Here is a 57671-nt window from a genome sequence, read left to right on the forward strand (position 1 = left end):
CCGGATGGCCGCCGCCCGCGCCGAGCACCTCAGCGACGTCGTCGCCGACCTCGATACCGAGGTCGCGAAGGCCAGCGGCCTCGACGACTTCGTCACCGCGGCCGTCCTACAGATCAAGGGCCGCCGCCTCACGTTGGCGAACGCCGGGCATCCGGACCCGATCCTGTTGGAGGACGACGCCGCGCGCCCGCTCGCACCGGCAGGACGACAGCCACCCCTCGGCCTCGGCGCCGACGGCACCAACACGATCGCCGTGTCGGCCCGGCCCGGCAGCCGCCTCCTCCTCTACACCGACGGCCTCGCCGAGGCACGCCAGCCGGGTACCGGCGAGTTCATCCCCCTCCTGTCCTGCGTGCGGGGCGCGTTCACCCACCGCACGCTGGACGCCGGCCTCGACGAGCTCGTACGCCAGCTCCGCGACTGGACCGAGAACACCCTCAGCGACGACGTGGCGCTCATCGCCGTCGAGATCCCCGGACCAGGCCCACCCGCCGACCCGCCCGCGTGACGGATGAGGCCGGTGCTCTCGCGCGATCATGGTGATGGGATGGCGCTCGGCGGTGCCCTCGGTTCGCGTTATCCGGGTGGGAAGACGTTGGGTCCGAGTGCGAACCAGTCGGTCCACTGGCCTGGCCGGTTGGGGTCGGGGAAGAATTTCGTCCAGACCTGGCTGCCGTGGTTTCCTGAACCGTCGTCGGCGTTGGGCAGTCCCATGACGTAGAGGCTTGTCTCGCCGGGGCCTGTGCTCAAGGCGGTGACGGTGGAGCCGGGTGGGAAGACGTTGGGTCCGAGTGCGAACCAGTCGGTCCACTGGCCTGGCCGGTTGGGGTCGGGGAAGTATCTGGTCCAGACCTGGCTGCCGTGGTTTCCTGAACCGTCGTCGGCGTTGGGCAGTCCCATGACGTAGAGGCTTGTCTCGCCGGGGCCTGTGCTCAGCGCGGTCACGGTGGAGCCGGGTGGGAACACGTTGGGTCCGAGCGCGAGCCAGTCGGTCCACTGGCCTGGCCGGTTGGGGTCGGGGAAGAATTTCGTCCAGACCTGGCTGCCGTGGTTTCCTGAACCGTCGTCGGCGTTGGGCAGTCCCATGACGTAGAGGCTTGTCTCGCCGGGGCCTGTGCTCAAGGCGGTGACGGTCGAGCCGGGTGGGAACACGTTGGGTCCGAGCGCGAGCCAGTCGGTCCACTGGCCTGGCCGGTTGGAGTCAGGGAAGAACTTGGTCCAGACCTGGCTGCCGTGGTTTCCCGCGCCGTCGTCGGCGTTGGGCAGTCCCGTCACGTAGAGGCTTGTCTCGCCGGGGCCCGTGCTCAGCGCGGTCGCCGTCGAGCGCAGCGCCCGCAGGGGAAAGGGGTTGTCGAGGTTCCCGCCGGTGATGGTCGAGGTGCCGGGGAAGTAGGTGTCGACCAGGCTCTTGAAGGCCGGGAAAGGATCGGCCGTGTCGCCGGTGAGCTTCCGGTAGACGCCCCCGAGGGTCGGAGCCCCCGCCGCGACGATGGCCTCGACCGTGAAGCCGAGCTGGGAGAAGAGGTAGTAGAGGAAAAGCAGGCTGCAGCCGGTCGCCTCGTCGGGCCCGTCGTCCGACCCGTTGATGTTGTTCACGAAGTCGGCGCGGGAACCGGCCAGCCACGCGTTGCTGTTGCCGTAGCCGGCCGGCGTGTCCCCGAGACCATTGGTCGCCAGGAACTGGGCGGCGAGGAACCGTGAGAGGCCCTCGCCCTCGCTCCCTTCGGTGCCTGACCCGAACCAGCCCCGCTGTTGGGCTCGCATGAACTGCTCGACCATCTCCGATACCAGAAGGTATCGGATCAGCGTGGAGTCACCTCCGCCCGGTTTTATCGTGATAGTCAGATCCTTGCCGGAGAGGCTCCAGCCCGCGCCGCCGTCGTTCTGGGTGACGTTGACCGGTATCGGTGTGATGACGTCGAGCTCGATGCCGCGGAACCACTTGCTCAGCTGGTCGAAGTCCCGTTCGCAGGCGTCCACGACCTCCTTCGTCCGTGCCGGTTCGAGCCCGCCCTGCAGCGAATCGTCGTACTGAAACCGATAGTGGAGGGTCTGGCCGCTGTTCGGCAGATCCTTCGAGGTCAGTGTCATTTCTTCCTGCTCTTTCGAAGACAGAAACGACCCACCCTGCGGGGCAGGTCGACGCTCGGCGTCACGGGAACGGACACATTGGTTGGGGTTTCCAAGGCCACATTGCCGGCCCGGTAGACACCTATCACGCCGGTCTGCCAGACGGGCGCGTCACCGCCGAATGCGGGCCGGAGTCGTTTTTCTGACAGGCAAGAAGAAATCCGAGAGCAGCGTTCGTCATCAGGCGTTGGGCGTCCGCGCCTGACGACGGTCAGGCGCTGGTGACCGGGAGGACGAGGCGGGAGCCGCAGAGCTGGACGACGCGCGCCGAGGGTCGAAGGGCGATGCTCGTGGCCGGATCGGCGTCGGTGCCGAGGTTGCGTTCCCAGTGTGGGAAGGAGCCGCCGGCGACGAGAAGCCGAATGCGGCTGCCGGCGGCGAACCGATGGTCCATGGGGTCGAGCGTCACGCGCACCGTTCCGGTCGTCTCATCGGGGGAGAGCCGGACGAATCCGTCGCTGACGTTGCGCGAGCGGCCCTTGCGGTCGACCTCGCTCACCCGGACGAACAGATCCGCGTGCGGGTTGTCGCAGGAGTGCGCCAGCTCGACAACCGGGAGGCCCGCCACCGCCAGCGGCTCGGTCAGGGCGGGACCGGTGAAGGTGAGCACGTCGGCGCGCCGGGCGAGCGCGGTGTCGTCCTGGTAGCCGGCGGAGCGGGGCGAGCTTCCCCGGCCGCCGCGGGTCGGCGTCGGGTCGGCTGGGTCGTAGGTGAACGACGCCGTGGCGCCGTCGTCGGCGGCGTGGCTGCCGAGGCTCCCGTCGGGATGGGGGTACAGCACGTGGTCCCGCGCGGGTGGCGGCCAGGCGGGCAGGTCGCGCCACTGCCCGCTCCCGGTGGTGACGACGTGCACCGGCTGGGGCCGGCGGCGCTGGGCGTCCTGGGCGAGGTGCTCCGCCAGCCAGTCCAGGGACTCGGGCGCCACGATCCGGGAGCCGCGGGTCGCTATCCCGAGGTGCGTCCACGGCCCGACGGTGAGCGCCACGTCGAGGCCCCGGCCACGCAGGTGCTCGTACTGCTCGATGGTCTGCTGGAGGAACATGTCCTGCCAGCCGGTCTGCAGCAGCACGGGCACCTGGACGCGGTCGAGGGCGGCGGACAGCCGCATCGGGGCCCAGAAGGGGTCGTCCAGGTCGCGGCGGGTCGTCCAGTCCTGGAACCATGCCGCGCGTCCGTCGCAGATCTCGTCCGAGCAGGTCGCCACCGGGAGCCGAGCCACCGCCTCGGTCGCCCGCCGGTCCGCCGTCGCCCGCCGTCGTAGCGAGGTGAGCAGGCCCGTCTCCTCCTGGTGCGCGATGCTGTCGCTCCAGCTCAGGAAGTCGAACAGGGTGAAGGCGCCGCCCAGGTACGCCACCCGGCCGAAGTCGTGCGGTGCCACCTGGATCAGGGCGGCCGCGAGCTCCGGGGGCGGGTCCGTGAGCAGCGCCCACTGGGTGAAGCCCAGATAGGAGCCGCCCGCGGTCGCGAACCGGCCGCCGAACCAGGGCTGGTCCCGCAGCCAGGCGACGGTGTCGGCCGCGTCGTCGATCTCGGTGACCATCGGGTCGAACGTGCCGCCGGACCCGAACGTGCCCCGGCAGCGGACCAGCAGCACGTCGAAGCCGCGCGACGCGTAGAGCCCACCGGTCAGGGCGGTCACCACGGTGTCGAAGCCGTACGGGCCACGGACGAGGACGGTGCCGCGGCTCGCGCCGACGGGCGCCAGATGGTCGGCCAGCAGGACGACGCCGTCCCGCATCGGGATTCGCAGGTCGCTGATGACGCGGTAGTCGGTCGTGACCGCGTGTGGCCCCTTTAGCCGGCCGTGGGTCAGGCTGTCGAGGAGGCGCTGGCGCCGGGAGCGGCGCCGGGGCCGCGCGGTCGCCGCCGCGGGCGAGGTCTTCGGCATGGCGGGCTCCTCGGGCGTGCCGTCCGCGACGGTCCGGAGGTCCGGGCGTGCGCGGAGCCTAGAAGCGATCGGATTCGATCGCGAAGCGCCGAATTCCGCTGAGTGAAACGAGGTGCCCGCCGCGGACGAGCAGGGGCAGGGCCTGCGCGAGATGGGCGTGCCAGAAGGCGCCGAGCACGGTCGGACCGGCGCCGCGACCGTCGCCTGGGCGACCCGGCGGGAACCTCCCAGACGCGAGGGAGATTCGCCCGGTCTACCGCGCTCGCGGTACATGCGGATGACCGCGCTGGAGGGACGCCGTCGTCGCGCCGGCGAGCGATGGTGACTGCGCCAGCCCGTCGGACGCGCGGGCCTGGCCTACGCCGCCCGGCATCGAGGAGTACTCGTCGTGAATGGCTCCAGCACAGAGCAGGTGAGCCCGACCGGCCCCGGCCTGTCACTTCAGGCCCACGATCCGACAACCGTCGGTCAGTACTCCGTGCTGCGCCGGCTCGGCGCGGGCGGCATGGGCACCGTCTATCTCGGCCGCGGGCCGGCTGACAGCCTGGTCGCGATCAAGGTGATCCGGCCCGATCTGGCCCTCGATCAGGAGTTCCGCCGCCGCTTCCGGCGGGAGATCGAGGCGGCTCGCAGTGTCGCGCCGTTCTGCACCGCGGAGGTCCTGGACGCCGACCCGGACGCGGCGGCGCCCTACCTGGTGACCGAGTTCATCGAGGGCACCCGGCTCGACGAGGCGGTCGAGGCCGCCCCCCTCAGCCCGTCGACGCTCACCGGGCTGGCCATCGGCGTCGCGACCGCGCTGGCCGCGATCCACCGCGCTGGCCTGGTGCATCGTGACCTCAAGCCCAGCAACGTCATCCTGTCGCTGTCGGGCCCCAGGGTCATCGACTTCGGCATCGCCCAGGTGCTCGACGGCGGGATCGCGAAGCCGACGGCCTGGGGATTCGGCTCCACAGGATGGATGGCACCCGAGCAGATCAACGGCCAGGCGATCGGGCCGGCCGCCGACGTGTTCGCCTGGGGCCTGCTCGTCGCCTACGCGGCCAGCGGCTGCCACCCGTTCGGGAGCGACACCGACCTGGGCCTCGCCCGCCGGATCGCCAACGCCGAACCGGTGCTGATCGGCCTGCCCGCGGACCTGGCTGAGATTGTCCGCGCCGCGCTCGCGAAGGACCCCGCGAACCGCCCCAGCGCCCGAGACCTCCTGCTGCGTCTCGTCGAACGCGAACCGGGCGGTGGCGCCGAACCGGCCCTGCGACTGTTGGCCCCCACCCGCGCGCAGCCACGATCCGGCGCGACGCCACAGTCGCGGCGACGGCTGGTCGCCGGGCTCGCCGCCCTCACGCTCGCGTTGGTCGCGCTGACCGGGATCTGGTGGGCCGTGGGCCGGCCTGGCGGTGGCCAGCCCGATCCTGCGGCCATGGCCACGGCGCCCCCGGTGGGCGCCTCCTCGACGCCCAGTTCGGCGACGCCGAGCTCGTCGACGCCGAGTGCCGCGCAGAGACCGAGCGCTTCACCGACGCCCCGCGGCTTCGCCGACGGGTCGTTGCGGTTCAGCGTCGACGGAGTCGAATGCGGCGTCACTGGCCTGGGTGTGGGCCTGCTGACGGGTCAGAGCGACGGTCACTTCTGCCTCGTCACGATGACGGTCCGCAACACCGGCGCCGCGCCGCGGCAGCTCGACAACGGCGACCAATACGCCTTCGACTCCCTCGGTGAACGACACACCGCCGACTACACGGCACGTTTCTACCTGCCCGGCGGGATCATCTGGGCGACCGTGAACCCCGGCGGGTCGGTCCACGGAACGATGGCCTTCGACGTCCCGGACGGAGCGCGGCTGACACGACTGGAGCTTCACACGACCACGGGCACCAGCGGAGTATCGATTCCCGTGTGAATGCGGTGCCGTCGTTCTGCGTCGGCCGGCGTGGTAGTCGGAGCGGTCCGCCAGGGGGAGCGGAGCGGCTCGCCCCCTGACGGCCCGCGCTGTCCGGTCCGCGGGCTCCGTCAGGCGACCACCCCGCGCACCTTCAGGTCCACGATCGCGTCCCAGTCCAGGCCGAGGCCGGCGAGGATCTCCTCGCCGTGCTCGTTGAACTCCGGCGCGCGGCGCGGGACGGCCGGCTCGCTGTCGTACTGCACGGGCACGGCCACGAGGTGGAACGGCGTGCCGTCCGCGGCGTGGCATTCCTGCAGGTAGCCGTTGGCGACGGTCTGCGGATCCTCGGCCGCCTCCAGGGTGTGCTGCACGGCCGCCCACTGGCCGGTGAACGGTTCCAGGCGCTGGCGCCACTCGTCGAGGGTCGCCGCTGCGAAGACCGGCTCCAGGATCGCGACGGCCTCGGTCGTGTGGGTGATCAGTGCCTCGTGGCTGGCGAAGCGCGGGTCGGTCGTGAGCTCGGGCCGGCCGATGATCTCGCAGAGCGGCGCCCAGTACGCGCCGGCCTGCAGGCAGGTGAGCATGAGCTGGCGGCCGTCCTGGGTCTCGTACGTCCGGACCAGCGGATTGTTGGTGATCTGGTCCGCGGGCGGCACCGTCCACGGCGTCTTCAGCAGCAGCGACAGGGCGATGGCCTGGCCCATCGCCCACAGCCCGGTCCCGAGCAGCGAGATGTCGACGGTCGTCGGCTCGCCGGTGCGTTCCCGGTGGAACAGCGCCCCCATGATGCCGCCGGCGATGGTCATACCGCCGAGCGAGTCGCCGTAGCCGGGGCCGGGTGGGTTCGGGAGCAGGTCGTACTCGGGCCGTTTGACGCCCATCGCGGTGCCGGAACGCGCCCAGAACGCGAGGGAGTCGTACGACCCCTTGTCGGCGTCCGGCCCGCGTTCTCCCTGTCCTGTCCCGGAGACATAGATGATTTTCGGGTTGGCCTTCCGGATCTGGTCGACGTCGAACCGCAGCTTCGCGCGGACGCGGGGCAGCTTGTTGGTCAGGAACACATCCGACGTCGCCGCGAGCCTGTAGAGGATCTCCTGGCCGTCGGTCGAGGTCAGGTCGAGGCCCAGGCTGCGCTTGCCACGGTTGGAGTGTTCGAGCAGCGCGTGGACGGAGCCCGTGGTCGCCATCATGCCGGTGGACGCCAGGCCGCGCATCGCGTCGCCGCGTTCGACGTGCTCGATTTTGATCACGTCCGCGCCCAGGTCGGCGAGCACGGCGGAGGCGGCCGGGACGAAGGTGTGCTCGGCGACCTCGAGAATGCGGACACCGCGCAGGATCGCGGTCATCTGCCCACCGTTGCCGGCAGGCGATCCCAGCCGCGCGTGGTCGAGGTGTGGGCGAGTTTCGCGTTTGTCCAGTCGATCTCCCATTCACTCCAGCGCCTCAGGATCTCGTCGAGGGCGACGCGGCCCTCCAGCCGGGCGAGCGCGGCGCCGAGGCAGAAATGGATGCCGTAGCCGAAGCTGAGGTGGCGGTCGATCCTGCGGTGGATGTCGAACCGGTCGGCGTCGGGGAAGTGCCGGTCGTCGCGGTTCGCGGAGGCGTTGAGCAGGGTCATGATGCTGCCGGCGGGAACGGTCTGGCCGTAGAGCTCGACGTCGCGGGCCACGTACCGGGCCTGGATCGGCGACGGCGCCTCGTACCGGAGGATCTCCTCGATCGCGTTCGGGACCAGCGACCGGTCCGCCGCGAGTTCCCGGCGCTGGTCCGGGTGCTCGGCGAGCAGCTTGCCGGTCCAGCCGATCAGGCGGGTGGTTGTCTCGTTTCCGGCGCCGGAGAGCAGGGTGACGTAGGTGAGGACCTCCTCGCGGGTCAGCTTTCGGAGGGTTCCGGTCTCGTCGGTGAACTCGGCGGTGAGCAGTTCGGTCATCAGGTCGTCGGAGGGGTTGTTCGCGCGCCAGTCGACGTAGTCGACGAACATCGAGCCGTCCATGAACCCGTCCTGGTAGAAGTCCTCGGACGACTCCAGGCTCAGGCCCTTGTCGAGCTGGTCGCGGATGGCCTCCTGGTCGCTTTCCGGAATCCCGAGCAGGAAGCCGATGGTGCGCATCGGCATCTCGGCGCCCAGCTGCCGGACGAAGTCCAGCTCACCGGAGCCGACGAGCGGGTCCAGGCACCGCGCGGTGAACTCGCGGACCTTCGACTCCAGGGCGAGCATCTTCTTCGGCGTGAAGACGCGGGCGAGCAGCGCGCGGTGCAGGTCGTGGCGCGGCGGGTCCTCGAAGAGGATGACGCCCGGGGGAACCTCGATGTTCGCCTTGATGATCTCGAGGACGGAACCCCGGCCGGACTGGTACGTCTCCCAGTCGGTAAGAGCGGGGGAGACGTCCTCGTAGCGGCTCAGGGCGAAGAACTCGTGCCGCTCGTTGTAGTACAGCGGCCTCTCGTCCCGTAACCGCCGCCAGACCGGGTAGGGGTCGCTGTCGATCTCGAAGTCGAACGGGTCGTAGTACACGTCGCTGTCGCTGGTGACTGTCACCGGACCTGCCTTCTCGCTCACGCCTTCGGCCACGCGACGGCCTTGGTCTCCAGGTACTGCTCGAATCCGTACGCGCCGTTCTGGCGGCCCAGGCCGCTGTGCTTGTAGCCGCCGAACGGGACGTCGGGGCCGAACGCGTAGCCGCCGTTGACGTTGACGGCGCCGGCCCGGATCCGCCGGGCGACGTTCAACGACCGGTCGAGCGAGCCGGAGGTGACCGCTCCCGCGAGCCCGTACCTGCTCTCGTTGGCGATGCGGACCGCGTCGTCGTCGTCCTCGAACGGGATCACGACGAGGACCGGCCCGAAGATCTCCTCCTGCGCGATCGTCATCGTGTTGTCGACGTCCGTGAACAGCGTCGGCTCGACGTACCAGCCCCTGGGCAGGTGGTCGGGGCGGCCACCGCCGAGCGCCAGCGTGGCGCCCTCGTCGACGCCGGCGCGGATGAGCCCTTGCACCCGGTCGCGCTGTTTCGCCGAGACCAGCGGGCCCATCAGCACGTCGGGGCGCTGCGGGTCGCCGTAGGGCACGTTCGCCAGGGCAGCCGCCACGATCTCGACGCCCTCGTCGTAGCGCGACCGGGGCAGCAGCAGCCTGGTGGGGATGGCGCAGCCCTGGCCTGCGTGGAAACAGACGGTGATGCCCGCCATCGCCGCCGCCGACAGGTCGGCGTCGTCCAGGAAGATCGTGGCGGACTTGCCGCCGAGCTCCAGGAACAGCCGCTTCATCGTCGCCGCGCCCTTCTCGGCGATGCGCTTGCCGACCGCGGTCGAGCCGGTGAACGAGATGAGGTCGACCTTCGGGGAGAGCGTCAGCTCCTCGCCGACGAGATGGTCGGCCGACGTCACCACGTTCAGCACGCCGGCGGGGATGTCCGTGCGCTCGGCGACGAGACGGCCCAGCCGGGTCGCGTTCCAGGGCGTGTCGGGCGCCGGTTTGAGGACGACGGTGTTGCCGGTCGCCAGCGCCTGGCCGAGCTTGTTGAGGATCACCTCGAACGGGAAGTTCCACGGCGTGATCGCTCCGACGACGCCGACGGCCTCCTTCCAGACCTGCCGGATGCCGGGCTGGCCCAGGGGGTCGGTGGCCTCGGGGAGCTCGGCCGTCCAGGCGAACTCGTCGATGTACTTGGCCGGCCAGCGGATCGAGTCCGCCAGCGGATCGTCCAGCTGCGGGCCCTGGGTCACCAGCCGGGGCGCGCCGGCTTCGAGGATCAGCTCCTCCCGGAGGGCCTCACGTTCCGCTTCCAGGGCCTCCTGAAGCTGCTCCAGGCACCGCTTGCGGAAACGGTGGTTGGTCGACCAGTCGGTCTCGTCGAAAGCCCGCCGGGCCGCGTCGATCGCGCGGTGCATGTCGCCCGCCGCCGCGTCGGCGACATCACCGAGGACGTCCTCGGTGGCCGGGTTGATGTTCTCGAATGTCCTTCCGGACTCGGCGAGGGTGAGCTCGCCGTCGATGAGCATCCTGCGCTCGCCTTGCGACATTCCTGGACGTCCCTTCGTCACGCGGTCAGGTTTCGTCGCACAGTGGGGTTTCGTCGTGCTGTCGGGTGTGGTCAGGAGGCGCCGTAGCGGCTCATCACGTCCGCTCCCCAGGCCTCGAACGTGCGCGGAAGCTCGCCCCTGGGGGCGGTGGGAATGACGGTGAGATTCTCGTACTGGTATCCGCGCGGCAGGCTGATCGCGGCGACCATGGCATCGGCCACCATGTCGGGCGTCATCGTGCCGCCGTGCCGCAGCAGGCCCCGGCGGAACCACAGCTCGAAGGCGGGCATCGCCCGGCCGTTCGCGTCCTCGACGGTGTTGAAGTCCGTGCCCAGGGTGTCGCCGCAGCGCAGCGCCGTGACCCGGATTCCGGTGCCCTCGAGCTCCAGGCGCAGGATGCGGGCGGCATGCTCCACCCCCGCGTTCGCCGCGGCGTACGGCAGGTGGTGTAGCCACTGCGTGCCCGCGCTCAGCGACGTGATGAAAAGGATGTCGCCGGGCTTCTCGGCCGCGAGCAGCGCGCGGACACCCCGGCGGGCCATGTACAGCCCGCCGACGAGCTTCGTGGCGATCTCGGTGTGGATCTCCTCGGGAGAGAAGCTCTCCAGCGGTCCATAACGGCCGGTGGCCGCGTTGTTGATGACCGCGGTGACGGTCCCGAACCTCTCCTCGGCGGCGTCGAAGAAACGGTCCACGGACTCCGCGTCGGTGACGTCGAGCGGGTGCGCGAGGCACTCGCCGCCGGCCTTCTCGACAAGCGCCACCGTCTCGGCGAGCTTCTCGGCCCGGCGGCCGCCGACGACGACGCGCCACCCTAACTCGCCGAATTTCTGCGCCGTCGCCTGCCCGATTCCAGTTCCCGCGCCGGAGATCGCGACGACACCGGCGGCCTGCTCCTTGGGCTCACTCACTGGCTGCTCCCTACTGCTACGCAACGTGGGTAAAGAAGGGCGTGGCTGCGTCGCCGAGATCGGGCCGGCGAGGCGCACGACACGCGCGCGCGGCAGGCTCGCCGGCCCGATCTCGGCTTGGGGGCGGTCAGGAGGCCGCGGCGACCGTCTTGCCGGGAACCAGATCTCCGCACATGGGGGTGGCGCCCGGGACCAGCTTGAAGGTCGATCCCTCAAGCTTCGTGATCCAGCTGCAGTTGTTGGCGCCTCCGACGATGTTCTCGCGGTCGTTGATGTCGACCTTGTGGCCGCCGAACAGGCCCATGGCGTCCCAGTCGTGGATGCCGGAGAGGGCGGTGATCAGCGAGGACTGGGACGGGTTCGCGCCGGCCGCCTTCAGCGCGCGGACAAGCAGGCCGGTGGACACGTAGCCGTTGTACGAGGCGTAGGTGGCCGCGGTGGTGACGCCGCCGGCCTTCAGGTCGGACTCGAAGGCCTTGGTGGCGGCCGTCCGCATCTCGATGGGCTCGTAGTAGAGGGTGAAGTAGACCCCCTGCGCCTCGTTGAGCGCGCCCTGGCCGGCCTGGAGCAGGTCGCCGCCGTAGCCGGTGGGCAGCAGCGCGGCCTTGAGGCTCACGCCCTGGTCACGCAGGCCGCTGATCAGCGCGAAGGCCGTGTCCGGGTCGACCGTCGGGTACAGGCCGTCGATCCCCGCGGACTTCATCGCCAGCACCTCGGGCCCGACGTTGGTGCTGCCGAACGCGAACTTGGCGTTCAGATAGCCGACCTTGAGCCCGGCCACCTCCGCCGAGAGGGCTCCCGAGCCGGCGGCCTCCGAGGACACCGGCGAGGAACCGTAGCCGAGCGCTGCCAGGTTGGAGACGCCCAGCAGCTTGAAGATCTTGCCGTAGGTCGTGGCGACCTTCGTCTGCTGCAGCGGGCCGGTCACCGAGAACATGTTCTTGCTCGCGGCCCACTCGGGACCGTCCTGGCTGATGCCGATGACCGGGACGTTGTGCGCGGTCAGGTAGTTCGACGCGGTGAACATCAGCGCCGACTCGCCGAGGACGGCCAGCACGTGGTCCTGGGTGACGAGCTTCTGCGCGGCCGTCAGCGCGGTCGTCGGGTTGGACGCCGTGTCCGCGACCACGTATTTGATCGTGTAGCCGTTGCGGGAGGCGTAGACCGTCCCGGCCTTGACGCCGTCGACGAACGTCTTGTTTCCCGACGCGGCCGGCCCCGTGACGTCGGTCAGCACACCGACGGTGATGGTCCTGTTCGTGGCTCCCGCGGTCGAGCCCGCATTGCTGGGCTGGGACGAGCCGCCGCAGCCGGCGGCTAAGAGCACCGCCGCGGCGCAGGTGAGGCCGGCTAACCAGCTGGTTCGGTTCCGAATCATGGTCTCTCCGTAGCTTCGTTGTTGCTGAGGCCTCACGCCGGGCGACGTCGTCGCCGGCCTCTCTCGAATCACGTGCGGGCTCGGAGGTCGCGCCGCCAGGCCGTCCCGTCGCGGGCCTCCCGGGGCGGGGGCGCCGCGACGTGTGCCTGGACCGCGGTCCAGCGCCGACCGGCACCGGCGACCCGCTGGCGGGCCGGGCGGAGATGCACGTCCACCACCTGCGTCTCCTCCACGTGGGCCAGCGAGGTGTCGCGACGATAAAATAGATGGAGTGTCTAGTCAATGCGTCTGCTGTCGCATTGTCAGTCAGACTGTCGGCGCGTGGACCTGGGCCTCCTGGGCGTCACCGGGCGCGACGACAGTGGCCGCTGGGGTCGCGGCGGCGGCCCGTCCCGGCGGGGAACCCGTGATCGGTCGGGTGGCACGGTCGGTTCGCCGGAGGGCGGCTCTTGAGAAACGCGGGCGCCACGGTGGGCGGGCGCCACGGTGGACTGAGCCGGCCCTCGCCAGCTCTCGGCGTCAGGCGCCAAACGCGGGCGTCAGAGCGCCGAAGCCGGACGTCAGACCGCCAGGTCGGGCGTCAGGCGGTCGCGGGCCGCGCTACGCCTGCTGCGAGCCGGCGTCCCTGATGACGGAGATCCAGGCGGAGGTCAGCACGGCGATCATCCGCTCGGGGTCCCCGAGCTGTCCCCGGACGTAACGTTCGAAGAAGCGCCGCAGCGTCGTGAGCAGGATTTCGGCCGTGAGCTCGGCGTCGTCCGGCCGCAGGTTCTCGCGTGCCGCCAGCAGCGCCTCGGCGAGAATGCGAACCTGCTGCTCGTACCCCTGCTCGACCACGACCCGGATGTCCTGGTCGATGGCCGCGCCGTCCCACAGCGGCGCGACGAGGTGACGGGCCTGGGGCCAGACCTCCACCTGCCGGTGGAACCAGCCCCGGACGGCGGCCGGCGTGGGGTCGCGCGCGATGGCGCCCAGCTCGCCGAACATGCCGTCGAAGATGGCCAGGGTCCGCTCGTTCAGCTCGACGAGGATGTCCGTCTTCGTGCGGAAGTGCAGGTAGAACGTGGCCCGGGTGGCGCCCGCCCGGGAGACGATGTCGTCGATCGTGGTCCGCGCGTACCCCCGCTCGGCGAACTCCAGGACGGCCGAGTCGATGAACCTGGCGCGGGTGAACGCGCGCTGAGCGGCTCGCAGGCTGCCCTTCCGCGCGGGGCGTGGGTTGGCGGGCGCCACGGCGTCGTCCGCCGGTGCGCTCGGATCGGCAGCCCGACCGTCACCCTGCGGGCGCGCGGAGGTCGGCCTGGGCATCGGGCACCTCCACGCCATCGCTGTCTGCTGACTGGACACCATATTTACCATCCAGACGGCGCGCCGCCTCACGCTGGTGCGATCCGTACCCGGCGTGCGGGCCGGTCCGGCGCCGGTCTCTTCGTCCCCCTACGGACGCTTGCGCGCGCTAGTCGGCGATGGTAGCTTCCGTCCAGTGTGCTAGCACGTGATAGTGCGCGGGGCCCGAAGATACATCCCAACAATCGCGACAGGAGAGCCGGTGATTCGTCGTTCCTTCAACGAGGGCTGGCTTTTCCGCCCCAAGGCTGACGCTTTCCTGGACATTCTTGGCCGGGCCGACGCGCCGTGGGAGCCGGTCACGCTGCCGCATGACGCGATGGTGGCGCAGGAACGCGACGGCTCCGACACGGCTTCGAGCCAGCGCGGGTACTTCCCAGCCGGGGCCTACGAGTACCGGAAGACCTTCTTCGTCCCGGAAAGCTATCGCGACCAACGGGTCCTGGCCGAGTTCGAAGGGGTCTACCGCTACGCCCGGGTCTTCGTGAACGGTGATTTCGCCGGCTGGTGCGCGAACGGCTACACGAATTTCCACGTCCAGCTCGACCGGTTCCTCCGGTACGGCGCCGAGAACGAGATCCGGGTCGAGGCGCGCAGCCAGGAGGACACCCGCTGGTACTCCGGCGGCGGGATCTACCGCAACGTCAAGCTGATCGTGGGCGGGCTCGTCCACGTCGCGGCCGACGGCGTGCGGATCACGACCCCGGAGATCGACGCCGAGCTGGCCGTGGTCGCGGTTTCCACCGAGATCCGGAACGTGTCGGCCGTCGGCCGCACCGTCGAGGTCACCACCGAGATCGTCGACGCCGCCGGCGCGGTGGTCGCCACGAGCGTCGCCCCGGTGACCGTCCATGCCGGCGAGCCGGCGGTGCTGCGACAGCGCCTCGCGGTCGCCGGACCGGAGCTGTGGGATCTCGACCGGCCGTCTCTTTACTCCTGCCGGACCGCCGTCACCGCCGGCGACGAGGTCCTCGACACGGAGATCAGCCGGTTCGGGATCCGCTCGGTGAGTGTGGACCCGATCCGGGGCCTGCGGATCAACGGAAACCCGGTCAAGCTGCGCGGCGCGTGTATTCACCACGACAACGGGGTGATCGGCGCCGCGACGGTGGACCGGGCCGAGCACCGCCGGGTCGAGATCCTCCGGCAGGCCGGCTTCAACGCGATCCGCAGCTCCCACAACCCGGCCAGCAAGGCGCTGCTCGACGCGTGTGACGAGCTGGGCGTCCTCGTCGTCGACGAGCTGTTCGACGCGTGGACCCGGTCGAAGGTGGGGCTCGACTACGCGGTCGACTTCGCCGAGTGGTGGGAGTCCGACGTCGAGGCGATGGTCGCGAAGGACTTCAACCACCCCAGCGTCATTCTCTACTCGATCGGCAACGAGATTCCCGAGGTCGGCACCCCGGCCGGCGCCGCGCTCGGCCGCACGATCGCGGAGAAGGTGCGCGCGCTGGACGGCACCCGGCTGGTCACCAACGCCGTGAACGCGCTGCTGGCGACCGGCCCGGACCTGTTCGCCTCCCTGGGCGACAGGGCACGGCCCGGCGCGGACGACGGGGCGGAACAGGGCGGCGACGTCAACGACGCGATGACCCGGTTCCGGGAGTACCTGCCCATTCTCATGACCTTCGAGATCGTCGGCACGAAGACCGCGGAGGCGATGGCCTACCTGGATGTCGCCGGCTACAACTACCTGGACTCCCGGTACGAGATGGACCGGGCCCTGTTCCCGAACCGGGTGATCCTCGGTACCGAGACCTACCCGTCGGACATCGACAAGAACTGGCGGCTGGTCACCGACCACAGTCATGTGATCGGCGACTTCACCTGGACCGGCTGGGACTATCTCGGCGAGCCGGGAACGGGCCGGATCAGCTACGAGGGCGACGTCGAGTCCGTGGGCGCGCTCAGCCACCAGGGGGGCTACCCCTGGCTGGCGGCCTGGTGCGGCGACGTCGACCTCACCGGCCACCGGCGGCCCGCGTCCTACTACCGGGAGATCGTGTTCGGCCTGCGGGCCGAGCCCTATCTGGCGGTGCACCGGCCCGACCGCCACGGCCAGCCGGTGCGGGTCGCGATGCCGTGGTCGTGGAGCGACTCGATCTCCAGCTGGAGCTGGACGGGCCACGAGAGCCGCCCGATCCGGGTGGATGTCTACGCGGCCGCTGACGAGGTCGAGCTCCTCGTCAACCGACGGTCCGTCGGCCGGGCGCCGGCGGGGGAGAAGAACCGCTTCACCGCCACCTTCGAGACGGTCTACGAGCCCGGCGAGATCGTCGCCGTCGCCTACACCGACGGCGTGGAGACCGGCCGTACCTCGCTGCGGTCGGCGGCCGGCGCGGTCCGCCTGGACGTCGCCGTCGACCGGGACCTGATCGCCGCCGACGACGCGGATCTCGCGTTCGTCACCGTGACCCTGGTCGACGGGGCCGGCCACCTGTTCAACACCGCGGACCGTCCCGTAGCGGTAGCCGTGACCGGGCCCGGTGCGCTGCTCGGCTTCGGCAGCGCCGATCCCCGGCCGACGGAGAACTTCTTCGACACCGTTCGCACGACCTTCGACGGCCGGGCCCTGGCCGTGATCCGGCCGACCGGTCCCGGCGCGATCACCGTGTCGGTCACCGCCGAGGGATGCGAGCCCGCCACCGTCCGCATCGAGGCGCAGGCCGCGTCGCTCGTGCCCGGATTACCCCAATCGTGAGGAATCGACGATGACGTCTGACGCCCCACCCGCCGAGACCGACGCGCCGTCGCGGACGTCGATGGCTGGGATCGCGGCCGAGATGATCGACGCCGAGGCGGAACGCCGCGCCCTGCAGGCGAAGGACGAGCAGGAGACGCTGTTCGCCGACGACCTGCTGCCCGGCGTCGGCGGCGGGGAGAAGCGCCTGTCGCTGCGGCAGGGGCTGGCCGCCGGCGGGTCGGTGACCTTCCTGACGCTGATGACGCTCGGCGCCCTGGACGAGCTCGAGTCGGCCACGCTGCAGACGCTTGCGCCGAACATCCGCGACTCGTTCCACCTCAGCGACGGCGCCATCACGGTGATCTCGGCGGCGTCGGGGGCCTTCCTGGTGCTCGGCGCGCTGCCGATGGGGTGGCTGGCCGACCGGTTCCGCCGCAGCCGGGTGATCGGCTGGGCCGGTGTGATCTTCTCGGCGATGGTGTTCGCCTCCGGCCTCGCTGGCAACGCGTTCCTGTTCTTCCTGGCCCGCTTCGGGGTCGGGATCGCGAAGTCGAGCAACCAGGCGGTCCACGGCTCGCTGCTGGCCGACACCTACCCGATCGGCGTGCGCGGGCGGATCGCCTCGACGAACTACGGGGCAGCCAGAGCCGCGGGAGCACTGAGCCCGGCGGTAGTCGGCGGTATCGCCGCGCTGGCCGGCGGCGCGGATGGCTGGCGCTGGCCCTATCTGCTGCTCGGTTTCCCGGCCCTGGCCGTGGCGATCTTCGCGTTCCGGCTGCCCGAGCCGCCCCGGGGCCAGCACGAGATGCAGTCGGTGCTGGGCGAGGTGATCGAGGACGCCAAGCCGCTGCCGATCTCGATCGAGGCGGCGTTCGCCCGCCTCATGCGGATCCGGACGATCAAGACGTCGATCCTGGCCTTCTCCGCCCTGGGGTTCAGCCTGTTCTCCAGCGGCGTCCTGCAGAACCTGTGGGCCGACGACCACTTCCACATGTCGACGTTCCAGCGCGGCTTGTGGGGGTCGATCGGCGGCGCGTCGATCCTGCTGGCGCTGCCGTTCGTCGGGCCGCGCTACGACGACCTGTACCACCGGGAGCCCGCGAAGGCGCTGCGGCTGCTGGGCCTGTGCATCCTGCCCACCGCGGTGCTGCTGCCGGTCCAGTGGTTCATGCCCAACGGCGTCCTGTTCATGATCGCCGGAATCCCGGGCGTGATGGCGTCGTCGGTGGCGTTCTCGATGATCAGCCCTGTTCTCCAGTCGGTGACGCCCTACCGGCTGCGCGGGCTCGGCCTGGCGCTCTCGGCGATCTACGTGTTCTTCATCGGGGCCACCGGCGGAGCGCTGCTGTCCGGCCTGATCAGCAACGCCTACGACCCGCGGGTCGCGGTCCTGGTGATCGGTATCCCGGCCTCGGCGATCGGCGGCTGGCTGATGATCCGCGGTGCCTCGTTCATCAGGAACGACCTGTCGCTGGTCGTGGCGGACCTGCGCGAGGAGCTGGAGGAGCGCGACCGGCAGGTGGCGGACCCGGCGAACATCCCGCTGCTCCAGGTCAACAACATCGACTTCTCCTACGGCCACGTCCAGGTGCTGTTCGGGGTCGCCTTCGAGGTCCGCAGGGGAGAGACGCTCGCGCTGCTCGGCACGAACGGCGCCGGCAAGTCCACCATCCTGAAGGTCATCGCCGGGCTGGGGACGCCGTCGCGGGGCGTCGTACGGATGAACGGCCGCACGATGACCTACGTCTCGCCGGAACAGCGCGGCCGGTACGGCATTCATCTGCTGCCGGGCGGCAAGGGCGTGTTCGCGTCGATGACGATCCGGGACAACCTGGAGATGGCCGCGTTCCGGATGCGCAAGGACACGGCCGACCGCGACCGCCGCTTCGCCTACGTGCTGGACCTGTTCCCGGACCTGGCCGCGCGGCAGAACCAGCGGGCCGGGTCGCTGTCCGGCGGGCAGCAGCAGATGCTCGCCCTGGCCATGGTCCTGCTGCAGGACCCCGAGGTCCTCCTGATCGACGAGCTGTCGTTGGGCCTGGCCCCGGTGGTGGTCCAGGATCTGCTGGCCATCGTCGAACGCCTCAAGCGCGACGGAATGACGATCATCATCGTCGAACAGTCCCTCAACATCGCCCTCGCGATCGCCGACCGGGCCGTGTTCCTGGAGAAGGGCCAGGTCCGGTTCTCCGGGCCGGCCCGCGAGCTGGCCGAACGCGACGACCTGGCACGGGCCGTGTTCCTGGGCCGGGAAGGCGGCTGAACCCCATGGTCATGCCCACCACACAGCTGTGGTTCGACGGACTCGTGACCGGCCTGGTGATCGGCCTGCTGGCCGTCGGCATCGTGCTGGTGCACCGGTCGACCCGCGTCATCAACTTCGCGGTCGCGAACATGGGCCTGATCGGCTCGGTGCTGTTCGCGCTGCTCGTCGTCCGCTGGCACGTGCCCTACTGGATCGGCCTGGTCATCGCCCTGGTCATCGGCGCGGTCTTCGGCGCGATCGTGGACGGCGTCGTGATCCGGCGGCTGTTCAGCGCCCCGCGCGTGATCGTGCTGGTCGCGACCGTCGGCGTGGCGCAGCTCGCCCAGACGATCGTCCTGGCGCTGCCCAAGATGGACGACAACGTCACGGACTCCTACCCGGTGCCGTGGGGCGGGACCTGGTCCCCGGTGCACGGCCTGCGGATCACCGGGGCCGCGCTGAGCGTCGTCGTCGCGGTGCCCCTGGTCGCGCTCGCGCTGGGGCTGTTCCTGAGCCGGACCGCGCTGGGCAAGGCGGTCGCGGCGTCGGCCGACAACCCGGAGCTCGCCCGCCTGCAGGGCATCAGCCCGAAGGCGGTCTCCACCGCGGTCTGGGCGGCGGCGGGGCTGATCGGCACCCTGTGCCTGATCCTGATCTCCGCGCAGAACCAGTCGCTCACCCAGCTCACCACGCTCGGGCCGACAACCCTGCTGCGCGCCCTGGCCGCCGCGGTGATCGCCCGGATGACCTCGCTGCGGGCCGCCCTGGCCGCCGGGGTGTTCCTCGGCCTGCTGCAGACCGTCATCCAGTTCAACTGGCTGGACACCCCGGGCCTCACCGAGGCGATCATCCTGCTGCTGGTGCTGGCCGCGGTGTTCCTGGCCAGCCGGGGCCGCGACGTCGAGGCGTCGTCGTTCTCGTTCGCCCCGAAGGTCCGGCCCATTCCGGACCGGCTGCGCGGGACCTGGTGGGTCCGCTACGCCGAGCGCACCCCGCTGCTGCTGTTCGGCCTGCTCGCCGTCATCCTGCCGCTGCTGGTGACCCAGCCGTCCCGGCAGCTGCTCTACACGGTGATCCTCGGCTACGCGATCTGCGGCGCCTCGGTCACGGTCCTCACCGGCTGGGCCGGCCAGCTGTCGCTGGGGCAGATGGCGTTCGCCGGGATCGGCGCGCTCGTCGCCGCCGCCCTCGACCGGGGCACCCAGCTGACGTTCGGGTCGACCACCGTGTCGCTCAACGCGCTGCCGTTCCCTGCGGCCGTCGCGATCGCGGCGCTCGTCGCCGCGGTGGTCGCCGGGGTCGTCGGGGTCGGCGCGTTACGCGTGCGCGGCCTGCTGCTGGCGGTCTCGACGTTCGCGTTCGCCGTCGCCGCCGACCAGTACCTCTACCGCCTGTCGTTCCTGCACGACACCGACGCGACCACCGCGACGTTCCCCCGCACGACCGTGTTCGGCATCGACGTCTCCGGGCAGCGCGCCTACTACTACCTCGTGCTGATCGTCACGGTGGTCGTGCTCGCCGTGGTCGCCCGGCTGCGCCGCTCGGGCGTGGGGCGCACGACGATCGGCGTCCGGGACAACCCCGCGACCGCCGCGGCCTACACGGTCAACGCGACCCGGGTGAAGCTGCGGGCGTTCGCGCTGGCCGGCGGGATCGCCGGCGTCGGGGGAGCACTGCTCGCCGCGGCCGGCCAGTCGGTGCCCTACGCGGACAAGTACTTCCTGTCCGCCGACTCGCTGGTCATCGTCTCCGTCGTCGTCATCGGCGGTCTGGGCTCGGTCACCGGGCCGGTCCTCGGCGCGCTGTGGGTCATCGGCCTGCCCAGCTTCTTCCCGGGCAACAAGGTCGTCCCGCTGCTGACGTCCAGCCTGGGCCTGCTCGTCCTGCTGCTGTACTTCCCGGGCGGGCTGGTCCAGCTCGGGTACAGCGCCCGCGACGCGCTGCTGTCCTGGGCCGACCGGCGCCTCGGCGGCACGCCCGCGACGAAGGCGACCACGACGGCACCGCCCGCGCTGACCCGGTCCGCCCGCCCGGCCGCGGCCGTCGACACGCCGATCCTGCGGGCCGCCGACGTGCGGGTCCGCTTCTTCGGGCGCACCGTCGTCGACGCCGTCTCGCTGCGGGTGAACCCGGGCGAGATCGTCGGTCTCATCGGCGCCAACGGGGCCGGGAAGTCCACCCTGATGAACGCCATCGGCGGCTACGTCCCGTCGACCGGCGCGGTCGAGTTGCTCGGCCGCGACCTGACCGGTGACGGCGCGGCCGCGCGGGCCCGGGCCGGCCTCGGCCGGACCTTCCAGGCCGCGACGCTGTTCCCCGAGCTGACCGTCCGCGAGACCGTCCAGGTCGCGCTGGAGGCGCGTGGCCGCACGGGGCTGCTCGCCACCGCGCTGCACCTGCCGCACACGTTCACCCGGGAGCGGGCGAAGCGCTCGGACGCCGACGAACTGATCGGCTTCCTCGGCCTCGGCCGCTACGCCGACGCGTTCATCGGCGACCTGTCGACCGGCACCCGGCGCATCGTCGAGCTCGCCGGCCTGCTCGCGCTGGACGCCCGGCTGCTCTGCCTGGACGAGCCCACCGCCGGGGTGGCCCAACGCGAGACCGAGGCCTTCGGCCCGCTCATCCAGGAGATCCGCCGCGAGCTCGACGCCTCGATGATCGTCATCGAGCACGACATGCCGCTGATCATGAACATCTCCGACCGCGTCTACTGCCTGGAGACCGGCGGCGTCATCGCCGAGGGCGAGCCCGACGCGGTCCGTAACAACCCCAAGGTCGTCGCGAGCTATCTCGGCACCGACGAACGGGCCATCACCCGCAGCGGAGCCGCCCCGTCGGCCGCGGCGGGCCCGACGCCCGGGCCGGGCGAGGAGTCCCAGCCGCCGGCCCGGCCCGAGAGCGAGCCCAGCGTTCCCGCCTGAGCCGCCGCGCCGCCGTCCGCCCGCACGAATCCACCCACGCCTGTGATCAGGAGCAGAACATGACACCACGCCGCGCCCGGCGCCTGGCGGCGTTGCTCGCGACGGTGACCGCCGTTGCTGTCGCCGGCTGTAGCACCACCTCGACGAAGAACACCCCGGCCCCGCCCGCGCCCTCGGCCACGCTGCGGGCGGCGCCGGCGCCGGCGATCTCGCCAGGCGTCACGGCCGACAGCATCAAGGTCGGTTTCGTCTATCCGGACCTGTCCGTCGTCAGGCAGTACGTGAACGTCGACCACGGCGACTACCAGGCGGTGTTCACGGCGCTGGTCGACAAGGTCAACGCCTCCGGCGGTATCAACGGCCGCAAGATCGTGCCGGTGTTCGGAGCGGTCGACGTCATCTCGCCGGCCGGTGCCCAGGACACCTGCGTGAAGCTGACGCAGGACGAGAAGGTCTTCGCCGTCCTGGGCAGCCTCAACGCGGACGACGCGCTCTGCTACGTCCAGACCCACAAGACCCTGACCGTCGGGGGTGACCTGAATGCCGCCCGGTACCTCAAGGCGCAGGCGCCGTGGTTTTCCGACCTGCGCGGCGGTGACGCGGCCGGCGACGGGCTGAAGCAGTTCGACAACGGTGGCCTGGCCGGAAAGAAGGTCGCGGTCATCGGCTACACCGCCGACCAGTACACGATGAACAGCGTGGTCGCCCCGGCGCTGAAGAAGCTCGGCGTGACACCGGTCGCGACCGCCGTGATGGACGCTCCGATCACCGACCCCGCCGCCGTCGCGCAGCAGACCGGGGTGTTCGTCCAGAAGTTCCAGTCCGTCGGGGCCGACGCGGTCATCGTCGTCGGCGGGGCGGCCGGCTCGTTCCCGGCGCAGCTGGAGAAGGTCTCCTACCGGCCCCAGCTGCTGTTCACCGACCAGGCCCAGGCCAGTTCGTACTCCCTCAGCAGCGGCAAGCACGACTTCAGCACGCTGAACAACGCGGAGTCGCTCGCCATCGGCACCGACTGGAACAACCCGCCGAACCAGGCCTGCATCGACACCATCGAGGCGGCCATCCCGTCGCTGAAGGGCAAGCTGGTCGACCCGAGCACCGTGGCCTCCGGCCAGCCCACGCTGGGCACGTCCGAGAGCGTCGCCTGCCGCTACCTCGACCTGTTCACCGCCATCGCCAAGAAGGCCGGCAAGGACCTCACCTACGCGAGCTTCCAGCAGGCCGGCTCGTCGCTCGGCACGCTCCAGCTGCCCACGTACACCGACAAGGCGAACTACACCGCCGGTAACCCCGGTGGCGCGATTCCGCTGCGGGTGTGGAAGTACGACGCGGCGAAGGGGACCTGGGTCCTGACCGCGAACTGACGGTCGGTTCGCGACAGAGGCAGGATTCCTCGCTGGCCGGCCCTGGCGGGAAACGCTCGGGCCGGCCCTGGAACGCCGTCACGCGCCGACTGGAGGGCGACATGGACAACGCGGAAACGGGGAGTCTGTCCCGCGAGGAGAAGGTGTCGCTGCTGTCCGGTCAGGACCTGTGGCGGACCAAGGCGCTGCCCGCGGCGGGCATCCGGTCGATCACGCTGACCGACGGTCCCCACGGACTGCGCTACCAGGGCGAGGCGGGTGACCACCTGGGCCTCACCGGCTCCCAGCCGGCCACGTGCTTCCCGCCCGCGGTCGCGGTCGGCTCCAGCTGGGACCCCGCCGTCGCCCGGGCGATCGGCGCCGCCCTGGCGGCGGAGGCCACCGCGCTGGGGGTCGACGTCGTCCTCGGCCCGGGCGTCAACATCAAACGCAGCCCGCTGTGCGGACGGAACTTCGAGTACTACTCGGAGGACCCGCTGCTGTCCGGCGTGCTCGGCGCGGCCCACGTCCGGGGCCTGGAGGACAACGGCGTCGGCTCCTCGGTGAAGCACTTCGCGGCGAACAACCAGGAGACCGACCGGATGAGCGTCAGCGCCGAGGTCGACGAGCGGACGCTGCGCGAGATCTACCTGCCGGCCTTCGAACGGGTGGTCACCGAGGCACGCCCGGCCACCGTCATGTGCGCGTACAACAGGCTCAACGGCACCTTCGCCGCCGAGCACCCCTGGCTGCTGACCCGCGTGCTCCGGGAGGAGTGGGGTTTCGACGGTGTCGTCGTGTCGGACTGGGGAGCCGTGCACGACCGGGTGGCGGCGCTCGCCGCCGGCCTGGACCTGCAGATGCCCTACGACGGCGGTGCCGGCGACGAGGCGGTGGTGGACGCGTTGCGCCGAGGCGAGATCGGCGACGACACGGTCGATGTCGCTGTGGGACGCCTGCTGAGACTGGTTCGGCGAGGTGAACGGACCGCGGCGCCCGTCGACTGGGACGCGCACCACGCGCTGGCCCGGAGCCTGGGCCCGCCGTGCATGGTGCTGCTGAAGAACGAGGGTCCTGTCCTGCCGCTGCGGGGCGGGGAGACCGTCGCCGTCGTCGGCGCGTTCGCGACGCGGCCTCGGTTCCAGGGCGGCGGGAGCTCCAAGGTCGCGCCGGCCCGGGTGGACGTCCCACTGGACGAGATCACGGCGGCGGCGGTGGCGCGCGGCGGCCGGGTCGTCCACGCGCCCGGCTTCCCGGCGCACGCGGCCGAGGCGGACGTGGCGGCCCGCGACGAGGCGGTCGCCCTGGCCGGCACGGCTGCCGTGACGGTCGTGTTCGCCGGGCTGCCCGACGGCGCGGAGTCCGAGGGGTACGACCGGCGGTCCCTCGAGCTCCCGGCCGCTCAGGTCGCGTTGATCCGCGCCGTGGCCGCGGCCGCCCGGCGGACCGTCGTCGTCCTCGCGCACGGCGGCGTGGTCAGCCTCGAAGGCTGGCACGAGCACGTCGACGCCATCCTCGACACGTTCCTGCTCGGGCAGGCCGGCGGCGGCGCCATCGCGGACGTGCTGTTCGGGGTCGCGGAGCCGTCGGGACGGCTCGCGGAGTCGATCCCGCGGCGCCTGCGGGACACGGCAGCCTTCCTGAACTTCCCCGGCGAGCTGGGCTCGGTCCGCTACGGCGAGGGGGTGATGGTCGGCTATCGCTACCACGTGACCGCGCAGATCCCGGCGCGCTATCCGTTCGGGCATGGCCTCGGTTACGGGCGGGTCGAGACCAGCGACCTGCGGGTCCAGCCCGCGGGCGCGGACGGCGCCCACGTAGAGGTCGACCTCCGCAACGTCGGCGACCGGGAGACCAGCCACGTCGTCCAGCTCTACGTGGCCACGCAGGCCGGCCCGGTCCGGCGGGCGAGCCGAGAGCTGCGGGCGTTCGAGAAGGTTCGGCTCGCCCCCGGGCAGACCACGACGGTGACCTTCGACCTCGACCGACGCGCCTTCGCCTACTGGGACGTCCGGCACGGGCGGTGGGTCGTCGCCGCCGGCGACTACGGGATCCAGATCGGTCGCGACGCGCAGACCGTGCTGCTGGAACAGTCCCTCACCCTGGCCGGGGACCACATCGTCCCGGTGCTGTCGATCGATTCCCTGATCGGGGACTGGTTCTCCCATCCCGCCGTCGGCCCGTCGATGGAGAAGGCGCTCAGGACCGCGCTCGCGCCGCTCGCGGCCGACTTCGCCGGGACCGAGCCGCCCGAGGCGCTGGGCGGGGAGGCGGACCCGCTTCGCGCCATCCCGCTGCGGCAGCTCCTCGACCTGCTCGGCGGCGCACTGCCCGCGGGCGGACTGGACGAGGTTCGCCGCATCGCCGTGAGCCACCTGGCGGCCGCGTTCGCGCGGGCCTGAATCAGTCGCCGGCTGACCCCCGGCCCGACAGGCGACCGCGGCTACGTGCACACGTCCCAGAGACACGTCACTAGCGGGTGCTAGTAATAGTCGATGTACGCTAGCATCCGTAACTAGTGCGCACAAGCCCGCAACGGTTCGGGCGCGACGTGACGGGAAGGACGTGGCCGGTGGCCGTGCAGAGACCGACCACCAGCCGGCGGGTGACCGCCCTGGACGTGGCCCGAGAGGCCGGGGTGTCCCGGGCGACGGTCGGCTTCGTCCTGAACGACACACCCAACCAGACGATTTCCGAGGGCACCCGCGAGCGCGTGTTCCGGGCCGCGGAGCTTCTCGGGTATCGCCCGAACAGCGCGGCCCGCGCGCTCGCCAGCGGCCGCAGCCGCATCATTCTGCTCGTCCTTCCCGACTGGCCCGCGGAGTACCGGCTCCGGGACTATCTGGACGAGGTCTCGCTCGTGCTGGACAAGGCCGGCTACTCGCTCGTGACGTACACCCGCCAGCCCTCCCAGTCGGCCCGGCCGCTCTGGGAGTCGCTGAACGCGGACCTCGTCATCGGCACGGCCAGTTTCAGCGCGCCCGACGTCGCGTCGATGCTGGCCTGCGGAGTCCGCGCGATCCATCCGGATCCCGACCACCCCTACCGTCCCGACGTCTCGTTGGCGTTCAGCGCCGGGCCGGAGCTACAGGTCGAGCACCTGCACGAACGGGGCCATCGCCGCCTCGTGTACGCGGCGTTCACCGAGCCGTACGCGTCCTCGATGGTCGTCGCCCGGCACGCGGCGGCGAACGAACGAGCCCGCGCGCTGGGCCTGCCGGACCTCGACCTGCGGCGTATCGACTACCGCGAGGGCGCGCCTCAGCAGGTGGTCCGCGAGTGGCTCGACGCGGGCATCACCGGGGTGGTCGCGTTCAACGACGACGTCGCGGCCGCGGTCGTCGGCACGGCGGTGCGTGCCGGGCTGACGCTGCCCGCGGACCTCGCGGTCATCGGCCACGACGACTCACCGATCGCGGCCATGTTCGTGCCCTCGCTCTCCACCGTCAGGATCGACACCGCGGCCCTGGGACGCCAGTTCGGCGAGTTCGTGCTGCACCGCGTCGACGGCCGCCCGCTGCCCACTCCGCGTGTGTCAGCGAAACCCGTGCTCGTCGCCCGCGAGACCAGCTGAGCCAGCGGCCAAGCCCGGCCTCGTCCAGGGACCGCCAAGATCGGCTTTTTCGCCCTCGCGCGGCTGTGCCCGCGGCGGGTGTGCGACCGCGCGAGGGCCACAACGACGATCAAGCCAGCGGGCCGGCCTCGCCGGGCGAATCTGGCCCGCGGACGATCGCCGTGGGTCAGGGGAGGCGGTTGGCGCGGGCTACGTCGCCGAGCCAGCGTGCGGACGGCTTCACGGTGCGGGTGAACGTGGTCCGGTCGACGGCGATGAGGCCGAACGTCATCGCGAACCCGGACGTCCACTCGAAGTTGTCGAGCAGGGTCCAGTGCAGGTAGCCGCGGACGTCGACGCCGTCCGCGAGGCAGGCGGCCAGACCTTCGAGGGCGCCCGCCGTGTAGGCGACGCGGGCGTCGTCGTCGGCCGTGGCCATGCCGTTCTCGGTGACCAGGATCGGCACCTGGGCGTGGCCGGCCGCCAGCCGGACCGCGTGCCCGAGCGCCCGCGGGTAGACCTCCCAGCCCGTCTGCGTCGTCGGTACCCCGTCCGGCACGGGCAGCAGGCCGGCGGGCCCGATGCGTTCCCTGGTGTACGTCTGCACGCCCACGAAGTCGTCGTCGCGGGACACGTCGAGCCAGTCGAGCTCGGTGGCCTGGCGGACGGCGGCGCACCGGTCCTCGCCGCCGTCCGCGGGCTGCAGGTCGATGAGCGCGAGGGTCCAGCCGACGGCGGCGTCACCGGGCCCGGACTTGATGGCCTCGACCGCCTTGCGGTGCGCGGCCGCCATCACCTCGACGCTCGGGGCGGGCCAGCTTCCCGTCGCCCTGGGCCGCTCGGCCGGCGCGCCCGCGCCGTCGGACAGGCCGAGGCCGTCCTCGCGGGCCGCGGCTGGGACGAGGCCGAGGTGCACCATCATCGAGACGACGTTCGGCTCGTTGAAGGTGCAGATCCAGGGCACCAGGTCGCCGATGTGCTCGGTCACCCGGGCGGCGTAGCGCGCGAACCGGTCGACGGCGGCGGCGCCGCTCCAGCCGCCGGCCGCGGCGAACCAGCGGGGCGCCGTGAAGTGGTTGTACGTGACGACGGGGGTGACCCCGTGGTCCAGGCAGGTACCGACCATGCGCCGGTAGTGGTCGAGCGCGGCGCGGGAGAAGTACCCCTCCTCGGGCTCGATCCGGGCCCATTCGACGCCGAAGCGGTAGGCGTTGAGCCCCAGGTCGGCGAGGATGGCGATGTCCTCGGGATAGCGGTGGTAGTGGTCGCAGGCATCCCCCGAGGGCTCGGCGAAATGGGAGTTCGGGGCCCATTCGGCCGCCCACAGGTCGGCGTTGACGTTGCCGCCCTCCACCTGATGCGCCGCCGTGGCGGCACCCCAGAGGAAACCGTCCGGGAACGTGCTCATGGTGGGTTCTCCTGCCTCGAGAGCTAGCCCGCGCCAGATCGCGCGGAACGTTACTCGCAGGAGCTAGCGCGCGCAAGCAGGTCGATCCCGGGCGACCTGGCCGCGCTTGATCGCCGTTTTGGCCCTCTGATGGTCGTGACCAGGGCGTTTCTGCGACCGCTGGAGCGTGGAAACGGCGATCACCGCACCTTGCCGACCTTCTCGGGCCCGGCGCTAGGTCGACTCGCGTTGGATGAGGGTGACGTGGGCGGGCGGCTCGTGGGTGGGCGGCGGCCGGCCGTCGACCCTGCTGAGCGCGAGCGCGGCGAAGTGGCGACCGAGGGCGGCGCTGTCGAAGCGGACGGACGACAGCGCCGGGACCATGATCGTCGCGATCGGGCTGTCATCGTGGCCGACCACCGCGAGGTCACCGGGCACGCGCAGTCCCAGCCGCAGCGCGGCGCCGACGACGGCGGCCGCGACGTCGTCGTTGTACGCCGCGATCCCGGTGAGCCCGCCGTCGTGCCACGCGCGGACGACCTCGTCGGTGCCGCGGTCCCGGTAGTCGAGGCACCGGACGTCCACGGCTGGCAGGCCCAGCGCCGCCGCATGGCTGCGGGCGGCGTCATGGCGAGCGGACACGAGCGAGGAGAGCCGAGGCTCGTCGAACACGGCGTAGGCGAGGCGCTCGTGGCCGCGTTCGCGCAGGTGCTCGACCTGGAGCCGAGGCCCGTCGATCGAGGCCAGGGACGTGTCCGGTTCCGCGGGTCGCGTCGAGCTCTGATCGGGAAGGACGCGCCTGACCCCGCAGGCGCGCAGCGAGGCGAGGTCGTCCGCGGTGAACGGCACCACGCCGACGACCAGGTCGGGGGTCACGGACTCCCAGAGCCGCCGGGCTGGCCCCTGGGGATGGCGGAACTGGGTCACCAGCGAGTACCCGGCCTCGTCGAGAGCCAGCGAGGCCTCGTCGAGGAACGCGCGGAAGCGGAACTCGATCGGCCAGTCCGGCAGGACGAGCACGATGATCCGGCTGCGGCCGCTGGCCAGTACCTGGGCGGCGCCGTTCGGTCGGTAGCCGAGGCGAACGGACGCCTCGATCACCCGCGCGCGGGTGCGCTCGGAGATGGTCTGGCCCGGGGTCTGGTTCAGGACGAAGCCGACGGTGGCGCGGGAGACGCCGGCCGCCCGGGCCACGTCGCTGGCGGTGACCCGCCTCCTTGCCGTCGCGTCTGACACAGACACCGTCCCACCTCGTTCGGGCCAGCCCGCGGCGGCTTGCGCGCTCTAGCGCAAGAATGGTAGCTTGCGTCGACCGAGTCTAGCGCGCGCTAGTGATGCGAGTTTCGAGGTCGGCGGGATGTGTCCGGAACCGGTGCGTGGATTGGCGCGCCTCGGTAATTCGTCACGGTGATCCAGTCGCCGGGCCGGCGTGCGCATGCACAATTCTCCGGCCGGTGACCGGGCCCTGGGAAAGGCGACCGCGCGCGAAGAGCGAAGGGCACGGACGGCTTTCGCGCGACGGAGCCGCCGCGGATCGACGTTGCGGCTCGCGGGCTCGGGCACTCTGATCGAAAGGAACGGCGATGACCTCCGAGACGGCGGCAAGCCCCGAGAGCCGGGCCGACGACCTCCTGCGGACGATGACGGTCGAGGAGAAGGCCCAGCAGGTCACCGGGCTGCTCTCGGCCGGGCTGCTGGGCCTGAACGGCGTGATCGAGGCCGTGGCCGGCCGGGTGATGGGCGACGGGATCGGCCAGATCGGGATGCTGGGCATGTTCGGTCAGCGGCCGCCGCAGCTGGCCCAGATGGCGAACCAGATCCAGCGGTACCTCGTCACCCAGACCCGGCTCGGCATTCCGGCGATGCTCCACATCGAGGCGCTGAACGGCCCGCTGGCCGCCGGTTTCCCGGTCTACCCGACGGCGATCGGCCTGGCCGCGACCTGGAACCCCGACGGCGTGGAGCAGATGGCGGCCATCACCGGCCGTCAGGTCCGGGCCGTGGGCCATGGCCAGGTGTTCTCCCCGGTGATGGACGTGGCCCGCGACGCCCGCTGGGGGCGGGTGCACGAGACCTACGGCGAGGAGCCCTACCTGGTCAGCGCGCTGAGCGTCGCGTTCACCCGCGGCCTGCAGGGCGCCGGGCCGCGTGACGGGGTGATCGCGACGGGGAAGCACTTCCTCGGCTACGGGGTGTCCGAGGCCGGCCAGAACATGGCGAAGACCGTCCTGGGGCGCCGCGAGCTGTACGAGGTGTACGCCCGCCCGTTCGAGGCGGCGATCCAGCTGGCCGGGCTGCGGTCGGTGATGAACTCCTACAGCTCGATCGACGGGGTCCCGGTCGGCGCGAGCCGGGAGATCCTGACCGACCTGCTGCGCGAGCGGCTGGGCTTCACCGGCACCGTCGTCTCCGACTACGACACCGTCGGCCATCTGTTCTCCCGGGTCGGGGTGGCCCGGGACGCGACCGACGCGGGGCGCCTGGCGCTGGCCGCCGGGATCGACGTGGAACTGCCGAACCCGTTCGGCTACGGGCGGACGCTGGCCGAGGCGGTCCGCCAGGGCGTCGTCCCCGTGGAACAGCTCGACCAGGCGGTGTGGCGGGTGCTGCGCGACAAGTTCGCGGCCGGCCTGTTCGACGCGCCCTACGTCGACGAGGACCCGGTCGTGATCAGCGCCCTCGCCGGCGAGGGCGGCGAGCCCGGCGGGCTCGCGCACCGGCTGGCCCAGCAGTCGGTCACGCTGCTGACCAACGACGGGCGGCTGCCGCTGTCCCGGGACCTGACCCGGATCGCCGTCGTCGGGCCGCACGCCGACGGTCTTTCGGTCGCGTTCCCGCCTTACACGATTCCCGCCGCGCTGGACATGCTCGGCGCCCGGTTCCGAGGCGAACGGGCCAACATCCCCGGAACCGAGGGCATGACGATCGAGACGACGCCCGAGGCGGTCGAGCTGATGCGGCGCGACCTTTCCGGCGTGCTCTCCCTGTCGATCGACGACTACATCCGCGAGAACTACGGCTCGGTGTCGCTCGCCGACGCCGTCCGCGCGGCCGTCCCCGGTGCCAAGGTGACCGTGGCCGCCGGCTGTGGGGTCCTGGACGAGGAGCCCGCCGACATCGCCGCGGCGGTCGCCGCGGCCCAGGACGCCGAGGTGGTCATCCTCGCCCTCGGCGGGCGGGCCGGCTGGTTCGTCCCCCGGATCACCGAGGGCGAGGGCTGCGACACGGCCGACATCGACCTGCCGGCCAACCAGGTCGCCCTGGTGCGGGCCGTGGTGGGCACCGGGACGCCGGCCGTCGGCGTCGTCTACACGGGCCGGCCGATGGCGCTGACCGCGATCGCGGACGAACTGCCCGCGATCGTGTACGGCTACTACGGCGGCCAGCACGCGTCGACGGCGATGGCCGAGGTCCTGTTCGGCGACGTCAACCCGTCGGGGAAACTGCCGGTCTCGATCCCGCGCCACTCCGGCCAGGTCCCGGTCTACTCCGGCCAGCCGACCGGCACCGGCTACCGGCGCACCGACCGCGACGCCCACCAGGACTACCTCGACCTCCCCTCGCGGCCCCTGTTCCCGTTCGGCCACGGGCTGAGCTACACGGCCTTCGAGTACTCCGACCTCGTCGTCAGCCCCGATGAGGTCGACGCCACGGGCTCGGTGACCCTCACGCTGACCCTGCGCAACAGCGGCGACCGGTCCGGCACCGAGATCGTGCAGTTCTACCTGTCGGACCGGGCCACCGGGGTGACCAGACCGGCTCAGGAGCTGGTCGGCTTCGCCCGCGTCGATCTCGGGCCGGGGGAGACCGCCGAGGTCGGCTGCACCGTCGAGCTGGCCCAGCTCGCCTATCTCGGCCTCGACGGGCGCCTGCAGGTGGAGCCCGGCCCGATCGAGGTCCTGGTCGGGGCGTCGTCGGACGACAGCCGGCTGCGCGGACGGTTCGAGGTGGTGGGGGAGACGGCGGTCCTCGAGCACCGGAGCGCGTTCCTCTCGGCGGCCACGGTCCGCCAGGTAGCGGCCGTGCCCGAACCGGTCTCGCCGTGAGCCGACCGCCGCGGTGACCAGGCCAGCGGCGCGCCGGTGTGGGCAAGGTTGAGGCCCCTTCCGCACCCACACCGCGCGCGCCGCGCCTGGTTGGACCCAACACAGAATGCGAGGGCAGATGGGGAACGTGGACCAGCCGGTGCCGCCCATGGACGAGGAGTGCGCCGCGGCCTGGAACCATCTCGTCGAGACCCAGTTCGGCGGGAGGATTCCCGAGATCACCGAGGAGCTGGTCCCGCGCGCTCAGGCGCACAAGATGCCGACCCGCGCGATGGTGCTCGACCAGTTCCCCGTCACCGAGGAGGAACGCTCGGTCCCGGGCCTCGACGCGGAGATCACCGTCTCGGTCTTCACCCCGCACGACCACGAAGGGACCGGCCCAGGCATCGTCTGGCTGCACGGTGGCGGAATGATCGCCGGCCATCGGTTCGGGGCCGAGGCGGCGTTGCAGCTCGCGCTGGCTTCCGGCGGCGTGGTCGTGTCCGTCGAGTACCGGATGCCTCCGGAGTACCCGGACCCAACGCCCGTCGACGACTGCTACGCCGCGCTGCTCTGGACCGCGGACCATGCCGGCGAGCTGGGGATCGACCCGGCCGCGCTGGTGCTCGCCGGCGGCAGCGCGGGCGGTGGCCTCGCGGCCGGCACGGCGCTCCACGTCCGCGACGACGGCGGCCCGAGTCTGGCGGGCCTGCTCCTGCTCTCCCCGATGCTCGACGACCGGATGCGCACCGCCTCGGCGCACATGTCCGGCCGGTTGTCGTGGACCCGGACCAGCAATGAGACCGGCTGGCGGGCGCTGCTCGGAGACCGCGCCGGCACCGACCGCGTCTCCAGCTACGCGGCGCCCGGCCGCGCGGTCGACGTCTCGAGGCTGCCCCCGACCTTCATCGACGTCGGATCCGTCGACCTCTTCCGCGACGAGGACGTCGCCTTCGCCACCTCGATCTGGGCCAGCGGCGGCGACGCCGAGCTCCATGTCTGGCGCGGTGGCATCCACGGCTATGAGGGCTACGCCCCCGAGTCCCGGCTCACCGTCGAGACGCTCGCCGCTCGCGAGCGCTGGCTCACCCGCGTGCTCGGCCGCTAGGACCGGCCGGAGGCGTGCAGGCTCCGGCCGGTCCCAGCCCGGGGTCAACCGGGGTGGCGAGCGCTCAGCCGGTGCTGCCGTCGGCGCAGACCCGGTCGCGGACCACCTGGAACGCCGTGCCGTCGGGTGCCACCTGGACGAACGCGTAGCAGGAGAGCGGCTTGCCCGAGTCGTCGCGCAGGTCGATGGGCGCGATCAGGCCGCCCGCGTCGTAGGCGGAGACGCCGCGCAGCGCCTTGACGAAGCCGGCCCGGGTGGGGCAGGGCCCGGCCAGGTCGAGCCCGCGCAGGAACATGTCCGCGCTGATGTAGGTGAACATGGCGAACTGCTGGTCCGCGTCCCCCGACTCCGGGGCGTAGGTCACCATCGCGTCCTCGTACTGCTTGATCGCCGGGCCGCCCGCCTCGAACGGGCGGAAGAAGACCGGCATCGACACGCCGGCCAGCGCCTTGCCGTGCGCACTGGCGATCACGCTCCGGTCATAGCCCGTGAGCACCACGCTGACGGCGAGCTGGGCGCCCGCGGCGCGGGTCGCCTGGACGACCTGCGCGAAGTCGTCCGGCGCGGTGATGCCCAGCAGCGCGTCGGCGCCGAAGCTGATTATCTTGTTGGCCACCTGTGCCGGGTTACCGGTGGTGGCCACGTAGGAGAACGTCTGGACCGCGCTCGCCCCGGCCGCGCGCAGGCTCTGCTCGTAGCTCACGGTGTTCTCGGAGGTCAGGGCCGACGGGTCGCCGATGATGATGGCGACCCTGGTGCCGCGGGCGGCCCGGACGTACCTGCCGACCACCGCGGGGGAGGCCGAGTAGATGAAGGAGAACATGTTGTCGTGGCCGGCCCAGGCCGGCTCGATGGCGGTCCCGGTGACCGGCACCACCTGTTTGGTCAGGGCGGTCATCGAGTCGCCGAGCGAGGCGCTCGCCGACACGAGGCCGAAGACGTTCCGCTGCTGGACGAGGGTGTCGATCGCGACCGCGGCCCCGGACGCGGTGCCCTGGTCGTCGCCCCAGTCGTAGGTGATCCGCCGCCCGTGCACACCGCCGTGCGCGTTCGCGAGGCCGATTCTGGCGTCGAGCCCGGCGCGGGCCGCCGAGAGCGCCGTGCTCGACGGCCCGGTGGCGGGATACACGAACCCGAGCTTGATCTGGTTCGAGGTGACCCCGGGCGCGTCGCAGGCCGTGTTCCCGCTGTTTCCGCTGCTCCCGCCGGGAGCCGACGAGCAGCTGGTCGCCAGCGCGAGCGTGACGGCGACCGCGATCCCGCCGGATAATCTTCGTCTGTGCGCGCCCATATCTTTCCCTTGAAAGGTCTGGCAATGTACGGAGGCCTCGCGATGCGGCAGGCCGGGGTCGGCGCCACCGTTACTCGCGAGTAAGAACGTGCTGGTCGCCGGCAACTAGCGCATGCTAGTAGTGGTGGACGCTATCAGCGCGCCGCTAGCGCGCACAAGCCCGCGGACAGCCTCAGGAGGCCGCCGTCGTGGCGTCCGCGAACTGGGCCGCGTACAGCCGGGCGTAGGCGCCGCCCGCGTGGACGAGCTGGTCGTGCGACCCCTGTTCGACGATGGCGCCGTTCTCCATGACGACGATCGTGTCGGCGTCCCGGATCGTGGACAGCCGGTGCGCGATGACGAACGCGGTGCGCCCCGCGCGCAGCGAGGCGGTCGCCTGCTGGATGAGGACCTCGGTACGCGTGTCGACCGAGCTGGTCGCCTCGTCGAGGACCAGGATCGGCGGTTCGGTCAGGAACGCGCGCGCGATCGTGAGCAGCTGCTTCTCTCCCGCGCTCAGGCTGGTGGCCTCGTCGTCGAGGACCGTGTCGTAGCCGTCCGGCAGGGTGCGGATGAACCGGTCGGCGTGGGCGGACGTGGCCGCGGCGACGATCCGTTCGCGGCCGGCGCCCGGCGTCCCGTAGGCGATGTTGTCGGCGATGGTGCCGCCGAACAGCCAGGTGTCCTGCAGGACCATGCCGATGCGGGACCGCGCCTGCGCGCGGGTGAGCGTGGCGATGTCGACCCCGTCGAGCGTGATGCGCCCCGCCGCGAGCTCGTAGAAGCGCAGCAGCAGGTTGACCAGGGTGGTCTTGCCGGCGCCGGTCGGCCCGACGATGGCGACCGTGTGCCCCGGTTCGGCGACCAGCGAGAGCGCCTCGATGAGCGGCCGGTCGGGGTGGTACCGGAAGGTGACGCCCTCGAAGGCCACCCGGCCGGTGGCCGGGACGGGCAGGAGGCCGGGCGTCACCGGGTCCGGGATCTCCTCGGCGGCGTCGAGGAACTCGTAGACCCGCTCGGCGGAGGCGATGCCGGACTGCACCATGCCGGCCATGCTCGCCAGGTAGATCAGCGGCTGGCTGTACTGCCGGGAGTACTGGATGAACGCCTGGACGTCGCCGACGCTCAGCGCGCCGGCGGCTATCCGGACACCGCCGACGACCGCGACGAGGACGTAGTTGAGGTTGCTGAGGAACGTCATCGCCGGCTGCAGCGTGCTCGACATCGCCTGGGAGCGCAGGGTCGTCTGGGCGAGGTGCTCGTTGTCCACCGCGAAACGGTCGGCGGCCTGCTGCTCGCGCCCGAAGGCCTTGATGACCGCGTGTCCGCTGTACATCTCCTCGATCTGACCGTTGAGCCGACCGGTCTGTTTCCACTGCTCCAGGTAGAGCGGCTGCGCACGGCGGCCTACCCGGGCCACGACGCCGAGCGTCAGCGGGACCGTGACCAGGGAGATCACCGCGAGCAGTGGGGAGACCCAGAACATGGCGGCCAGCATGCCGGCGATGCTGAACAGCGGGATGACGAGCTGGCTGAGCGTCTGCTGGAGGCTCTGGCCGAGGTTGTCGATGTCGTTCGTGACGCGGCTGAGAAGGTCGCCGCGCCGGTGCCGGTCGAAGTACGCCGCCGGCAGGCGGAAGATCTTCGCCTCGACGTCCTGACGCAGCCGTTGGATGGCGCGCTGCACGGCGAGGTTCGCCAGCCACCCCTGGACGAACGCGCAGAGGCCGGCCGCCAGGTACAGCAGCGTCGCTACCAGCAGAATCCTTCCGACGGCGTCGAAGTCGATGCCCCGGCCGGGGACGAAGTCCACGGTGCTCAGCGTCTGCGCCTCGGTCGCGTGCCCGTGCGCGCGCAGGTCACCCAGGACCTCGGCACGGGTGGCGTGGCCGTCGAGCGCGCGGCCGAAGGCGCCGGCCAGGACGAGGTTGGTCGCGCGGCCCAGCAGCCACGGCCCGATCGTCGTGAGGACCACGCTGACGAGACCGAAGACAACCGTCCCCGTCAGCGGCGCCCACTGGTGCCGGCCCATCCGCCAGAGCCGGCCCACCGTGGCGCGGGTGTTCGAGGAGTGGTCGGGCCGGCGCGCGGCCTCGACGGCGACGCCGGGGGAGCTGCGGGTGCGGCGGATGCTCATGCGGCTTCCGCCTCGGTGAGCTGGGAGAGCACGATCTCGCGGTAGGTGCCGTTGCCGGCGAACAGCTCGTCGTGGCTGCCGGTGCCGACCACCCGACCCTCGTCGAGCACGACGATCCGGTCGGCGTCGCGGATCGTGCTGACGCGCTGGGCTACGACGACGACCGCCGCGGCGGCGGTCTGGGTGGCGAGCGCGGCGCGCAGCCGGGCGTCGGTCGCGTAGTCCAGGGCCGAGAAGGAGTCGTCGAACAGGTACACATCGGGCCGGACGACCAGGGCGCGCGCGATCGCGAGCCGCTGGCGCTGCCCGCCGGAGAAGCTGGCGCCTCCCTGGGCGACCGGGGCGTCGAGGCCCTCGGGGAGGGCCTCGACGAACGCGCGGGCCTGGGCGATGTCGAGGGCGTGCCACAGCTCGTCGTCGGTGGCCTCCGGATCGCCGTAGCGAAGGTTCGAGGCGACGGTCCCGGAGAACAGGTAGGGCCGCTGGGGGACGTAGCCGATGGTCCTGCTCAGCAGCGACCGGTCGAGCGACCGCACGTCGACGCCGCCGACGAGCACGACACCCTCGGAGGGGTCGGCCAGCCGGGGCACCAGGCCGAGCAGGGTGCTCTTGCCGCTGCCGGTGCTGCCGATGATCGCGACGGTCTCGCCGCGGCCCGCGACCAGGTTGACGCCTCGCAGGACGGGGGCCTCGGCGCCTGGATAGCGGAATCCCACGTCGCGCAGCTCCACCCGCGCGGGCGTGACGAGCTTCGGTATGGCCGTCTTCGGTGGGAGCACGGTGCTCTCGGTGTCGAGGACCTCGCCGATGCGTCCGGCACAGACCTGCGCGCGGGGGAGCATCCGCAGCAGGTAGGTCACCATCGTCGCCGCGCCGAGGATCTGCAGCACGTAGCCGAGGAACGCGGACAGGGCGCCGACCCCGATGGCCGAGGACTCGACGCGGTGCGCGCCGAACCACACGACCGCGACCCCGGCGACGCTGGCGACGGCCGTGACCAGTGGGAACAGCAACGCCATCAGTCGGCCCACGCCCACCGACACGTCGGTCAGCAGGGTGTTCGAGGCCGCGAACCGCTCCTGTTCGCGGTCCTCCTGGACGAACGCGCGGATCACCCGCAGCCCGATGATCTGTTCGCGCAGGATCCGGTTCACCGAGTCCGTCGTGTCCTGCAGGGTCACCGACAGCGGTGTCATCCGGCGCAGGACCGCCCAGGCGAGACCGCCCAGCAGCGGCGCGACCACCACGAGAAGCAGTGACAGGGGCGCGTCCTGGCCGAGCGCGAACACGACCCCGCCGACGCACATCAGCGGCGCGGTCACCATGAACATGAGCGTGATCTGGGCGAGCATCTGGATCTGCTGGACGTCGTTGGTGGTGCGCACGACCAGCGACGCCGGTGTGAACTGGTTCAGCTCACGGGCGGAGAACGCGTGCACCCGGTTGAACAGCGCCGCTCGCAGGTCGCGGGCCAGGAAGGCGGAGAACCGGGACGCGACCCGGGCGGCGCCGATGGCGCAGGCCAGCTGGGCCAACGAGACGCCGATCATGAGGGCTCCGACCCGCCAGATGTAGCCGGTGTCGCCGGGCAGGACGCCCCTGTCGATCACGTCGGCGCTCAGATCGGGAAGATAGAGGGCGCCGGCACACTGCACGGTCTGGAGGACGGTCACGAGGGCGACGTCGCGGCGGTAGAGGCGCGCATACGGCACGAGCAGGCGGATCAGCACACGGCCCTCCACGTTCGGGTCTGGCGCACGGCGAGTGGGTCCGGCTCACGGCGAAGGTCGGCGGCGCCGCCTGGCACACTGGCGCGGGGCCACAGTTTCATCAAGATAGATGTATCGTGTTTGATGTAAGGATGCCATGGATGGGTTCGAGCTGTTCCAGTTGGGCCGCCGGCTGATGAAGCTCGGCGAGCAGTCGATCCCCGAGGTCGGCATCCTGCGGCTGTCCGGCCCGACGCGGGCGATCGTGTTCGACGTCTTCGAGAACCCGGGCAGCTCGATCTCCGAGATCACCGCCCGCGTCGAGTTCCCGCAGAGCCAGGTCTCGGCGTGCGTGGCCCGCCTGCGTGAGGCCGAGGTGTTCGAGACGGTCAGCGACCCCGCGGACCGGCGCAGGACCCTCGTGCGGCCCACGGCCAGCGCGCTGAGCCGGGCGCGGGACCGTCCCACCGCGGTGATCGACCAGGCCATCGCCGAGAGGATCGGCACCAGCGACCCCGTCGAGGTCCAGCGCGTCAAGGACGCGCTCGACACCCTGGCGGCACTGCTGCGAACGGACCGGAATGACGCGGACGAGCCCGCCCTGGACGGGCGGAACGGCTGCTGACCCGCGTCCGCCTCGGGCGGGCGCAAGGGCGGCAGGCGCGAGTCCGCCTCGGGTAGGGCGGAAGGGCCGCTGACGCCTGTCCGCACCGGTCGCGGCGTCGCCTGACGGGCTGACGCCGTGTCGCGATGGTGTCGTGACTCCCCGCGCGTCGCGGGCCAGGTCGGGGGCGGGGTTGGTGGCGCGCCCTGGGCTTGTGCGCGCTAGCGGGGCGGTGCTAGCCTACGCCCCGACAGCTAGCGCACGCTAGTGGCCTGGAGCACGGCACGCTGCGCCTGCGGCGCGTCACTCCCTGCGCACCACCCTCGGGCCGCCGGACGGCCGTCGCTGCCCACGGCCTTCCCGCGTCAATGCGGCCGCTCTTCGCACCGCGGCCTCCCACGACCCGGTCCGACGACCCCGACAATGGAGCTGGACATGCACTTACGCCGTACTGGACGGCTGGCGATATTAGCCGTCGCCGCCGCGACCGCGCTGGCCGTGGCGGGCTGTAGCACCTCCTCGAAGAAGGTCGCTCCCGTCCCGGCCCCGACCGCGACCCTGAAGGCGGCGCCGGCGCCCGCGATCTCACCGGGCGTCACCGCGGACAGCATCAAGATCGGGTTCGTCTATCCCGACCTGTCCGTCGTCAAGCAGTACGTGAACGTCGACCACGGCGACTACCAGGCCGTCTTCACAGCACTCGTGGACAAGGTGAACGCCTCCGGCGGCATCAACGGCCGCAAGATCGTGCCGGTGTTCGGCGCGGTCAACGTCATCTCGCCGGCCGGCGCCCAGGACACCTGCGTCCATCTGACCCAGGACGAGAAGGTCTTCGCGGTCATCGGCAGCCTCAACGCCGACGACGCACTGTGCTACGTCCAGATCCACAAGACGCTGACCGTCGGCGGTGACCTGAACGCGTCGCGGTATCTGAAGGCGCAGGCTCCGTGGTTCTCCGACCTGCGCGGTGGAGACGCGGCCGGGGACGGCCTGAAGCTGTTCGACAACGGTGGCCTGAAGAGCAAGAAGGTCGCCGTCATCGGCTACAAGGCCGACCAGTACACGATGAACAGCGTCGTGGCGCCGGCGCTGAAGAAGCTCGGCGTGACGCCGGTCGCGACCGCGGTGATGGACGCTCCGATCACGGACCCCGCCGCCGTCGCCCAGCAGACCGGCGTGTTCGTCCAGAAGTTCCAGTCCGTCGGCGCCGACGCGGTCATCGTCGTCGGCGGGGCCTCGGGCTCGTTCCCCGCGCAGCTGGAGAAGGCCACCTCCTACCGGCCCCAGTTGCTGTTCACCGACCAGGGGCAGGCCAGCGCCTACTCGCTCTCGTCGGGCAAGCATGACTTCAGCACGCTGAACAACGCGCAGGCGCTCGGAATCGCCTCCGACTGGAACAACCCGCCGAACCAGGCCTGCATCGACACCGCCGAGGCGGCCATCCCGTCGCTGAAGGGCGCGCTGCTCGACCCGACCACCATACCCACGGGGAAGCCCACCTTCGGAACGTCCGAGAACGTGTCCTGCCGCTATCTGGACCTGTTCACGGCGATCGCCCAGAAGGCCGGCAAGAACCTCACCTACGCGAGTTTCCAGCAGGCCGCCTTCTCGCTCGGTTCCTTCGTTGTCCCCGGTGGCCTCGAAAAGGCGAACTACACCCCGGGCAACCCGGGCGGGGCCGTGCCGCTGCACCTGTTCAAGTACGACCCGACACAGCAGAAGTGGGCGCTGTCCACCAGCTGACCTCGCCCGGTTCGCTGGCTCCGGGCCTGGGGCACGGCCATCACCATGCCCCAGGCCTGGCGCCGTGCGCACCGGTCGCCACCTCGGCGGCACCTGCTGCCTGCTGGTGATCTCACCTTCGTCGGGTAGATCTCGAGGCCACGCAGGAGGAGGGTGACCCTGTCCACGCGCGTATCGGCGTCGACAACCGGGTGGGTGAACCGGCAGAAGGCGAGCACGCCGCGAAATCTCCGGGGAACGGCGACGAAGGCCCGACTCGTACGGGCCGCGAAGGCCGTCTTCGAGGAATGCGGTTTCCTGGATGCCAGGATCGCCGACATCGCGGACCGAGCCGGAGTCTCGTACGGATCCTTCTACCATTACTTCGACTCGAAGCTGCAGATCCTCTGCGAGGTCGCGCGAGCGGTGGGCGGCCTGCTTCAGGAGCCGATGTGCGCCGCGACGTCCGACCCGACCGGCCTCGCCTCGCCGGCCGAGCTGGTCAGGCAGCTGAGCCGGCGGTACCTGACGGTCTACCGGGACGAGGCACGCGTCATCGCCGCCATCGAGGTGATCTCCCGCTACGAGCCGGAGCTTGCCGCCATCACGTTCGGCTATCTCGAGGCCGACCGGGCCCGGATCGCTCGGGCGGTTCGCCGGACGAGGACCCGCCCCTGCGCGGTCGCCGACGCCGATACCGAGGTCGCGCTCCTGGCGATGAGCGCGATGATGAACCGCTACGCCGAGATGTGGTTCGTGCAGAAGCTACTGGAGATCGACTTCGACGACGGAGTGGACCAGCTTTCCCGCCTGTGTCTGAACGCCCTCCAGCTTGCCTGTTCGGTGGAGCCGGGCGACAGAAGCGGTCACGAGGAAGTCATTGTCTGGCCCTGACGGCCTTGCTGACGCGTGCCGGGCCCGGGCCCGTCGGGCGCTGGCCCAGGCCCGGCACGTCGTTCGTCAGCGGATGACGAGCCGGTCAGCTCAGGAAGGCCCGGACCTGGCTCGCCACGGTGGCGTCGTCATGGAGCTGGGTGTGCTCCAGGCAGCCGGCGGCCGTGTTCGTCGCGCCGGTGAGCAGGACGCTGGAGTCGGGGTTGATCACCTCGTCGCAGGACGACCACCAGGTGCCGTACTTGACCGTGCCAGGCGTCTCGTCGCCCGCGTTCAGGCTGTTCAGGAAGGACGAGCCGGAAAGCATCTGCGAGCACGAGGTGTAGAGCAGCGCGCACAGGTTCGCGGTGCTGGTCCCGTGGTTGGGCCCGCCGAGCGACACCCAGTCGTCGACGTACGCGGTCCCGCCGAGTGACTTCAGGTAGTAGCGGGAGGAAAGCGCGCCCATCGAGTGGCTGACGATGTCGACCTTGCTCGCTCCGGTACTCGCGAGGACGCTGGTCACCTTGGCCGCGAGTTGGCTCGCCGTGGTGACGTTCGACTGATGTGAGTCGTAGGTGAACACCACCAGCTGGGACGCGGACCATCCGTTGGCTTCGAAGTTCGCCACCATGTCCGTCCACGTCGACGTCGAGCCGTTGAACCCGTAGACGAAAATGACCGGGTCATGTGTCGCGGCGCTGGCGGTTCCCGTCGTGCCGATCAGTACGGCACCGAAGGCGACGAAGAACGCTGTCAGCGCCCTGACTACCTTGATCACTGATGCTCCTGCGGGTGAGCGGGTTAGGGCTCGGAAAGAATTTCACCGCATCGGCGATCGGTGGAGGGACTCCGCGCCACGTTCACGCTCGATTACTGGTATCGCCAGACCGGCTTAAGCAGGTCGTCGCCGAGAGCGCCGCCGGTATGAGGTCGGGAAATCCAACCTGAATGGTCGGAGCGCCGCGGTCGGCGAGGTTACGGCGTTTGCCTGGATCGGTGCCTCGGCGTTGAACGGGTTGGTCGGCCCGCATCGGAGCAGGCGATGGTCAGGCGACGGCTTCCTCGCCGAGGAGGGTGGTGCGGTGCATCAGGCGGCGGGAGGCGGCGGTGTAGGGCTGGGCGCGGTGCAGGATGCCGGTGTTGTCCCAGATGACGAGGTCGCCGGGCGCCCAGTGGTGGCGTAGGGCGAAGCGGGGCTGGGTGGCCCAGTCGAGGAGCCGGTCCAGCAGTGCGCGGCTTTCGTCGGCTGGCAGGCCGACGATGTAATCCGCTGTGGTGCCGACAAGCAGGGACTTGCGGCCGTTGCGGCGGGTCCAGACCAGGGGATGTTCGCGGGAGGGGACCTTCTCCCAGCTGGCGCGGACCTTGTCGGAGGCATCGGGACTGATGAGCCGCTGGGTGGCCGCGAAGCTGTGGACCACGCGCAGGGCGGCGTACTGGGCCTTGTCGTCGTCGGACAGCGAGTCGTAGGCGGCGTAGAGGCTGGCGAACTCGGTGTCGCCGCCTTCCGTCGCGACCTCCAGCGCGGTGAGCAGAGTCGCCTTCTGCGGGACGAGGTCGTTCGCGCCGTCGATGTGCCAGTAGAAGGTGCCGGTCCGATAGGCCGCCAGGGTGCTCTGGGCCGGGTCGAGGGAGATCGCGGAGATCTCGGGGAAGTCCTGCTGGCCGCCCATGGGTGCGACCACGACGTCACCGAGCTGTCGGCTGAGGGCGACCAGGTCGGCGTCGCCGATGTGGGCCTCGCGGTAGATGACGACGCCGTGCTCGTCGAGGTACTTGCGGGTGTCGGCGGCGACGGCCGGGTCCGCCAGCTGGTGGCCGGCGAGGCCCGTGACCTGGACGCCTACCTCGGCGCTGATCGGGCTGACGGTGACGGACAAAGGTGGCTCCCGTCGAATCGGGTCGGGTGGTGCCGGAGCGACTAGCTGGTCGCGGCGATCTTCGGGGCCGTGTGTTCGGCGCGGTGGTAGCCGCCGTGCCAGCCGTCGGTGCCGAGCAGGTGCAGCCTGCGCTCGTGCAGCTTCCAGCCGTCGGCGGTCCGCACGACGACGTCGTGGTAATAGCCCCAGACCTGCGGGGTCTTCCCGACCTGGGTGCGGTGCCAGGCGTACATCGAGGTCCGGACGGTCGCCCGGTCGTCGGTGTCGAACGCGATCAGGACGTTGGCGTTGTGGTGGCTGGTCGCGGCGAACCCGTAGTCGACGCCGTCGCGGATCGCGCTGTCGAGCAGTTTCCGGTACGCGGCACGGCCGTGGATGACGGGCGCGGAGCCGGGGCCGTAGTCGATGACGCAGTCGTCGGTGAACAGCGCGGCCAGCTCGTCGTTCAGCTTGTGGTCGACGCAGTAGGAGTACCGGTGGACGAGATCGACGATGGCGTCCTTGTCCAGCAGCCGTCGCAACGCCCTGCGGTCGTCCTCGACGGCGTTGCCGGAGGCGCTCATACGGCGATTGGGGCTTCGAGCCCGAACAGTTTGGCGGTGGTGCCGCCGAGGATCGCCGCGCGGTCCTCGGCGCTGACGCCCTGGAACTGCGCGGCGATCGCTTCCCGGGTGCGTCGGAAGGTGCCTTCCGGGTGCGGGTAGTCGACGCCCCACACGAGGGTGGACAGGCCGGTGATGTGCCGGCAGGCCAGCGCGACCGGGTCCTCCTGGAACGACACGTGGATCTGGCGTCGGACGTAGTCGCTGGGCCGCAGCGGGTAGGGCCACCGCTCGTTGAGCTTGAACACCTGCGCCATACCGGGCTGGTCGTCCTCGGGCCGGTTGTCGTCCCAGAGGCCGACCCAGAAGTCGCGGTCCTGGCCGACTCCCAGCGTCCACGCCTTGTCCATCGCGGCCATGAACGACACGAGCCAGTTCGCGTTGAACTCGACCAGCACGAAATGCAGGTCCGGGAACCGTTCGGTGACGCCGCCGCCGACCAGGGAGGCGATGATCTGCTGGGGCGCCAGCGACTGCTGAGTCGCGGCGAACACGATCCGGTCGACGACGAGGTTGTCGTTGATCGGCTGGCTCTGTGCCGCGACGGTGAGCATGAGGCCCCGCAGCGTCGGTGACGCGGCTCGGCTGACCTTCACTCCACCGGTAGCGACGTGGAACGTGACGGTCATGCCGTTGGCCTGGGCCGCGGACCACACCCGGTCGAGCTCCCGAGAATGGTACGGAATCGGGGAGACCGCAGGGAGCAGGATCGCCCGCAGTCCCAGGCCGGCGACGCGATTGATCTCGGCGACCGCGTCATCCACATCGGTCATCGGAATGGGCGCGGTCGGCGCGATCCGCGCGCGGTGCGGGCTGAACGTCTCGGCGACGTAGTCGTTGTACACGCGGGCGTGCGCCAGCGACAGCTCGTGGTCGTCGGAGTAGAGCCCGAAGAACGACAGGTTCGGGTGCATCACCTGCGCCCGGACACCCTCGCTGTCCATGTCCTGGAGAATCCGCTCCGGGCGGCCGGTGTTCGGCGAGCCGTCGAAATGCGGGTAGGCGGAGTTCGTCCACCCCTCGAACCCGGGCGTGTGCAGCTTCCGGAACTGAGTCCGCCCATCGGGGCCCAGCGGCGCGATCTCGAGGTTCTCCTCCCAGATGGCCCGGTCCCGCAGGTGCTTCGGGAGCCGGGTCAGGAACAGGTCGGGCGGCTCGACGATGTGCCCGTCCACAGAGACCAGGAGTTCTTCCGTCACGGCGGTTCCCTACGCTTTCACCCGGCGACCTGAGACTCGGTGTCACGCTAGCTACCAAGTTTCCAAGCTGCAAGCTGGGCTCAGCCGCCGGGTACGATCGGTCGGTGAACGTAGCGACACGGACGTCCGCGCGGGAGGTGGCCCGCGGCGCGGTCCGGGCGATGCTGGCCGAGGTGGCGCTGGGGCTGTTCCGCCGCGACGGCTTCGACAAGGTCACGATCAACGACATCGCCGCGGCCGCCGGGGTGTCCCGCAGCACCGTCCTGCGCTACTTCGGCACCAAGGAGGACGCGGTCCTCGGCGCCCTGGACGCCCACGGCGAGCAGGTGGCGGACGCTCTGCGCGCCCGGCCGGCCGGCGAGGACGACTGGGCCGCGCTGCGCCGCGCGCTGGACATCGTCGTCGACATCTACCGCCAGGACCCGGACGCCGCTCTCACGACGACACGGCTCGTCCTGGCCACCCCCGCGCTGCACACCCGCCAGTGGGAGAAGCAGCACGGCTGGCGTCCCGCCCTGGCGCGGGCTCTCGCCGAACGCGGCGCGTCCCCGCGGCCGGAGATCACGCACACCGTGCGGGCCGCCGCCGCCCTGGACTGCCTGAACATCGCCATCGCGCACTGGGCGCGATCCGACAACACCCTCGACCTCGCCGACCTCCTGGATGAGGCGTTCGCGGCCCTGAGCGTGTGACCCCGTTCGCGATCGCGCGCCGCGCCGGCTGAGCGCTGAAACGCCGCGCCACCGAGTCGGTAGCGCGCGCTAGCATGACGACATGCGCCCTGAGGGGAAGTCGTGAACGTCAATCCGATACTGCCGGGCTTCTACCCCGATCCCTCGATCTGCCGGGTCGGCGGCGACTACTTCGTGGTGACGTCGAGCTTCGAGTACTTCCCCGGAGTGCCGATCTTCCACAGCACCGACCTCGTCAGCTGGGAGCAGATCGGCAACGTGCTCGACCGCCCCAGCCAGCTGCACGTGGCCCCGGGCCTGGCGTCGGCGAGCACAGGGATCTTCGCGCCGACCCTGCGCCACCACGACGGGCGGTTCTGGCTGACGACGACGAACTTCGCCGACGTCCGCCGGGGCCACCTGATCGTCCAGGCCGACGACCCGGCCGGCGACTGGACCGACCCGGTCTACACCGCCGGCGCGATCGGAATCGATCCCGACCTCGCCTGGGACGACGACGGCACCTGCCATCTCACGTGGTGCTTCCCCGGGCAGATCAGGCAGGCGGCCGTCGACCCCGACAGTGGGAAGTTGCTCTCCGAGCCACGCGCCCTCTGGAGCGGAACGGGGCTCGCCCACCCCGAAGGACCGCACCTGTTCCGGCGGGACGGCTGGTGGTACCTCGTGCTCGCCGAGGGCGGCACCGACCGGGGGCACGCCGTGTCGATCGCGCGCTCGCGTCTCATCACCGGCCCGTTCACCGGTAACCCCGCCAATCCGATCCTGACCCGCGGTGGCACCGAGCACCCGGTCCAGAGCACCGGTCACGCCGACCTCGTCGAGCTTTCCAGTGGCGAGTGGGCGATGGTGCACCTCGGCGTACGCCCGCGCGGCACGTTCCCGCTCTGGCACGTCAACGGCCGGGAGTCCTTCCTGACCGGCATCGACTGGGCCGACGGCTGGCCTGTCGTCGTGGAGGACCGGTTGGCCGTGCCGGTCCGGGACAACGCGTTCACCGACGAGTTCCGCGCGCCGCCGCTGCACCCCCGCTGGATCTCGCCTGGTACCGATCCCCGGACGTTCACCCGCCACCGCCCCGGCGGCGGTCTCGTCCTGGCCGCGGGCAGGACGGCCGACGCGGCCGACTGCCTGCTGGCCGTGCGGGCCCGGGATCTCCATTGGCTGGCGACCGTCGACCTCGCCGAGGGTGATGCCCGCCTGACCGTCCGGATCGACGACGCGCACTGGGTCGCCGTCGAGAGGCGCGCGGACGGCCTCGCTGCCCGGATGGTGGTCGGTCCGCTCGATCAGGTCCTCGCGACCGCCAACGGGATCGGTACCGGCGACGCACTCGCCATCCGCGCGGTGGCGCACGCCGACGCGGCCACGTTCCGCGCCGGCCCTGACCAGCTGGAGCTGGGCTACCTGCGCGACGGTGAGTTCCGCCGGCTCGCCACCGTCGACGGCCGCTACCTCTCCACCGAGGTCGCCGGCGGCTTCACCGGCCGCGTCATCGGCGTCGAGGCCCTCGCCACCGACGCCACCCTCACCCGCTTCGCCTACCAAGCCCTCGCCTGACCCTGCTGGCCTAGTCGGCGGAGCCTGGCCGCGAGTGGCCTTGAGCCCCCACCGGCGTGTCGATCGCCGGTTGGGATTCGGAGCTGCACGCCGAGTCGGAGCTAGATCGCCGGGGGAGAGGTGAGCCAGGCGGTGAGCCGGTCCAGGCTGCGTTCGCCGGCCGGCGTGAACGGCTCGTTCAGGTGGCCGTGGCGGGAGCCCGGCTCGAACTCGACCCGCACCGGGACGCTCGCCGCGGCCAGTCGCGCCGCGTAGCCCTCGCCGGAGGCGCGCAGGAAGTCCGCGTCGGAGTTCAGCACGTACACCGGCGGCTGGCCGGCGACGTCGCCGCTGGCGGGGAAGGCATAGGGATCCGTCAGTCGCTCGGCGGCGCCGACGTAGTTCAGATCGATCTCCTCGCTCATGTCCGGGGTGAGGAAGAGATCGTCCAACGCGGCCGTCTTGGCGCTGAGATCCGCGCTCGCCGCCGGAAGGTGCGCGTGCAGGACGCTGTACGCGAGCAGCAGCGAGGCGGGCAGGGGCCCGGCGCCGTCCCGAAGCCGCTTGGCCACCCCGGCGGCCAGGTTCCCGCCCGCGCTGGCCCCGCCCAGATGCAGTCCCGCCGGCTCGGCGCCCAGGTCCCCGGCGTGCTCGACCGCCCACAGCCACGCCGCGAGCACGTCGTCGGACGGAGCCGGGAACCGAACGCCACGCAGGCACTTGCGGTACTCGACCGACAGCACCGGGACGCCGCGCGAGGCGAGGGTCAGCCCGACCCAGTTCGCCTCCGGCATGTCCAGGTCGCCGGTGACGAAGGCGCCGCCATGGGCCCAGACCAGCGCCGAGCCCGACGCGTGACCCGGTTCCCGGTAGAGCCGGGCGGGCATCGCCGCGGGACCGTCGATGACCACCTCGGTGACCTCGACCTGGGCCAGTTCCGGATAGTGCGCCGTGAGGGCCGCGGTATCCGGCACCGGCGGCAGGCGCTTGGCGATCAGCTCGGGGCTCGTCGTCTCCAGGAACCGGACCCAACCGGCGAAGGGCGTCAGGCTCCGCTCGCCGTCAGTCTCTGAGGTCACGCTGCCTCCCACAGTGAGCCGCTCACGCTAACAGCGAGAACTAGCGCGCGCAAGCGACCATGGTCGAGGCGGGCGGAGGCCGCGGGGATCGTCACGCGGGGGGCCTCCCCGCTGACCTGGCCCCTACGTTCCGGCCGTTGGAGGGTCAGATCCTGGCTGGCTGTTCGGCATGGGCCGGCAGAGCGAGCGCGTGCAGGCCGGCGCGGATCCGGTCGAGGGACATGCCGCGGGCGGTGTGCAGGTAGTCGACGGCGTCGGCGCGCACGGCGGTGTACAGGATGTGGCCGAAGTAGTCGGCGTCCACCCCTGGGCGCGCGGCGGCGACGCGCCGGGTGAGCTCGGCGGTCCAGTGCCGGCTCGCGGGGCTGGTGTAGTAGCCGTTCGGCCCGCTGTGGTCGAGCGCCCGGATGAGCGCCCGGTTGGCCCAGACGAAGTCGAGCAGGTCGTCGAGATAGGCCAGCAGCGCCGGACCGGGTTCGGCGGGGTCGTTGGCGGTTGTCGGGTCCTTCTCGCTGCGCAGCAGCGCGGTGGCGCGGCGGGCGAGCACCGCCTCGATCAGGGCGCCGCGGTCGCTGAACCTGCGGAACAGGGTGCCCTTGCCGACCCCGGCGGCCTCGGCGATGTCGTTCATCGACACCGTGCCGGCGTCCGTGCGGTCGAACAGGTCGGCCGCCGCGGTCAGGATGGCCTCCCGGTTGCGCGCGGCGTCGGCTCGTTCCCGGCCGGCAGTCATCAGCGCAGCTCCTCTTCGGTGGCGACGGTTGCCAGTCGGACCGCCGGTCCGTATCGTATCCACTAAGCGGACCGGCGGTCCGAGAAGACGGGGTTCGGACCCTGATTGTCGCTGGAGCCCGCGCCAGGTCGGCGGCCGCCGCGGTGACCCGTGCCGCCATCCGCCGTCGACCACGGTTTCCGACAGTGCACCTGCGTCCACCGGGAGGATCCGCGATGTCGCTCCGGTGGGCCATCGCCGGCACCGGCGAGGTCGCTCATGGGTTCGCCGTGGCCCTCGGCCGGGTGCCCGACGCCGAGCTGGTGGCCGTCGGGTCCCGCGATCCGGCCGCGACGGAGGACCTCGGCGCCCGGTTCGGCGTGCCGCGACGCCGGAGGTACGGCTCCTACGAGGAGCTCGCGGCGGACGACCGCGTCGACCTCGTCTACGTGGCCACGCCCTCGTCCCACCACCACCGTCACACAGTGCTGTTCCTGAGCGCCGGGCGCGGGGTGCTGTGCGAGAAGCCGTTCGCCCTGGACGCCGCCCAGGCCGGTGAGATGGTGGCGACGGCTCGCGAGCAGGGCCGGTTCCTGATGGAGGCGATGGGGAGCCGCTTCCTGCCGGCCTACGTGCGGTTGCGGGAGCTGGTCGCCGCCGGCTCGATCGGCACCGTTCTCGGGGTCGACGGTGATTTCGGCCTGCGGTTTCCCTCGCTGGCGGGCCACCGCCTGTTCGATTCGGCCGAGGGTGACGGCGCCCTGCTCGACCTCGGCGTCTACCCGGTCTCGCTGGCCAGCATGCTGCTCGGCGAACCCGACCGGGTGAGCGCGCTCGGCGAGCGGGACGCCGCCGGCGTCGACGAGCACGTCGCCGTCCTCATGAACTACCGGCAGGGCGCGGTGGCGATCGCCCGCGCGTCACTGCGCGTCAGCCTCGGCTGCACCGCCAGGATCTTCGGTTCCGACGGCAGCATCGAGCTGCCCGCGTTCATGCACTGCCCGGACGAGCTGGTGCTGCGGGGCCGGTCCGGCACCCAGCGGCTGCACCTGCCGGCGGCCAGCGACAACGCGGACGCCGGCCATCTGGGCGGCAGCGGGCCCGGCGGCGGCCTGCACCACCAGATCCGCCACGTGCACGACCGGCTGCGGGCCGGGCAGCTGGACAGCGACGTCATGCCGCTCGCGGAGTCCGTCTCGGTGATGCGCACCCTCGACGCCGCCCGCGCCCACCTCGCGCTGCGTTACCTCGACGCCGACCTCAGATTTCCCCACACCCAGGCGGCCGCCGGCAGGTGAGACCTACATCGGTGAAGGGAAAGCCCCCATGGCGGATTCGACCAGCGGTCCCCTGCGCGGCATCCGCGTTCTTGAACTGGCGGGCATTGGTCCCGGCCCCTATGCGGCCATGGTGCTGGCCGACCTCGGCGCGGACGTCCTGCGCGTCGAGCGGCCCGGCCAGGCGCGCGACGTCGCCGAGCCCGTGATTCTCCGTGGCCGCAGGCGAACCGTCCTCGACCTCAAGAAGGCGGCCGACCGCGAGGCGTTCCTCGCGCTGTGCGAGCGCGCCGACGTCCTCATCGAGCCCTACCGGCCAGGAGTAGCCGAACGCCTCGGCGTCGGCCCGGACGTCTGCGGGCAGCGAAACCCGCGGCTCGTCTACGCGCGGATGACCGGCTGGGGCCAGGACGGCCCGTGGGCGCAGGCGGCGGGACACGACATCACCTACATCGCCGTCACCGGCGCGCTCCACGGGATCGGCCGCGCGGGCGGCCCGCCGCAGCCGCCCATCAACCTGCTCGGTGACTTCGCCGGCGGGTCACTGTTCCTCGTCATCGGCGTACTGGCCGCGCTTCTCGAACGCGAGACCTCCGGGCAGGGAGACGTCATCGACGCGGCGATCGTCGACGGGACGGCCCATCTGACGACCTACGTTCTCGGCCAGCTCGCGCGTGGGCTCTGGAACGAGAAGCGTGGCGGCAACCGCCTCGACACGGGTCAGCCGAACTACGACGTCTACGCCACCGCGGACGACCGCTGGATGGCGGTCGGCGCGCTGGAGCCGCAGTTCTACGCGGAGTTGTTGCGGGTCCTCGGGATCGACGCCGCCGCCCTGCCCGCACCGAACGACCCCGCCGGCCTGGCCGAGGTACGTGCGGCCCTGAGCGCGCGGTTCGCCGAACGCACCCGCGACGAGTGGACGGCGGCGTTCGCCGGCACCGATGCCTGCGTGTCGCCCGTGCTCACCTGGAACGAGGCACCCGCGAATCCTCAGCTCGCCGCGCGCGGGACGCTCGTCGAGCGCGCCGGCGTCTGGCAGCCCGCGCCCGCACCCCGGTTCACCCGCAGCCCACTCGACCTCCCGGACGCACCGCCCGCCGCTCCTGAGGACGCACGCGGGGTGCTCTCGGATTGGCGCCGCGCGGCCGCGACCGGCGCCTCGTCCCTGTCCGTCAGCGAACAAAGAACCTAGGCTGCGGCGGCGGACCTTGCTGAGGAGGACACATGGGCCAGCTGGCCGACGACGGCAGGTATGTGGTCGATGCCGAGGACCGGCGCCGGTTCGCTGAAGACGGCTTCGTCCACCTGGCCGGGGTCCTCACCGCCGCCGAGGTCGACGAGCTGGAGGTCGTCTACGACCGGTTCCTGCGCCGCGAGATCGAGGTGCCCGGCAAGGACTACTGCGACATGGCCGGCGACTACGGCCGCGACCCGTCCGACTACTCGATCGTCAACGTCATGCTGCCCCGCCGGTACTTCCCGGCCTGGCGCGACAACGTCTACGAACGCCGGACCGCGGACATCGCCCGCCAGCTGTGCGGCGACGGCATGACCATCGACTACGACCAGCTGCTCGCGAAGCAGCCCCACAAGACCGACGCGGTGTTCGCCTGGCATCAGGACATGGCCTACTGGCCGCCCACCGAGGACCGGCGCACCGCGACCTTGTGGCTGGCCGTGGACGAGTCCACCCTCGCGAACGGCTGCATGCGTTTCGTACCGGCGACGACCCACGAGGCCCAGCTGCGCGCGCACGCCCCGGTGTTCGGCGGCCGCGGGGAGTCGCACGCGCTCGGGACCGAGCTGCGCCCCGGCGACGACGTCGTCCCCACCCCGATCGGCCGGGGTGACTGCACCGTGCACAACGAGCGCGTGATGCACGGCTCGGGCGGCAACAGCACCGACGGCTTCCGCCGGGCCTACATCCTCGCCTACCGCTCCGAGGCCACGGTGCGGATCGAACGCGACCTCGGCTTCACCCACAGCCACAACGACGAGGCGGACGTGCTCGACGCCGTCGGCGTGGCGGGGGAGACCGCGTAGGCGTACCTCGCGCCGGCAAGGCCCCGAAGCCTCTGGCGCCTCATCGGGGCGCACACGTGCTTATGGCCGTCGACCAGGACGACCGGACGACGGTATCTGGGCGCGGATGGCGTCGAGAGTGGTGGCGAGGGCGATGGTCTCGTCCAGGGGTATCGCCGGGCTCTCGGTCAGCCCCGCGCCGAGGCAGCGGTGCACCTCGGCGATCTCGAACTGCAGCCCGTTGCCCTCGTGCGAGCAGTCAATCTTCTCGGCCCCGCCGGGACGGGTATTGACGGTGAGAGAAGTAGGGCAGTGCATGAACGCCGGGATGTCAATCGACCCGTCGGTACCGGCGATACGCGCCGTGCAGTTCAGCGTCACCCGAATCGCCGCCTTGACGACGCCGATCGTGCCACCGGGATAGCAGAGAACCGCGGCGACCTGCTCGTCGACCCCGGTCGCGCCGATGACGCCGACCGCGCTGACGTGCTCCGGTGTGCCGAGCACGAGCGAGCACAGCTGGACCGGGTAGATGCCGAGGTCGAGCAAAGCGCCGCCGCCACGTTCCGGGTCGAAGAGGCGCTCCTCTCGCCGCAACGGCCACCGCATGCCGAAGTCCGCCTCCACCAGCAGCGGCTGGCCGATGCGTCCGCCGGCGAGGACGTCCGCGAGCGAGCGGTAGGCCGGCAGGAAACGGCTCCAGAGCGCCTCCATCAGGAACAGCCCGCGCGCCCGAGCCTGCGCGGCCATCCGCTGGGCCTGCGCGGCGTTGAGCGCGAACGGCTTCTCGCAGAGGACGTGCTTGCCGGCCTCCAGAAAGGCGACGGTGTCCTGCTCGTGCCGCGACGCCGGGGTCGCGACGTAGACCACGTCGACGTCGGGGTCGGCGGCCAGCGCGTCGTAGCTGCCATACCGGTTCGGGATATCGAACTTGTCACCAAAGGCCGTCGCGCGCTCGATCGAGCGCGACGCGACCGCCGTGATCTCCCCGTCTTCGACGAGCCGCATCGCTTCCGCGAATCCGGCCGCGATCTCGCCCGGACCGACCACACCCCAACGAATCATGGTGATCACCCTTCTCGTTGGCTCGTTGCCAAGGCCAGCCACGGGCGCGTGAGGCCGCGGGGGCCGGCAAACGGCAGAGCATCGGATACTAGCGCGAGCAAGTAGCCGTGTGGTGTGAGGTCGGCTGGCCGGTACTTGCGCGCACTAGTTCTCGCCGTTAGCGTCGCTCCTCGCTAGCGGCGAAGCGTCGGTGGGTTCCGTTGAAGATCGAGGTCACGTGACCGAACCTTGGCAGGCTGCCTTCATCACGTCTCCCACCGACGGCTCCGGGCCGCCGGCGGCGTCGAGCCCGGCGCCTTACCTGCGCCGTGTGTTCGCCGTGGGCCCCGGCTTACGGAGAGCGACCCTGCGCGTCACCGCGCTGGGTCTGGTCGAGGCGTACATGAACGGCACCCGGGTGGGCGACGAGGTCCTCGCCCCCGGCTGGACGTCCTACCATCACCGCCTGGTCGTCGGCAGTCACGACGTCACGGACCTGCTGGCGGCGGGCGCCAACGCGCTGGGCCTGATCCTCGGCGAGGGCTGGGCCGTGGGCCGGCTGACCTGGGAGGAGGGCAAACGGGCCGTCTGGGCCGACCGGCCCGCCGGTTTCGCGCAGCTGGAGCTCGACTACGGCGACCGCGTGGAGGTCGTCGGCAGCGGCGCCGACTGGCGGGCGGGCACCGGGGCGATCCTCGCGGACAGCCTCTACGACGGCGAGACGTTCGACGCCCGCCGGGAGCCGGCAGGCTGGTCCGAGCCGGGCTTCGACGACTCGGGCTGGTCGCTCGTCGAGGTCGTCGACCGTGACCTGACCACATTGGTCGCCCCGAGCGCGCCGCCGATCCGACGGGTACAGGAGCTGCCCGCGGCCGAGGTCCTCACGACCCCGGCCGGGCGGACGGTCGTCGACTTCGGCCAGAACCTGTCCGGCTGGGTCCGGCTGACCGTGCGCGGCGAGGCCGGCACCGTCCTCACCCTGCGGCACGCCGAGACGATGATCGACGGCGAGGCCGACTTCCGGACCAACCGCACGGCGCTCGCGACCGACCGGTACATCCTGCGCGGCGGCGGCCCCGAGACCTGGGAACCGCGTTTCACCTTCCACGGTTTCCGCTACGTCGACGTCGAGGGCTGGCCCGGTGTGCTGGACCCAGGCGCGCTGACGGCCGTGGTCATCCACTCGGACCTGCGGCGCACCGGCTGGTTCGAGACCTCGAACGAGCTGGTGAACCAGCTGCACCGCAACGTCGTCTGGTCCATGCGCGGCAACTTCGTGGGCGTGCCGACCGACTGCCCGCAGCGTGACGAACGGCTCGGCTGGACCGGCGACCTCAACGCCTTCGCCCCGACCGCGGCCTTCCTCTACGACGTGGGCGCCATGCTGGGCTCGTGGCTCACCGACCTCGCCGCCGAGCAGCGAGCGCAGGGCCACGTGCCGCTGGTCGTCCCGGACGTCGGCGGGATGCCGATCTCGACGCCGACCGCGCTGTGGGGCGACGTCGCGGTCAGCCTCCCGTGGACGCTGTACCAGCAGTACGGCGACCCGGAGATCCTCACCCGCCAGTACGGGTCCATGCGGGCCTTCGTCGACAGCGTGGCAAGCAGGCTGGACGAGCGGGGCCTGTGGAGCACGGGGTTCCAGTTCGGCGACTGGCTCGACCCGGACGCACCGCCGAACAACCCGGCCGGCGGCAAGACGGACCCCTACCTCGTCGCGAACGCCTACCTCTGCCGGGTGACCTGGCAGCTGGCCCAGGCCGCCGAGATCCTGGGCCAGGCCGGTGATGCCGAGCGCTATTCAGCGTTGCACGAGCGGGTTCGCGGGGCGTTCCGCGACGAGTGGGTCACCCCCGCCGGCCTGGTCGCGAACGACACCGTGACCGCCTACGCGCTGGCGATCTGCTTCGACCTCCTGGACCCGGCCCAACAGGCCCGCGCCGGGCGCCGCCTCGCCGACCTGGTCACCAGGGCCGAGTACCGGATCAGCACCGGCTTCGCCGGCACGCCCCTGGTCGGGCACGCCCTCAGCCGCACCGCCCAGCTCGACACCGCCTACCGGCTGCTGCTGCGCACCGAATGCCCGTCCTTCCTCTATCCCGTGACGCAGGGCGCGACGACGATCTGGGAACGCTGGGACGCGATCCAGCCGGACGGCACGCTGAACGACACCGGCATGACGTCGCTCAACCACTACGCCCTCGGCGCGATCGCCGACTGGCTGCACCGTGTCGTCGGCGGCCTCGAACCCACCGAGCCCGGCTACCGCAGGATGCGGATCGCCCCGAGGCCCGGCGGCGGTCTCACCCACGCCACGCTCGTGCACGACACGCCGCACGGGCAGGTGCGCGTCGCGTGGCGGCTCGGACCCGCCGGCTCCGTGACGCTCGACGCCACCATCCCGCCGGGCACGGCCGCCGACGTCGTGCTGCCCAACCATCCCGACCAGCTGACGGTCTCGGTCGGGCCCGGCACCCATCAGTGGCGGTACGAGATTCCGGTGCCGGCGCCGCGTGCCTACTCCCTGGACACGCCGCTCAAGGAGCTGTTCGCCGACGAGGCGCTCTGGGACCGGCTTCACCGGGTGATCGGCACGCACCTCCCGCAGTTCGCGAACGCCAACAGCGGGTCCGAGCCATCCCTGCCCAACCTGCGCGCCCTGCTGGGGTACTTCGCGGCGAGCGCCCCCGGCCTCGAGGCCGACCTGGTCGCCACTCTTCAGACAGAGCCCGCCCAAAGCTGACGTCGATCATCGACAAGGGGACATCACATGGCACGCATCGAGCCGCTTCCGCTCAAGCAGTGGCCCAAGGAGATGCGGCAGGTGTTGGCCGCCCTGGAGCCGCCGGGCACGCCTGCTCGGCTGTCCCCTGAGGGCCGTTCGAAGGCTCTGAACACGCTTGGGGTCTATGCGCACCACACGACGCTGGCGCAGGCGTTCTTCACGTTTAACGGGCACATCCTGTCGACGAGCACGTTGTCCGACCGTCAGCGTGAGCTGATCGTGCTGCGGGTCGCCGCGCTGCGCAAGGCGGGTTACGAGTGGTTGCAGCACACGTTCATCGCGCGGGACGCGGGCCTGTCGGATGAGGAGATCCAGCGGATCGCGCTTGGGCCGGACGCGCCGCTGTGGGATCCGCTGGACGCGGCGACGTTGCGGGCGGTGGACGAGTTGATCGCCGATGGGAAGATCGGTGACGGGACGTGGGCTGTTCTGGTGGAGAAGCTTGAGGTCAAGCAGATCCTGGACGTGATCTTCACGGTGGGTGCGTATGAGACGCTCGCCTACATGATCAGTTCGTTCGACATCGAGATCGACGAGGACCTGCGCGAGGCGATCGGCCGCCGCCAGTCGTAGGCCGGCTCAACAGCGGCCTCAACAGCGGTCTCGGCGGCGGACGGTCAGAACACCACTTCCAAGGTGTCCTGACCGCCGCGGCCGCTCGTCAGTCCCGCGGGTCGGCGAACTCGAGGCACCAGGTCCAGCGGTACTCGCCGGCGGAGATCCGGTGCTGGGGGAGCGTGTCGGGCCCGAGGGCCGCGGTGCCGAGGCCCCGGTGGGCGAGGTCGAGGTGGACGAAGGTCTCGCCGCGCGGGGTGAGCTCCCAGACGTGTCGGGCAGCCTCCAGGTCGGTGGCCTGGAAGTGCGAGACGTTCAGCTGCATCGGCCGGTCCGGGCTGACGGTGATCTGGTGGCCGCCGGGGCCGGTGAGCGTCAGCTCGCGGACGTCGGCCCGGCCGCCGTTCTCCTGCGGGAGCAGGTAGGGCACAAACAGGTCGCCGACCTCGGCGGTCCAACGGCCGAGCAGTCCTGATCGCTTGCGGTCCGGGTAGGTCTCGTGGGGCCCGAGGCCGAGCCAGCTCAGGTGCTCGTACCCGGGGACCGTGGCGAAGACGATGCCCAGCCGCGGAACGTCGTCCAGCTCCGTCGGCAGGACCACGTGCTCGTCGAACCGGAACGTGGTGTCCGACAGGGCGGTGATCTGCTGCTGGTGTTCGATCACCGCGCCGTAGGCGGCGGTGTAGCGGCTGACGATCGCCGCGGTCGACCCGGTGGTCTTCTGGTCGAGGACGGTTCGGGTGACGCGGAACAGGCCGGTGCGCACGAACCGGGAGTCCAGGGGGAAGGACGCGTCGTTGTCGGTCGGCGCCCGCCAGAACGACAGCACGGGTGGGGCGCTGAGGGCAGGGTGGAGCAGCAGGCCGTCATCGTCCAGCGTCAGCACGCCGGTTGCGGGACGCGGTTCGGACCAGGTGGGCACGGCCCGGTCGAGCGGGACCTGAAGGCGGGCGAGCTCGGTGCCCTCCTCGGCCCACGGGGTGGTTTCGGCCAGGTGGACGACGAGGGTGAGAGCGACGGCGTCCGGCCGGGCGAGCTGCTCGACCACGGCAGCGGGCAGGTCGAGGCGGCCCTCACCCCCGGCGGGGATCGCCGGCGGCGCGACCAGGACAGCCTCGCCGGGGCCGTCGACCCCTTCGA

42 protein-coding genes (2 of these 42 running past the window's edge) are annotated in these 57671 nt (G+C 71.3%); 20 read left to right on the top strand and 22 right to left on the bottom strand.

Going from position 1 to position 57671, the window contains the following annotated elements; genetic code table 11:
• Positions 1 to 508: the 3' end of a PP2C family protein-serine/threonine phosphatase gene (locus FRAEUI1C_RS16930; protein ID WP_013424534.1), read on the top strand. 626 nt of this gene lie to the left of the window's left edge; 508 of the gene's 1134 nt are visible here — the last part of the coding sequence; its start codon lies off the left edge, out of view; it ends in the stop codon at positions 506 to 508.
• Between the two features lie 68 nt (positions 509 to 576).
• Here the strand turns inward: FRAEUI1C_RS16930 and FRAEUI1C_RS16935 are convergent, their stop codons facing one another.
• Both FRAEUI1C_RS16935 and FRAEUI1C_RS16940 read right to left on the bottom strand, forming a co-directional pair.
• The gene (locus FRAEUI1C_RS16935; RefSeq protein ID WP_013424535.1) at positions 577 to 2091 is read right to left on the bottom strand and encodes a PLL family lectin; all 1515 of its coding nucleotides are present in this window, start codon (positions 2089 to 2091) and stop codon (positions 577 to 579) included.
• 250 nt (positions 2092 to 2341) lie between these two features.
• The gene (locus tag FRAEUI1C_RS16940) at positions 2342 to 4018 is read right to left on the bottom strand and encodes a CocE/NonD family hydrolase (RefSeq protein WP_013424536.1); all 1677 of its coding nucleotides are present in this window, start codon (positions 4016 to 4018) and stop codon (positions 2342 to 2344) included.
• Between the two features lie 388 nt (positions 4019 to 4406).
• Between FRAEUI1C_RS16940 and FRAEUI1C_RS16945 the strand changes: the two genes are divergently transcribed.
• On the top strand, positions 4407 to 5918 hold the full coding sequence (locus FRAEUI1C_RS16945) for a serine/threonine-protein kinase (protein WP_013424537.1): 1512 nt from the start codon (positions 4407 to 4409) through the stop codon (positions 5916 to 5918).
• A 110-nt stretch (positions 5919 to 6028) separates the two neighbouring features.
• Here the strand turns inward: FRAEUI1C_RS16945 and FRAEUI1C_RS16950 are convergent, their stop codons facing one another.
• The 7 genes from FRAEUI1C_RS16950 to FRAEUI1C_RS16975 all read right to left on the bottom strand — a co-directional run bounded on the left by FRAEUI1C_RS16950 (position 6029) and on the right by FRAEUI1C_RS16975 (position 13520).
• Entirely contained in the window at positions 6029 to 7246 is a 1218-nt protein-coding gene (locus FRAEUI1C_RS16950; protein ID WP_013424538.1) for a CaiB/BaiF CoA transferase family protein, read from the bottom strand.
• On the bottom strand, positions 7243 to 8439 hold the full coding sequence (locus tag FRAEUI1C_RS16955; protein WP_013424539.1) for a cytochrome P450: 1197 nt from the start codon (positions 8437 to 8439) through the stop codon (positions 7243 to 7245). Before FRAEUI1C_RS16955 ends, FRAEUI1C_RS16950 begins: the two co-directional genes overlap by 4 nt.
• A gap of 17 nt (positions 8440 to 8456) precedes the next feature.
• Positions 8457 to 9923, bottom strand: coding sequence for an aldehyde dehydrogenase family protein (locus tag FRAEUI1C_RS16960; protein WP_041259418.1), 1467 nt, complete (start codon positions 9921 to 9923; stop codon positions 8457 to 8459).
• 71 nt (positions 9924 to 9994) lie between these two features.
• Entirely contained in the window at positions 9995 to 10834 is an 840-nt protein-coding gene (locus FRAEUI1C_RS16965) for an SDR family oxidoreductase (RefSeq protein ID WP_013424541.1), read from the bottom strand.
• A gap of 127 nt (positions 10835 to 10961) precedes the next feature.
• Complete coding sequence (locus FRAEUI1C_RS16970) at positions 10962 to 12212, bottom strand: ABC transporter substrate-binding protein (protein ID WP_013424542.1); 1251 nt, start codon at positions 12210 to 12212, stop codon at positions 10962 to 10964.
• Positions 12213 to 12280: 68 nt separating this feature from the next.
• Positions 12281 to 12427, bottom strand: a complete 147-nt coding sequence (locus FRAEUI1C_RS39615) for a hypothetical protein (RefSeq protein ID WP_157734969.1) — start codon at positions 12425 to 12427, stop codon at positions 12281 to 12283.
• A gap of 385 nt (positions 12428 to 12812) precedes the next feature.
• Positions 12813 to 13520, bottom strand: coding sequence for a TetR/AcrR family transcriptional regulator (locus FRAEUI1C_RS16975; RefSeq protein WP_013424543.1), 708 nt, complete (start codon positions 13518 to 13520; stop codon positions 12813 to 12815).
• A 241-nt stretch (positions 13521 to 13761) separates the two neighbouring features.
• Between FRAEUI1C_RS16975 and FRAEUI1C_RS16980 the strand changes: the two genes are divergently transcribed.
• From FRAEUI1C_RS16980 to FRAEUI1C_RS17005, 6 genes are all read left to right on the top strand, one after another.
• On the top strand, positions 13762 to 16260 hold the full coding sequence (locus tag FRAEUI1C_RS16980; protein ID WP_013424544.1) for a glycoside hydrolase family 2 TIM barrel-domain containing protein: 2499 nt from the start codon (positions 13762 to 13764) through the stop codon (positions 16258 to 16260).
• A 10-nt stretch (positions 16261 to 16270) separates the two neighbouring features.
• Positions 16271 to 18505 carry an ATP-binding protein gene (locus tag FRAEUI1C_RS16985; RefSeq protein ID WP_013424545.1) on the top strand — a complete coding sequence of 745 codons (2235 nt, stop codon included), beginning with the start codon at positions 16271 to 16273 and terminating at the stop codon, positions 18503 to 18505.
• Positions 18506 to 18510: 5 nt separating this feature from the next.
• The gene (locus tag FRAEUI1C_RS16990) at positions 18511 to 21411 is read left to right on the top strand and encodes an ABC transporter permease subunit (RefSeq protein WP_013424546.1); all 2901 of its coding nucleotides are present in this window, start codon (positions 18511 to 18513) and stop codon (positions 21409 to 21411) included.
• 59 nt (positions 21412 to 21470) lie between these two features.
• Positions 21471 to 22775: an ABC transporter substrate-binding protein gene (locus FRAEUI1C_RS16995; RefSeq protein ID WP_013424547.1), complete on the top strand. Its 1305-nt coding sequence runs from the start codon at positions 21471 to 21473 to the stop codon at positions 22773 to 22775.
• A 101-nt stretch (positions 22776 to 22876) separates the two neighbouring features.
• Entirely contained in the window at positions 22877 to 25156 is a 2280-nt protein-coding gene (locus FRAEUI1C_RS17000) for a glycoside hydrolase family 3 C-terminal domain-containing protein (protein ID WP_013424548.1), read from the top strand.
• 170 nt (positions 25157 to 25326) lie between these two features.
• Positions 25327 to 26328: a LacI family DNA-binding transcriptional regulator gene (locus FRAEUI1C_RS17005; RefSeq protein ID WP_013424549.1), complete on the top strand. Its 1002-nt coding sequence runs from the start codon at positions 25327 to 25329 to the stop codon at positions 26326 to 26328.
• A gap of 166 nt (positions 26329 to 26494) precedes the next feature.
• On the opposite strand, the gene FRAEUI1C_RS17010 is transcribed toward FRAEUI1C_RS17005, so the two are convergent.
• Both FRAEUI1C_RS17010 and FRAEUI1C_RS17015 read right to left on the bottom strand, forming a co-directional pair.
• Positions 26495 to 27715 (bottom strand): glycoside hydrolase family 1 protein, encoded by a 1221-nt coding sequence (locus FRAEUI1C_RS17010; RefSeq protein ID WP_013424550.1) that lies wholly within the window; start codon positions 27713 to 27715, stop codon positions 26495 to 26497.
• A 213-nt stretch (positions 27716 to 27928) separates the two neighbouring features.
• Positions 27929 to 28936 (bottom strand): LacI family DNA-binding transcriptional regulator, encoded by a 1008-nt coding sequence (locus FRAEUI1C_RS17015; RefSeq protein ID WP_013424551.1) that lies wholly within the window; start codon positions 28934 to 28936, stop codon positions 27929 to 27931.
• 341 nt (positions 28937 to 29277) lie between these two features.
• Between FRAEUI1C_RS17015 and FRAEUI1C_RS17020 the strand changes: the two genes are divergently transcribed.
• Both FRAEUI1C_RS17020 and FRAEUI1C_RS17025 read left to right on the top strand, forming a co-directional pair.
• Entirely contained in the window at positions 29278 to 31740 is a 2463-nt protein-coding gene (locus FRAEUI1C_RS17020; RefSeq protein ID WP_013424552.1) for a glycoside hydrolase family 3 N-terminal domain-containing protein, read from the top strand.
• A 118-nt stretch (positions 31741 to 31858) separates the two neighbouring features.
• Entirely contained in the window at positions 31859 to 32827 is a 969-nt protein-coding gene (locus FRAEUI1C_RS17025; protein WP_013424553.1) for an alpha/beta hydrolase, read from the top strand.
• A gap of 64 nt (positions 32828 to 32891) precedes the next feature.
• Here FRAEUI1C_RS17025 and FRAEUI1C_RS17030 read toward each other — a convergent pair whose 3' ends face one another.
• From FRAEUI1C_RS17030 to FRAEUI1C_RS17040, 3 genes are all read right to left on the bottom strand, one after another.
• Positions 32892 to 34118 carry an ABC transporter substrate-binding protein gene (locus FRAEUI1C_RS17030; RefSeq protein ID WP_013424554.1) on the bottom strand — a complete coding sequence of 409 codons (1227 nt, stop codon included), beginning with the start codon at positions 34116 to 34118 and terminating at the stop codon, positions 32892 to 32894.
• A 172-nt stretch (positions 34119 to 34290) separates the two neighbouring features.
• Positions 34291 to 36234, bottom strand: a complete 1944-nt coding sequence (locus FRAEUI1C_RS17035) for an ABC transporter ATP-binding protein (RefSeq protein WP_013424555.1) — start codon at positions 36232 to 36234, stop codon at positions 34291 to 34293.
• Positions 36231 to 37964, bottom strand: coding sequence for an ABC transporter ATP-binding protein (locus tag FRAEUI1C_RS17040; RefSeq protein ID WP_013424556.1), 1734 nt, complete (start codon positions 37962 to 37964; stop codon positions 36231 to 36233). The genes FRAEUI1C_RS17035 and FRAEUI1C_RS17040 overlap by 4 nt, the downstream gene beginning before the upstream one ends.
• Before the next feature lie 136 nt (positions 37965 to 38100).
• On the opposite strand from FRAEUI1C_RS17040, the gene FRAEUI1C_RS17045 reads away from it, so the two are divergent.
• The 3 genes from FRAEUI1C_RS17045 (at position 38101) to FRAEUI1C_RS17055 (ending at position 41163) form a co-directional block, all read left to right on the top strand.
• Positions 38101 to 38568, top strand: a complete 468-nt coding sequence (locus FRAEUI1C_RS17045; protein WP_013424557.1) for a helix-turn-helix domain-containing protein — start codon at positions 38101 to 38103, stop codon at positions 38566 to 38568.
• A gap of 414 nt (positions 38569 to 38982) precedes the next feature.
• The gene (locus FRAEUI1C_RS17050; protein ID WP_013424558.1) at positions 38983 to 40290 is read left to right on the top strand and encodes an ABC transporter substrate-binding protein; all 1308 of its coding nucleotides are present in this window, start codon (positions 38983 to 38985) and stop codon (positions 40288 to 40290) included.
• Between the two features lie 195 nt (positions 40291 to 40485).
• Complete coding sequence (locus FRAEUI1C_RS17055; protein ID WP_232425461.1) at positions 40486 to 41163, top strand: TetR/AcrR family transcriptional regulator; 678 nt, start codon at positions 40486 to 40488, stop codon at positions 41161 to 41163.
• Between the two features lie 85 nt (positions 41164 to 41248).
• Here FRAEUI1C_RS17055 and FRAEUI1C_RS17060 read toward each other — a convergent pair whose 3' ends face one another.
• The 4 genes from FRAEUI1C_RS17060 to FRAEUI1C_RS17075 all read right to left on the bottom strand — a co-directional run bounded on the left by FRAEUI1C_RS17060 (position 41249) and on the right by FRAEUI1C_RS17075 (position 44826).
• Positions 41249 to 41923: an esterase/lipase family protein gene (locus FRAEUI1C_RS17060; RefSeq protein WP_013424560.1), complete on the bottom strand. Its 675-nt coding sequence runs from the start codon at positions 41921 to 41923 to the stop codon at positions 41249 to 41251.
• A 268-nt stretch (positions 41924 to 42191) separates the two neighbouring features.
• On the bottom strand, positions 42192 to 43025 hold the full coding sequence (locus FRAEUI1C_RS17065; protein ID WP_013424561.1) for a TauD/TfdA dioxygenase family protein: 834 nt from the start codon (positions 43023 to 43025) through the stop codon (positions 42192 to 42194).
• A 41-nt stretch (positions 43026 to 43066) separates the two neighbouring features.
• Entirely contained in the window at positions 43067 to 43588 is a 522-nt protein-coding gene (locus tag FRAEUI1C_RS17070) for a nuclear transport factor 2 family protein (RefSeq protein WP_013424562.1), read from the bottom strand.
• Positions 43585 to 44826 (bottom strand): amidohydrolase family protein, encoded by a 1242-nt coding sequence (locus FRAEUI1C_RS17075; RefSeq protein ID WP_013424563.1) that lies wholly within the window; start codon positions 44824 to 44826, stop codon positions 43585 to 43587. Before FRAEUI1C_RS17075 ends, FRAEUI1C_RS17070 begins: the two co-directional genes overlap by 4 nt.
• A gap of 104 nt (positions 44827 to 44930) precedes the next feature.
• On the opposite strand from FRAEUI1C_RS17075, the gene FRAEUI1C_RS17080 reads away from it, so the two are divergent.
• Positions 44931 to 45518, top strand: a complete 588-nt coding sequence (locus tag FRAEUI1C_RS17080) for a TetR family transcriptional regulator (protein WP_041259421.1) — start codon at positions 44931 to 44933, stop codon at positions 45516 to 45518.
• Positions 45519 to 45620: 102 nt separating this feature from the next.
• A complete protein-coding gene (locus FRAEUI1C_RS17085; protein WP_013424565.1) occupies positions 45621 to 47075 on the top strand; it encodes a glycoside hydrolase family 43 protein in 1455 nt (484 codons plus the stop codon).
• Positions 47076 to 47176: 101 nt separating this feature from the next.
• On the opposite strand, the gene FRAEUI1C_RS17090 is transcribed toward FRAEUI1C_RS17085, so the two are convergent.
• Positions 47177 to 48133, bottom strand: a complete 957-nt coding sequence (locus FRAEUI1C_RS17090) for an alpha/beta hydrolase fold domain-containing protein (protein WP_013424566.1) — start codon at positions 48131 to 48133, stop codon at positions 47177 to 47179.
• 145 nt (positions 48134 to 48278) lie between these two features.
• Positions 48279 to 48866: a TetR/AcrR family transcriptional regulator gene (locus FRAEUI1C_RS17095; RefSeq protein ID WP_013424567.1), complete on the bottom strand. Its 588-nt coding sequence runs from the start codon at positions 48864 to 48866 to the stop codon at positions 48279 to 48281.
• A 215-nt stretch (positions 48867 to 49081) separates the two neighbouring features.
• Here FRAEUI1C_RS17095 and FRAEUI1C_RS17100 point away from each other — a divergent pair, with 215 nt between their 5' ends.
• From FRAEUI1C_RS17100 to FRAEUI1C_RS17110, 3 genes are read left to right on the top strand one after another with little or no spacing between them, the layout of a single operon-like run.
• Entirely contained in the window at positions 49082 to 50143 is a 1062-nt protein-coding gene (locus FRAEUI1C_RS17100) for a Gfo/Idh/MocA family protein (RefSeq protein ID WP_013424568.1), read from the top strand.
• A gap of 28 nt (positions 50144 to 50171) precedes the next feature.
• Positions 50172 to 51317 carry a CaiB/BaiF CoA transferase family protein gene (locus FRAEUI1C_RS17105; RefSeq protein ID WP_013424569.1) on the top strand — a complete coding sequence of 382 codons (1146 nt, stop codon included), beginning with the start codon at positions 50172 to 50174 and terminating at the stop codon, positions 51315 to 51317.
• 32 nt (positions 51318 to 51349) lie between these two features.
• Complete coding sequence (locus FRAEUI1C_RS17110) at positions 51350 to 52168, top strand: phytanoyl-CoA dioxygenase family protein (protein ID WP_013424570.1); 819 nt, start codon at positions 51350 to 51352, stop codon at positions 52166 to 52168.
• A gap of 60 nt (positions 52169 to 52228) precedes the next feature.
• Here the strand turns inward: FRAEUI1C_RS17110 and FRAEUI1C_RS17115 are convergent, their stop codons facing one another.
• Complete coding sequence (locus FRAEUI1C_RS17115) at positions 52229 to 53212, bottom strand: Gfo/Idh/MocA family protein (RefSeq protein ID WP_013424571.1); 984 nt, start codon at positions 53210 to 53212, stop codon at positions 52229 to 52231.
• A gap of 217 nt (positions 53213 to 53429) precedes the next feature.
• Between FRAEUI1C_RS17115 and FRAEUI1C_RS17120 the strand changes: the two genes are divergently transcribed.
• Together FRAEUI1C_RS17120 and FRAEUI1C_RS17125 are read left to right on the top strand one after the other, a co-directional pair.
• Positions 53430 to 55934, top strand: a complete 2505-nt coding sequence (locus FRAEUI1C_RS17120) for an alpha-L-rhamnosidase (RefSeq protein WP_013424572.1) — start codon at positions 53430 to 53432, stop codon at positions 55932 to 55934.
• Positions 55935 to 55961: 27 nt separating this feature from the next.
• Complete coding sequence (locus tag FRAEUI1C_RS17125) at positions 55962 to 56549, top strand: carboxymuconolactone decarboxylase family protein (RefSeq protein ID WP_013424573.1); 588 nt, start codon at positions 55962 to 55964, stop codon at positions 56547 to 56549.
• Between the two features lie 88 nt (positions 56550 to 56637).
• Here the strand turns inward: FRAEUI1C_RS17125 and FRAEUI1C_RS17130 are convergent, their stop codons facing one another.
• Positions 56638 to 57671, bottom strand: partial view of a glycoside hydrolase family 2 gene (locus FRAEUI1C_RS17130; RefSeq protein WP_013424574.1) — the final stretch only. The gene runs 2029 nt beyond the window's last position; 1034 of the gene's 3063 nt are visible here — the last part of the coding sequence; its start codon lies beyond the right edge, outside the window; the stop codon is at positions 56638 to 56640.

It is taken from the genome of Pseudofrankia inefficax (assembly GCF_000166135.1).
Taxonomy (GTDB): domain Bacteria; phylum Actinomycetota; class Actinomycetes; order Frankiales; family Frankiaceae; genus Pseudofrankia; species Pseudofrankia inefficax.

Bases quoted from the DNA above. Each gene is read 5' to 3' on its own strand.
- FRAEUI1C_RS16935 (WP_013424535.1), bottom strand. From the start codon at position 2,091: ATGACACTGACCTCGAAGGATCTGCCGAACAGCGGCCAGACCCTCCAC.
- FRAEUI1C_RS16940 (WP_013424536.1), bottom strand. From the start codon at position 4,018: ATGCCGAAGACCTCGCCCGCGGCGGCGACCGCGCGGCCCCGGCGCCGC.
- FRAEUI1C_RS16950 (WP_013424538.1), bottom strand. From the start codon at position 7,246: ATGACCGCGATCCTGCGCGGTGTCCGCATTCTCGAGGTCGCCGAGCAC.
- FRAEUI1C_RS16960 (WP_041259418.1), bottom strand. From the start codon at position 9,923: ATGTCGCAAGGCGAGCGCAGGATGCTCATCGACGGCGAGCTCACCCTC.
- FRAEUI1C_RS16970 (WP_013424542.1), bottom strand. From the start codon at position 12,212: ATGATTCGGAACCGAACCAGCTGGTTAGCCGGCCTCACCTGCGCCGCG.
- FRAEUI1C_RS16975 (WP_013424543.1), bottom strand. From the start codon at position 13,520: ATGCCCAGGCCGACCTCCGCGCGCCCGCAGGGTGACGGTCGGGCTGCC.
- FRAEUI1C_RS16985 (WP_013424545.1), top strand. From the start codon at position 16,271: ATGACGTCTGACGCCCCACCCGCCGAGACCGACGCGCCGTCGCGGACG.
- FRAEUI1C_RS16990 (WP_013424546.1), top strand. From the start codon at position 18,511: ATGGTCATGCCCACCACACAGCTGTGGTTCGACGGACTCGTGACCGGC.
- FRAEUI1C_RS16995 (WP_013424547.1), top strand. From the start codon at position 21,471: ATGACACCACGCCGCGCCCGGCGCCTGGCGGCGTTGCTCGCGACGGTG.
- FRAEUI1C_RS17000 (WP_013424548.1), top strand. From the start codon at position 22,877: ATGGACAACGCGGAAACGGGGAGTCTGTCCCGCGAGGAGAAGGTGTCG.
- FRAEUI1C_RS17010 (WP_013424550.1), bottom strand. From the start codon at position 27,715: ATGAGCACGTTCCCGGACGGTTTCCTCTGGGGTGCCGCCACGGCGGCG.
- FRAEUI1C_RS17020 (WP_013424552.1), top strand. From the start codon at position 29,278: ATGACCTCCGAGACGGCGGCAAGCCCCGAGAGCCGGGCCGACGACCTC.
- FRAEUI1C_RS17025 (WP_013424553.1), top strand. From the start codon at position 31,859: ATGGGGAACGTGGACCAGCCGGTGCCGCCCATGGACGAGGAGTGCGCC.
- FRAEUI1C_RS17030 (WP_013424554.1), bottom strand. From the start codon at position 34,118: ATGGGCGCGCACAGACGAAGATTATCCGGCGGGATCGCGGTCGCCGTC.
- FRAEUI1C_RS17035 (WP_013424555.1), bottom strand. From the start codon at position 36,234: ATGAGCATCCGCCGCACCCGCAGCTCCCCCGGCGTCGCCGTCGAGGCC.
- FRAEUI1C_RS17045 (WP_013424557.1), top strand. From the start codon at position 38,101: ATGGATGGGTTCGAGCTGTTCCAGTTGGGCCGCCGGCTGATGAAGCTC.
- FRAEUI1C_RS17050 (WP_013424558.1), top strand. From the start codon at position 38,983: ATGCACTTACGCCGTACTGGACGGCTGGCGATATTAGCCGTCGCCGCC.
- FRAEUI1C_RS17070 (WP_013424562.1), bottom strand. From the start codon at position 43,588: ATGAGCGCCTCCGGCAACGCCGTCGAGGACGACCGCAGGGCGTTGCGA.
- FRAEUI1C_RS17095 (WP_013424567.1), bottom strand. From the start codon at position 48,866: ATGACTGCCGGCCGGGAACGAGCCGACGCCGCGCGCAACCGGGAGGCC.
- FRAEUI1C_RS17100 (WP_013424568.1), top strand. From the start codon at position 49,082: ATGTCGCTCCGGTGGGCCATCGCCGGCACCGGCGAGGTCGCTCATGGG.
- FRAEUI1C_RS17105 (WP_013424569.1), top strand. From the start codon at position 50,172: ATGGCGGATTCGACCAGCGGTCCCCTGCGCGGCATCCGCGTTCTTGAA.
- FRAEUI1C_RS17110 (WP_013424570.1), top strand. From the start codon at position 51,350: ATGGGCCAGCTGGCCGACGACGGCAGGTATGTGGTCGATGCCGAGGAC.
- FRAEUI1C_RS17115 (WP_013424571.1), bottom strand. From the start codon at position 53,212: ATGATTCGTTGGGGTGTGGTCGGTCCGGGCGAGATCGCGGCCGGATTC.
- FRAEUI1C_RS17125 (WP_013424573.1), top strand. From the start codon at position 55,962: ATGGCACGCATCGAGCCGCTTCCGCTCAAGCAGTGGCCCAAGGAGATG.